The organism is Saccharopolyspora tripterygii (assembly GCF_054778355.1).
Genome location: NZ_BAAGZP010000008.1, coordinates 276,570 through 332,701, shown reverse-complemented (window position 1 = coordinate 332,701; position 56,132 = coordinate 276,570). Strand labels below are relative to the sequence as shown.

The window sequence follows — 56,132 nt, the reverse complement described above, 5'->3', positions numbered from 1 at the left end:
CGGCAACCGCGGTCGACGAGGCCACCGACCAGGTCGTGGTGTCCGGCAAGGTCCGGTCCGGGGACTCGCCCGTCGGCGGGGCTTTCGTCCGCCTGCTGGACTCCTCCGGTGAGTTCACCGCCGAGGTCGTCACCTCCGACGAGGGCGACTTCCGGTTCTACGCCGCTCCGGGTGACTGGACCGTCCGCGCGCTGCACCGCAGCGGCAAGGGCGAGTCCCAGGTCTCCCCGGCGGGCACCGGCGTTCACCCGGTGGACATCGCCGTCGCCTGATCAGCGCGTTTCGAAGGGCCGGCACCTCTCGGGGTGCCGGCCCTTCGCCGTCCCGACGAACCGTCAGCACGACCCCGACCGCTCCCACCCGCACCCGGCCGAGTGGCGATCCCAATTTCGCGCGAAATTGAAGTCCCGCACAGAGCGTCCCAATTTCGCGCGAAATTGGGATTCCCGACGCGCGGGCAGGTGGTCTCGCCCGGGGTCAGACCTTGCGGGAGCGGAGCAGGGCGAAGGCCCGCTCGTCGCGATCCGGGGTCCGGGGGTCCGAATCCTCCTGGCAACCGACCGTGGTGAAGTCGACGACCTCCCAGCCGGTGCGGTCGAAGATGCGACGGAGCCCGGTCTCGCTGAAGATCCAGAAGTTCGTCGCGTCGTTGTTCGCCTCGGCCGGGTCCAGCAGGTACGCGACGGGCTGGTCGGCGATGCGGGTGCCGTCCGGCGCGACCTGCGCGATGCGCGTCGAGACGAAGCACAGCTCAGCGCGCTCGGCCAGCCTCTCCAGCACCAGGAACGGGTTCTTCAGGTGGTAGAGCAACCCGAGGAAGAACACCGCGCCGTAGCGCTCGGCCGGCATCCGGAACTGCGCGTCGAGGTCAATCTCGTGCACCTGCGCGCGTGAGGGCAGCTCTTCGACGAGGCGCCGGGCGCCGCGCAGGCCGTTGAAGTTGGTGGGCGGGTTGTCGATCAGGTCGACCTCGCAGCCCAGCTCGTCCTCCAGGAAGAACCCGAAGTCGCCGTCCGCGGCGCCGATGTCGGCGATGCGGGTGCCCGCGATGCCGTCGAACACCTGCCGCTGCGGGCCGCTGAGCAGGGCGTCCAGGTGGAAGATGTTGGCCATCGTGTCGTACGGGTACCAACCGAAGTCGGCCGGCGCGATCTTGTCCTTGCGAGCCAGCAGCTGCTCGCGGTAGGCCAGCGCGCGCTCGCGCAGCGTCTCGAAGTCCATTGTGATCCTCGTCCCGGCTCTGACGTTCGTGGTGTTCAGCGGCCTGTCCGCGCCGCTCACCACGCAGATCATGCCGCACGCCACAGTCCACCGGGGCGTTGCGGTGGTTATCCTTGCCCGCGTGGAACTCCTCGACTTTCTGCACTACGGCCTCGTCACCCTCGTCGGACTCGCTGCGGTCGCGACCGTCTGGTTCGCCTTCTACGTGGTGTACCGCCTGTACAACGACTGATCACGGCCTCGTTGTAGCCTCGAAGCGATGACTGCAACGCCGAACGACCCGCAGCCCGGCAGCGGCGACGCCGCAGTAGCCGCGGCGGCGGAACGCGCCAAGACCACCCGGGACATCAACGTCCCGGATTTCGACGATCTCCCCGGCGAGGGCGACACCGCGAACCTGCGGGAAGGCCCCTCGCTGGATGACGCCTGCCTGTCGCTGCTGCCGCTGGTCGGCGTGTGGCGCGGCGAGGGCGAGGCCTCGCACCCGTCGATGGAGGAGACCTACCGGTTCTTCCAGCAGGTGACGATCTCCCACGACGGCCGCCCGTTCCTGATCTACTCCAGCCGCGCGTGGCGGCTGGACGGCGAGGGCGGCAACGTCGTCGGTCCCGAGTTCCGCGAGCAGGGCTTCCTGCGCCCGCAGCCGGACGACACGATCGAGCTGATGCTGATGCACTCGACCGGCGTCACCGAGCTGTTCATCGGGCAGCCGCGCAACACCACGACCTGGGAGTTCGGCACCGACGCCGTGCTGCGCACCCCGACCGGCGAGGACGTCACCGCCGCCAGCCGCCTCTACGGCGTGGTCGACGGAGCCCTCGCCTACGTCGAGGAGCGCGCGACCTCGGAACACGAACTCCAACCCCGCCTCTCGGCCAAGCTCGACCGAGTCGCGGGCTGAGCCCCCAGCAACCGGCACCCAAGTGCGCGGGGACTCAATTTCTTAAGTATTTGACCTTCACCCGGGTGACGTTCAAATACTTAAGAAATTGAGTCCCCGCTGGCATTGGTGCGGGTCTTGGGCTCAGGGGTGGTAGTTCGACTCGTAGAGGTCGACGATCTCGGTGTGCAGGGAGTCGTCCGCCTTGACCGGTGTCCCGTCGATCGCCCGCACCTGGGTGATCCGGCGGATGCTGGAGGCCAGCCAGACCCCGTCGGACTCGAACAGCGCCGAGGTCGGGAAGTCGACGACCTCGGTCTCCCAGCCGGCCCGCTCGGCAGCGCGGAACAGCGCGCCCTGGGTGGTGCCGGGCAGGACTCCGGACGCGGGCGGCGTGGTCAGCAGCTTCCGGCCCTGCGCGAGCACGACCGTCGAGGTCGGGCCTTCGAGCACCGTGCCGTCCTCGGCGGTGAAGACGACCTCGTCGGCACCGCGCGATTCGGCCTCGCGGAGCGCCGCCATGTTCACCGCGTACGACAGCGTCTTGGCCGACAGCAGCAGCCACGGGGCGCGCTCCATCAGGCCCGGCGAGTAGCCGCGGTCGAGGGTGACGACGTCGACCCCGCTGTCGCGCTTGCGCTTGGTCTCCGGACCGACGTCCATGCCCATCGCGAAGCCGTGCGGTGTGCCGTCGCCGCCGTCGATGCCCCTGGTGCAGACGAACTTGAGCCCCATCTCCGGCTCGGACTCCCACGGCCACGCGTCGATGACGGCCTGACCCGCGCGCTCCCACGCCTCGCGGTCCGGCAGCTCCATCTGCATCAGCCGCGCCGACCGCTCCATCCGGTCGAGGTGCGGGCCGAGCTCGCGCGGCTTCCGGTCGACCACCAGGATCGTCTCGAAGCAGCCGTCGCCACGCATCACGCCGAGGTCGTCGGCGCGGAACAGCGGGGCTTCGGGGTCGGCCAGGGTCCCGTCCAAAAGTGCCAGTACGCGCATGCCGGAAGGGTAGAGCTTCCAGTTCCGGGGGTGGGCCCGGAGGTTACGATCGAGGGTGGATTTCCATCCGAGCGCGCCGAGCACAGGAGCGGGCATTGAGCGACCAGGGATCGCTGCGCAGCACCTTGCACCAGCGTGGCATGCGCATGACGCTGCAGCGCCAGCTGGTGCTGGACACCGTGCGCGAACTGGGCCACGCCACGCCCGAGCAGGTCTGCAAGAAGGTGCAGGAAACCGCGCCCACGATCAACATCACCACCATCTACCGGGCGCTCGACCTGCTCGAAGAGCTCGATCTGGTGCGGCACACCCACCTCGGCCACGGAGCCCCCACCTACTCCGCCGAGGAGCACGGGCACGTACACCTCTCCTGCCACCGCTGCGGCCGGATCGACGAGGTGGCCATCGAGACGATGGACGAGCTGGCCGACAAGCTGCGGGGCGAGCGCGGCTTCGCCCTGGACGCCACGCACCTGGCGCTGTCCGGCACTTGCCGGGAATGCCAGGCCGCCAACATCGGCTGATACCGGTGAGGCACGAGCACGACCACCCTAGGAGCGCTTGAATGAGGTCACCCCTGCTGGATCTGCCGGGCGCGGTTCCCGCGCCTGACGAGTCGGTGGACAGCGGCGTTCCCTGGCACTTCGGCGACCCCTTCGCCGAGCAGCGCTCGGCTGCGCGCTCGGCGGTGCTGGTCGACCGCTCGCACCGCGAGGTCATCGCCGTTCCCGGCGAGGAGCGGCTGAGCTGGCTGCACCTGGTGCTCTCGCAGCACCTCACGGAGCTGCAGGACGGGCAGGGCACCGAGGCGCTGGTGCTCGACACCCACGGCCGGGTGGACAGCCACATGATGGTCGCTCACCACGAGGGCGTCGTGTACCTGGACACCGACGCGGGCGCGGAGGCCACCAGCGCGCTGCCGACGATCGGCGTGAACGGCAGGCAGACGCTGCTGCAGTACCTGGACGCGATGCGGTTCTGGTCGAAGGTGGAGCCGCGTGACGCCACCTCCGAGCTCGCGGTGCTGACCGCGATCGGTCCGGACGCCGGCGGTGTCCTCGCCGGGTTCACCGAGGTCCCCTCCGCTCCTTACGAGGTGCGCGGCCTGCCCGGCGGCGGTTTCGTGCGCAACGTGCCGTACCGGGCTCTGCAGACCTACGACCTGCTGGTCCCGCGCGAATCGCTGGTGGACTGGTGGCTCAAGCTCACCGACGCGGGCATCCGCCCGTCCGGGACCATGGCGTTCGAGTCGCTGCGCGTGGAAGCGCTGCGCCCGCGTCCCGGCCTGGACACCGACGAACGCGCGATCCCGCACGAGCTGGGCTGGATCCACCTCGCCGCGCACGTGGCCAAGGGCTGCTACCGGGGTCAGGAAACGGTCGCGAAGGTCCACAACGTCGGCAAGCCGCCGCGCCGGATGGTGCTGCTGCACCTGGACGGCTCGGTGGAGGTCTCGCCGGAGGTCGGCGACCCGGTGATGCACGGCGACCGCAAGGTCGGCCGGGTCGGCAGCGTGGTCCAGCACCACGAACTCGGGCCGGTGGCGTTGGCGCTGCTCAAGCGCTCGGCCCCGATCGACGCCGAGCTGATGGCCGGCGATCCGGCGGAGGAGCGCGCGGTGGCCGCGGCGGTTGATCCGGATTCGGTGGCACCGGATTCGGGCGAGCCGCCCGGTCGGGTCGCCGCGGATCGGCTTCGCGGCCGGTGACTCATTAGTTCGGTTAACGATCCTCAAGTTCTCCGCGTCGAGTGACGTCGGCATTTGACAGGGCCGGTATGCCTTAGGGCGTGCCGACCGCCCGATCAGGGTCATTTCGAACATGCAGGAACGCTGATCGAACGCTCGGCGTCACACTGTTGTCGTAACGACATCACCCGAAGTGTTGGCGAGCTCGACCGAATTGCCGGAGGATGGCCACGTGATCGAAGTCCGCCCGGGTGGACGGCGCCGCATCGACAGGGTCCTGTCCCCGGACTACACCAGTGGCATGGAGCAGCACGCGCTCGGTGATGTGCGCGCGCTGCGGGACGAGGCCGCCCAGGAGGAGACCGACCTGTCCTACCTGCGCAGGGTCCTGCACGCGCGCATCGACATCGTGCGCGCCGAGCAGCGCAGGCGCCGGGAGGACGGTTCGCGCTCGGTGGTCGAGCAGCTGGTCAACATCCTCGCCGACAATGCGGTCGGACCGGCCGCCGGTTCCGGCCGGTACCAGACCACGGAGCCCTCGCGCGCCGAGGCGCACCGCAGGCACGTCGAAGCCCTGGTGTCGGACGTGGACCTGTCCGACGTCATGTCGTTGTCCGACGAGCAGCTGGACCGGGCGCTGGAGGCCTACACCTCCGAGGAGGACTCGGTCTCGCAGCGCCGCCGCGAGGTGCAGCAGGTCGTGGACCGGCTCAACGCGGAGATCGCCCGCCGCTACCGGGAGGGCGCGGCTTCGGTGGACGAACTGCTCGCCGAAGAGCGAGACCGGCGTTGAACCAACCCGTTCCACTCGTCGAGATCGTCCGAAGTGGACTCAGGGAAGGACTGCACCACGGCTCCGCGGTGCTGATCGACCCGAACGGCACGACCCTCCTCCGCGCGGGCGAGGTGTCGGCACCGATGTACCCGCGCTCCTCGCTCAAACCCGCCCAGGCGGCCGGGATGCTGCGCTGCGGACTTGACCTGCCCGCCGCCGACCTCGCGCTGGCCGCGGCCTCGCACAGCGGCGAGCCGGAGCACGTCTCCCGCGTCGACGCGCTGCTGCGGCGGTACTCGCTGAGCGAGGACGACCTCCAGTGCCCACCGGAACTGCCGATGGGCGAGGCCGCTCGTCGTGGTGCGCCGGCCGAGCGCCGGATCACCATGAACTGCTCCGGCAAGCACGCGGCGATGCTGGCCACCTGCGCGATCAACGGCTGGCCGAGGGCCGACTACCTCGATCCGAAGCACCCGCTGCAGCTGGCGATCGCCGAGACCGTGGTCGATCTCGCGGACGAGCCGATCGCGCGCACGTCGATCGACGGCTGCGGCGCCCCGCTGTTCGCGCTCTCCCTGACGGCTCTGGCCCGGATCTTCCAGCGGCTGGTCACGACCCAGATCGGTGACGCGATGCGGGAGCATCCCTGGCTCGTCGCGGGCACCGACCGCGAGGACACCCGCCTGATGTCGGCGGTCCCGGGCCTGATCAGCAAGATCGGCGCCGAGGGCGTCTTCGCCTTCGCCCTGCCGGACGGCCACGCGGCCGCGATCAAGATCGCCGACGGCTCGGGACGCGCCCGCCTGCCCGTGGCGACCGACCTCCTCGCCGCCCTCGGCGTCGAAGGCCTCGACGACCTGGCCGAATCGCCCGTCCTCGGCGGCGGCGAGCCGGTGGGGACGATCCGCCTCATCCCGGACGCCCTGCGCTGATTCCGCTGGATCCGAGGGCTTCTCACCTGTCCCTCGTCTCGGATAGGCTCATATTCCGGAACGAGTTTCCCAGAAATTGGGAGGAACGTTGGGGTCCTCGGACGTCTACACCCACGGCCACCACGAGAGCGTGCTGCGGTCGCACCAGTGGCGAACCGCCGAGAACTCGGCCGGATACCTGCTCGCCGACCTCCAGCCCGGCACCGAAGTGCTCGACGTGGGATGCGGGCCGGGAACCATCACCCTCGACTTCGCCGAACGCGTCGCACCCGGCCGGGTGCTGGGCATCGACAACGCCGAGGACCCGCTGACGATCTCCCGCTCCGAAGCGGCGGCCCGGGGCCTCGGCAACGCCCGGTTCGAGACCGCAGACGTCTACCGGCTGCCCCACGCCGACGACACCTTCGACGTCGTGCACGCGCACCAGGTCCTGCAGCACCTCACCGACCCGGTCGCCGCGCTCCGCGAGATGCGCCGCGTCAGCCGGCCCGGCGGGATCGTCGCGGCCCGCGACGCCGACTACGGCGGCATGCGCTGGTCCCCCGACCACCCCGGCATGAACCGCTGGCTGGAGCTCTACCGCGCGGTCGCCCAACGCAACGACGCCCACCCCGACGGCGGCAAGCACCTCAAGGGCTGGGCCCTGCGCGCCGGGTTCTCCGAGGTCACCTGCACCGCCTCGGCCTGGTGCTTCGCCACTCCCGACGAACGCGCGTGGTGGGGCAATCTCTGGGCCGACCGCATCCGGCAGTCAGCCTTCGCCACCCAGGCCGTCTCCTACGGCCTGACCACCCCAGAGGAGCTCGAAGAGCTCGCCGAGGCCTGGCACACCTGGCGGGACTCCGACGACGGCTGGTTCGCGGTCCTCAACGGCGAGATCCGCTGCCGCCACTGAACCCCGCGTCAGTTGTGGTGCTCGCGGGCCGCGAACTCGGCCCAGAAGTCGCGCAGCTGCTCGTACCGCGTGGCCACCTCGTCCGCGTCGTCGCTCTCCATCGCGTCGACGATCGCGTGCACGTCCTCGGCCGAGGTGTCGGCGTCGAGATCCGACTCCGTCATCAGCTGGACCAGGCCGCCGTAGTCGAGCTCGACGGCGCTGTGCGGGTGGAAGCGCTCCAACCAGCGCCCCGTCTCCTTGAGGATGCGGGTCGGGCCGTCGTCACCGATCGACTGCTGGGAGACCGAGTGGGCGCGGGCCACCCGCCTGCGGGCATCGGCCATCGCCACCCGCCAGCACACGCGGCGGCGATCGGGCTCGGTGAGCACGCAGCGCTCGGTCGGGTCCACCACGACGAACCAGGGCAGCGGGACCGTCCACGTCGAGGACAGCACGTGCACCGCGCCACCGGAGAGCTCGCTGACCACGGCCCCCGCGCGCGTGCGCGCCTTGTCCACCGACTCCGGCAGAGCCGCCGTGCGCAGCGGGACCTCGGCATCGCCCAAGAACCCCACCAGCGCCGCCGCGGCCCGGCCTCGCACGTCCAGCGGGCACGCCAGCGGCCCCGGACCCACCGTCGCCGACGGAGCCGTCGGCACGTCCTCCGGATCCAGCACGAGAACACCGCCCACGCCCTGGACCTCACCGTCGGCGTTCTCACCGGGCAACAACCGGGGCGGCGCTGCCAGCTGGCTGCGCAGCCACTGGCGCTGCTCCCACAACCCCGCGTCGAACGGATCCACGGACCCGCGATCCACAGCTGCCTCGACTTCCTCGCGCAGCGGTGACTCGAACGACGACAGGGGCTCGTAAACCCTCAGGTAGGCGACGAACGGCTCTGGCACGACGAGCATCGTGTCATGCCCCCGACGAGCCGCTTCGCGCGACTGGCACCCCGGCGCGAGCAGCACCATCGGGCTGATCGAATCGGGCGAGGGCGACGTCACCCAAGACACGGCGGCCAACTCCTGGCACCACGTCGCGTTGAACCGCCTCGACACGGTACGGTAGTTACAGGAAAAGTTGTCGAGATCATGCGGGGCCGGCTTTCCCCTGTCCGCCCCGCACACCCTGTGCGAGGGGGTCGAGCCATGGGGCGCGGCCGGGCTAAGGCCAAGCAGACGAAGGTGGCCCGCGAGCTTAAGTACAGTTCCCCGTCCATGGACATAGAGGCGTTGCAGCGCGAGCTGTCGACCTCGGAGTCCGGCGAGTGGTCCAGCGAAGACCGCGATGACTCGCACGACGACGGGTACGACGACTACGACTACGGTCGACGTTGACGCATTCCTCCAGATAGGACAGCGGTTGAACGCTGTTCGCCCGATGGCGGAGCGCGTCGCTTAGCTCGCAGGACCAACAAGAGGATCAAGACGTGGATGGCGCCGCCGGTCGCGACCGGCGGCGCCACTCACGTCTGCGAGACGCCCGGTGACGGGGCTGAACACGCAGGACACGTGGGGCGGTGCGGGAGTTGATCCCGCACCGCCCCACGTGCTGCGCGCCCGCGGGCCCCTCCAACGGGTGATCGGCACCATGCCGGGAATCCTCAGCGGCCTTCGCTCGTTGTACGGGGTGCCGGCGTCGTGCGCGTGCCCCCGGGCTCCAACTATCGCCTGCTTGGAATACCGTTCGGCTGGAGCCTTGCAGTGCCATCCGCCGAGAGGCGGCCCGCACGCGCCGGCTCCTCTTTTTATGTGTTCTCCGTGGCTGGTTGGCGTAGCGGTGCGGGTAGGGGAACCTGAGCGACTCCGTGGACTCCGCGCGCCACTCCTTGAGTATCTGAATACGCGGCGTCGCGGCGTGCTCGCCACGAAGCCGCTCAGAACCCCCGGCGGTGCCGGTTGCTCAGGTGGGGCACTGAGAAAGCACCTTCGGTGCTTGCCTGACGTCCATGCGTTGCGAAGAAGGGCCGTGGCTCTCCTGGAGTCACGGCCCTTCTCGGTCTTGGTCAGAAGCGGGGGTGGTTTCCCCTGAGGATCACCCGGTCGTCTTCGGTGGTGCCTTCGACCGTGGGCTGCTTGGCGACCTCGCCGAGGACCCACGCGGGCACGTGGCGGGCGGTGAGGACGGCCAGGGCGCGGTCGACGTCCTCGGCCGTGACCACGGCGACCATGCCGATGCCCATGTTGAAGGTGCGCTCCATCTCCTCGGCCTCGACCCGGCCGCGCTGGGCGATCATCCGGAACACCGGCGCCGGCGTCCAGGTGCCGCGGTCCAGCGTCGCCGTCAGGCCCGACGGGATGACCCGCGCCAGGTTCTCCGCGAGCCCACCACCGGTGACGTGCGCGAACGTCCGCACCTCGGCTTCGGCGGCCAGCGCCAGGCAGTCCTTGGCGTAGATCCGGGTCGGCTCCAGCATCTCCTCGCCGAGGGTGCGGCCGAACTCCTCCACGTGACCTTCCAACGGCACCCGCGCAAGGTCCAGCAGCACGTGCCGGGCCAGCGAGTAGCCGTTGGAGTGCAGACCCGACGAGCCCATCGCGATGACCACGTCGCCCGGGCGGACCTTGTCCGGCCCCAGCATCCCGTCGGCCTCCACGACGCCCACGCCGGTGGCGGAGATGTCGTACTCACCGGGAGCCATCAGACCCGGGTGCTCGGCGGTCTCACCGCCCAGCAACGCGCAGCCGGCCTGCACGCAGCCTTCCGAGATGCCCTTGACCAAGTCCGCGATCCGGTCCGGGACGACCTGGCCGACGGCGATGTAGTCCTGCAGGAACAGCGGCTCGGCACCCGCGACCACCAGGTCGTCGACGACCATGGCCACCAGGTCGATGCCGACCGTGTCGTGCTTGTCCACGGCCTGCGCCACGGCCAGCTTGGTGCCCACGCCATCGGTGGAGGAGGCGAGCACCGGTTCCTTCCAGCGGTCGAGCTTCAGCTGGAACAGGCCCGCGAACCCACCGAGGGAACCGAGCACCTCCGGCCGGGTCGCGCGCTCCGCCCAGGGGCGGATCTTCTCCACCGCCTCATCTCCGGCCTCGATGCTCACTCCCGCCGCGGCGTAGGTGGCCTTCGGGGTTTCGGATTGGGCAGACCCTGCGATCAGGTCTTCGGACACGACTGGCTCCACATCTAGTGCGATTTGCGATTCGCCGGACGCGCAATCCTGGCACGGCCAACGCTACGCGGCGACGGTGAGGTCAAGGCCGTTGCAGCGCGTCTTCCGCCCCGTAACCGCTGGGCAACACGGGCGCGGCCGGACCAGCCACGCCGCGCTCGGCGCTGAGGCCCTCCAGGAGGTACTTGCCGATGCGCGCGTCGTCGGGCAGCGGGATCGGGTACTCGCCGTCGAAGCACGCCGCGCACAGCCGGTTTCGCGGCTGCTCCGTGGCACCGATCAGGTTGTCCAGGGAGACGTAGCCCAGGCTGTCGGCGCCGATCGAGCGCCGGACGCCGTCGTCGTCGACGCCGTTCGCCACCAGCTCGGCGCGGGAGGCGAAGTCGATGCCGTAGAAGCACGGCCACTTCACCGGCGGCGACGCGATCCGCACGTGCACCTCGACCGCCCCGGCCTCGCGCAGCATCCGCACCAGCGCGCGCTGGGTGTTGCCGCGCACGATGGAATCGTCGACCACCACCAGCCGCTTGCCCCGGATCACCTCGCGCAGCGGGTTGAGCTTCAGCCGGATGCCGAGCTGGCGGATCGTCTGCGACGGCTGGATGAACGTCCGGCCCACGTAGGAGTTCTTCACCAGGCCGTTGCCGTAGGGGATGCCGGAGGCCTGGGCGTAGCCGACTGCGGCCGGCGTGCCCGACTCCGGGACCGGGATGACCAGGTCGGCGTCCACCGGGTGTTCCTTGGCCAGCTTGCGGCCGATCTCCACGCGGGTGCCGTGCACCGTCCGGCCGGAGATCGTGGTGTCCGGGCGCGCCAGGTAGACGTACTCGAACACGCAGCCCTTGGGCTTGGGGCTGGCGAAGGACTGCGAGCGCAGCCCCTCCGCGTCGATGGCCAGCAGCTCGCCCGGCTCGACCTCGCGGACGAAGGACGCCCCCACGATGTCCAGCGCGGCCGTCTCGCTGGCCACCACCCAGCCGCGCTCCAGGCGACCGAGCACCAGCGGGCGCACGCCCTGCGGGTCGCGGACCGCGTACAGGGTGCCCTCGTCGCAGAAGACCATCGAGAACGCGCCGGAGACCGTCGGGAACAGCTCCATCGCGGCCTGCTCCAGGCCGATGTCCGTGGCCTTCGCGGCGAGCATGCCGGTGACCAGGTCGGAATCGCTGCTCGCGCGCTCGCAGCCGTTGGCGGGGGACGACAGGTTGCCGCCGTCGACCCGGCCGAAATCGCGTGCGCGGTCCAGCAGCTCGGCGGTGTTGACCAGGTTGCCGTTGTGGCCGAGCGCGAGACCGCTGCCCGCGCCGGTGGCGCGGAAGGTCGGCTGCGCGTTCTCCCAGGAGCCCCCTCCGGTGGTGGAGTACCGGCAGTGCCCGACCGCGACGTGCCCGTGCAGCGAGGCGAGGGTCTGCTCGGTGAACACCTGGCTGACCAGGCCCAGATCCTTGTAGACGACCACCTGGGAGCCGTCACCGACGGCGATGCCCGCGGCTTCCTGGCCCCGGTGCTGGAGGGCGTAGAGCCCGTAGAAGGAGAGCTTGGCGACTTCCTCGCCAGGGGCCCAGACGCCGAAGACGCCGCATTCCTCTCGCGGGATGTCCCGCTCCAACGCCTCGGGCGAGGTGTCGAAGGTGGGAAAGGGCAGGTCCGTTGTCGTGCTGGCGTTAGCCGGACGGTCGGTGACCACCGAAAACTCCCTGGATGACGGAGTCGGACTTACACCTCAGTGTAAGACCCTCGAAACCTGGCGGAACCCCACCCGAAGCGTGTCGGCCATCTCATCACAACACGTAGCAGCTCGGAGCCCTTCAGCTGCTCTCCACGCGGACGATCGGGAGCCACTGGGAGACGTCGGAACGGGAGCCGGAGGCCGTCAGCAGGCCGTCGCCGACGGCGTCCGACCAGGTCAGGCGGCCGGTCGCGAGCAGCAACCAGGTTCGCGCATCGGTCTCGACGACGTTCGGCGGGGTGCCCCGGGTGTGCCGGGGACCGTCGACGCACTGGACGGCCGCAAACGGCGGGACCCGCACCTCGACGCTGTTGCCCGGGGCGATCTGCTCCAGCGTGCGCAGGCTCAGCCGCACCGCCTTGGCCATCTCGGGCCTGGCCGGGCGACGCTGCGCGTCGTCGAGCCACTCGCGCACGGCGCTCACCGCCTCGCGCATCTCCCCGGGATCCACAGCACCGCGCTTCGGCATGCCCCGGAGTCTAGTGGGGGCAGTTTTGGTCCGAATTGACCCGGCAAAACGGACATCGATCATGGGCGGTTCGGACCAAAACTGCCCACTGCTCACCACCGACGCCCCACGGGACCGCGATCGTGCGCCTCGGTCCGGTGCTCAGATGTGCAGAACCGGTGCCGAGGCGCCTGATCGATTCACAGCCAGCCGAGCTTGACCGCCTGCATCCCCGCTTGGAACCGGGTCTCGACGCCCAGCCGCGAGATCAGCTCGCGCACCCGGCGGTGCGCCGTGCGAGCGCTGAAGCCCATCAACCGGCCGATGGTGTCATCGGTGGCGCCCGAGGCCAGCAGCGACAAGATCCACCGCTCCTCCTCGGTGGGCCGCAGCTCGTTGCCGTCGAGGTCCTGGTTGGCGGTGAACGGCGCCGCGTAGCGCCACAGGTCCTCGAAGATGCGGGCGACCGCCGCCAGCATCGCCGAGCTGCGCACCACGACCGCGCTCTCCACCGAGGTCTCGGTGACGGTCAGCGGCAGCAGCGCGATCTCGTTGTCCACCATGATCAGCTTGGTGGGCGCCACGTGGATCACCCGTGCCTGCTCGCCCAGCGCGACGAGCTTGGTGGTGATGTCCAGCTGCGGCGGGCGCGCGAGCGCCGATCGGTCGTAGAGGACCTGGTACCGGACGCCTTCAGCGAGCTTGCGCGACTCCAGCGAGTCCAGCGTTCCGGTCTGCGCGTACGGCGGCTTGGCGACGCCCTGGACCAGGTGCGTGGCGCTCGCCTGCAGCTCGTACGCGGCCCAGCCGACCCGCTTGGCCCCGTGCACGACCTGCAGCACTCCACCGCTGCCCGCCTGCGCCCGAGCCGCTCGGGTGACCGAAGCGACCTGCGCCTGCACGGTGCGCTGGCTGAGCTGTTCCGGCGCGACCGGCCCGCCCGGCTCGGCGACCTCGGTCGACGCCTTGGTCAGTTCCTCTGTGTATCCGGGTAACACGGCACATCCCTCCTCGATGTGCCCCGGCGAAATCCGCCCCGATCAGGCGCGGGAATCGCAATGGACACTGAGCTCCCCCTGTTATTGGGCAACGTATCCACCGGGAGCAACCGCCGGAACCGACTTTCGCCGGACAAGTTGGGCGACGAACGTGGTGACGCCCGATCAGCGGAGTCCCGATACCCCCGAAAGCACCTCTCACGCACCGCGGGCCCTCCCTGAAGCGCTCAGGAAGGGCCCGCGACGGCGCTCTATCGCGTCAGGCGATCACAGTTCGCCGATCTGCAGCAGGTCGGTGAGGGTGCCCTGCGGGGCGCCCTGGACGACACCCGCCGAGGCCTGGCCCTGCAGGCCCTTGATGACGTCGGCCGGAGCGGTGCCCGGGTTGGCGCCCAGGAACAGCGCGCCGACGCCGGCCACGTGCGGGCTGGCCATCGAGGTGCCGCTCATCGCCTCGGTGCCGCCACCGGGGACGGAGGAGACGATGTCCACGCCGGGGGCGTAGCCCTCGACCGTGGCGCCGAAGTTGGTGAACTCGGCGGAGGTGTCGGTGTTGTCCGACGCGGCAGTGGTGAACACGCCCTCGGCGCTGGCCGGGGACACCTGCTCGGCGTCCTGCGACTCGTTGCCCGCGGCGACGGCGAGGAACACGCCGCTGTTGACGAGGTTGGTGGCCGCCTCGTCGAGGGCCGGGTCCTTCGGACCGCCCAGCGACATGTTGGCGACGGAGTTCTCGTCGTGGTTCTGCGCGACCCAGTCGATGCCGCCGACGACGGACTCGGTGGTGCCCTGGCCCTGGTCGTCCAGGACGCGGACGCCGACGAGCTTGGCGGCCGGGGCGACACCGACGGTGTTGCCGCCGATGGTGCCTGCGACGTGCGTGCCGTGGCCCTGCTTGTCGAGGCCGTCGCCGCCGGTGGCGTCGAAGCCGACCGAGGCGCGACCGCCGAACTCGGGGTGGTCGGGCGCGATGCCGGTGTCGATGATGTAGGCGGTCACGCCCTCGCCCTTGCCGTTGGGCGTGTAGCTGTCGTCCAGCGGCAGCGCGGGCTGGTCGATGCGGTCCAGGCCCCACGACCCGGCCGCGGCCGGCTTGACGTCCGGCTCGACCGCCATGCGGTAGCTCTGCGAGATGTTCTGCACCTTGTCGTTGGCGCGAACGTTCTGCAGCTGCTCGGGCGTGAGCTTGGCGGAGAAGCCGTTGATCGAGGCGGTGTAGGTGTGCCGGGCCTGAACGCCCAGCTCCTCGGCGACGCCCTGCGGGGCGACGCCGTCCTTGAGGTTGACGATGTAGACGTCCGCGGTGTCCTTCGTCTGAGCCTGCGGGTGCAGGGTCAGCGGTGCCAGGTCGGCCTGCGGTTCCGCGCCGGCGGGAGCTCCGGCGAAGACGAGTGCCGCTGCGGCCACCCCTGCCCCGGTGCCGAAGAGCAGCTTCTTCATGCGTTCCCCTCCTTCAAACGGTTCCGCTCGGGTGGGGCCGAGCGGAGGTGTTTCAAGGCGGAACGTAACCAGCGAGCCCACTCGTATGGGCGACGTTGGCGAATTTGCGCCAAACAATCGGACGTTGGGGTTAACGCTTTCCCAATGCGCCGCTTCCTACCGGGAATGAGCAGCTGAAACCGTGGCTGGCACAAGGGGCCGAACGGCACGGCGATCGCCGGATTTCCCAGTTGTTACCCGCAAGTAGAGGTAACAGTCCGTACTCAATATAACTGAGGGGGTGGACGCCCTAACGAGTAGCGGCTACCCACCGCCGCAACCGCAGCCGGACCGACTCGACGTACTCGTCGGACTGCGCGGGCTCGCCGTCCTCGGGCTGGGGCTCCACGCCGTAGGTCATCCCGTAGTAGAGGAACAGCGCGCGCTCCGTCGCCAGCGGTAGGTCGCCCTTCTCCAGGTCGACCCGCGGCGCCTGGCGGACCGCGTCCTTGCCGACCGAGACCGTCAGCGTGTCGCCGTCGAAGGCGGCGCCGTCGAGCGGCACGAAGCTCTCGTTGGTGCCGAACAGACCGGTTTGGACCGTGATCCACGCGGGCTGCTCGGTGTCGTCGTCGATGAACAGCTGTCCCACGATGCCGATTCGCTGCCCCGCCGGGTCGAAGACCTCGCACCCGAACATGCGCAACGCTTCCCGCTGACCGATCATCGAACGCCCCTCCCCGAGAACCCCGGAGACCAAGTCTCCCCCGCCATCGCGCGAGACGGCACCTCAAAACGGCGGACTGCCCTCTTCGGACCACTCCGGGCGAAGAATGGGACCCTTCAACGCAGAACGCTCGCGCTCACGGGCGTTCTGCTGTCCAGCCGAGCTGATGGAGTCGCCAACCCCATGACCGAACCCACCCCGCCGATCACCGACGAGATGCGTGCGCACGCCCAGGAGAACCCCAACACCTGGCTGTACATCGCCGACCCCGGTTACGCGCAGGACGACGAAGGCGACATGCCGCCGGAGGGCGTCGTCGGCGCGTACCGCATCGACGAGAACGGCGTGATCGACGAGGAGTTCCAGTTCAACGAGCAGTACGTCCCCTCGGACCTGATGCTGCACCGGCCGGAACCGAGCAACGACCTGGAGCGCGTGCTCGACGAGATCGCCGATGGCGAACGCCCCGAGGACGACCTGCCCCAGGCGGTCCTGGACGGCGAGGTGATGCTCTACGCGCCCTCGGCCGAGGACCGCAACGTCTACACCGCTGAGATGTCCGACGGCACCACGCTGGTGCCCGCCTGCACGTCGGCCTCGCGGGTGCCCGAGGACTGGCCGGGCTTCCGCACGGTTCCCGGCTCCTGGCTCCCCGACGTCCTCGGCGGCTACGACCTCGGCCTCAACCTGCACGAAGCCGTGCAGGCCGTGATCCCCAACGGCGTCCTCGTCCAGTTCGCCGAAGATCAGGGCTGAGAACCCGGCGGAGACCGCTCGTCCCGTCCCGCGGGGCGAGCGGCGAGCGGAACGGCCCCGCCAGCTCCTAAGGTCGGCGAGATGACAGGACCGGGCCTCATCGAGGACTACGCGTTGCTCTCCGACATGCGCACGGCCGCGCTCGTCGGCAAGGACGGTTCGATCGACTGGTTGTGCCTGCCGCGGTTCGACGCCCCTTCCTGCTTCACCCGGCTGCTGGGCGGCGAGCGCGACGGGCACTGGTCGATCGCCCCGACCGGACCGGTGCGGGAGGTCAGGCGCCGGTACCGGGACAACTCCCTGGTGCTGGAGACGGAGTTCCACACCGGTTCCGGGGTGCTGCGGCTGATCGACTTCATGCCGCCGCACGAGGTGAACCAGCACGACGAGCCGTGCGTGGTGCGGATCGTCGAGGGCGTCTCCGGCGAGGTCGACTTCCAGCTCGACTGGGTGCTGCGGTTCGACTACGGCGACTCGGTGCCGTGGGTGCGGCGGGTCCGCGAGACCGATCCGGTGCTCGACGAGTACGTCCTGGGAATCGCGGGTCCGCACACCGTCGTGCTGCGCGGCGAGGAGCTGCCCACGCGCGTCGACGGCGTGCGCGCGCATCGCTACCGCGGCACGATCGCCGCTGGTCAGCGCATGGCCTGGGTGCTGCAGTGGGCAACGCATCCGGACGTGATGCCCGCGCCGATGAATCCCGAGCAGGAACTGCAGGAGTGCGAGGACTACTGGCGGCAGTGGTCGTCCAAGATCGTCTACGACGGTCCGCACGGAGCCGCGGTCCGCCGCTCGCTGGCCACGCTCAAGGCCCTCACGTACTCCCCGACGGGCGGCATCATCGCCGCCCCCACCACGTCGCTGCCGGAAGCCGTTCCCGGTGACCGCAACTGGGACTACCGCTACTGCTGGCTGCGCGACGCCACGCTGGTGCTGCTCGCGCTGGACGACCTGGGCTGCACCGCTGAAGCCGAGTCGTGGCGGCGCTGGCTGGTGCGTGCCGTCGCGGGCGACCCCGCCGACCTGCAGATCATGTACGGCGTCGGCGGCGAGCGGCACCTGATCGAGTGGGAGGCCGACTGGCTGCCGGGATACCGAGGTAACAGCCCGGTCCGGATCGGCAACGCCGCCTACCGGCAGACGCAGCTGGACGTCTACGGCGAGGTGATGGACGCCCTGCACCTCGCCCGCGAGCGAGGGCTGGTGGAGAGCGCGGAGTCGTGGGCGGTGCAGCGCGGCATGCTCCAGCACCTGGAGCGGATCTGGCAGGAACCCGACCGCGGTCTGTGGGAGGTGCGCGGACCGGACCGGCACTTCACGCACTCCCGGGTGATGGTGTGGGTCGCCTTCGACCGCGCGGTGCGCGCCGCCGAGGAGGACGGGCTTCCCGGCCCGGTCGAGCACTGGCGCGCGGTGCGCGACGAGGTCCGCGACGAGGTGCTGAACCGGGCGTGGAACCCGGATCTCGGCGCGTTCACCCAGTTCTACGGCGGGACCGAGCTCGACGCGTCGGTCCTGCTGCTGCCCTCGGTCGGTTTCCTCTCCGGCGAGGACGAGCGGATGCGCAGCACCGTGGAGGCGATCCAGCGCGAGCTGCAGCACGGGGTGCTGGTCGACCGCTACACCACCACCGACGAGCCGAACGAGGTCGACGGGCTCTCCGGGCGCGAGGGCTCGTTCCTGGCCTGCTCGTTCTGGATGGTCGACGCGCTGGCCTACTGCGGTCGCCGCGACGAGGCGGTGCGGATGTTCGACGAGCTCATCGGCATGGCCAACGACGTCGGCCTCTACTCCGAGGAGTTCGACGCCGAGAGCGGGTGCTTCACCGGCAACTTCCCGCAGGCGTTCAGCCACCTCGCCCTGGTCAACTCGGCCGCGGTCCTGCACGGCGGCCGGACCCGCGCGCAGAAGTCCCGCCGCAACGGCGTCGCCGCTCAGTCCAGGTGGGACGAGATGTAGTCGGTGACCGTGCGTGGATCGCCCGGTTTCGCGAAGAGGTAGCCCTGACCGGTCTCGCAGCCGATCTCGGCCATCCGGCGGGCCTGGGCCTGGGTCTCCACGCCTTCGGCGGTGACCGTCAGGCCCAGCGTGTGCGCCAGGTCGACGAGCGTGCCGACGATGCGCGCGTCGACCGGGTCGGCCCGTTCCGCGTCGCGCAGGCCCTCCATGAAGGACCCGGCGATCTTGAGCTCGTGCACCGGGAGGTGTCGCAGGTAGGCGAGGTTGGAGTAGCCCGTGCCGAAGTCGTCGATGGCGATCCGCACGCCCATCCGCGACAGCGCGCGCAGCTTGTCCAGCGGCTCGTCGGCGGTGGACATGATCGTGCTCTCGGTCAGCTCCAGCTGCAGCCGGCTCGGGGCGAGGCCCGTCTCCTCCAGAATCGCGGCGACGTCGTGGACCAGGTTCGGGTCGCGCGACTGCCGGACGGCGAGGTTCACGCTGACGAACGGCGCCCCGTCGCCGAAGCGGTCCTGCCACCGCTTGGCCTGCAGGCACGCCTCGCGCAGCACCCACCTCCCGAGCGGGACGATCAGCCCGGTCTCCTCCGCGAGCCCGATGAACTTGTCCGGGCCGAGCCTGCCCAGGTCCGGATGTCCCCAGCGCACCAGGGCTTCGACGCCCACGACCGAGCGGTCCCGCAACCCGATCAGCGGCTGGTAGTCGACGTAGAACTCCTCGCGCTCCAGGGCCGCGGGCATCGAGGCGGCCAGCCGGAGACGGGCGACCTCGGTGGCGTTGCGCTCCGGGTCGAACTGGGCCCAGCGGCCCTTGCCCTCGGACTTCGCCCAGTACAGCGTCACGTCGGCGTCGCGCATCAGCTCGGCAGCGGTCTGCTCGGCGACCTCGCGCTCGACGATCCCGACGCTGGCCGAGACGGTCAGCTCGTGGCCGTCGATGTGGATCGGCTCGTCGACGGCCGCCAGCACCCGCTCGGCGATCTCCAGGGCCTGCTCCGTCCCGTGCGAGTTCTGCAGCAGGATGACGAACTCGTCCCCGCCCATCCGCGCGACCAGCCGGTCGTCGCCCTGCACGGTGGCGGCGAGCCGTTCGGCGACGGTCACCAGCAGGTCGTCACCGACGTGGTGACCGAGGCTGTCGTTGATGACCTTGAAACCGTCGAGGTCCATGTAGCACAGCGCGATCCGGTCCTCCGGCTTGTTGCGCTTGAGCACCTCTTCGAGCCGGTCGAGGAACAGCGCCCGGTTCGGCAACGTCGTCAGCGGGTCGTGCATCGCCTGGTAGCGGAGCCGTTCCTGCAGCTCACGGCGATCGGTGACGTCTTCGAGCAGCGCGACCTGGTACAGCGGTTTGCCGTCGTCGTCGCGGATGAGGGACACGAACAGCTCGGTCCACACGGTCTTGCCGCTGGGCCGCGAGAACTGCTTCTCGACCCGGAACTCCTCGCGCTCACCGCGCATGAGCTCGTCGTAGAGCCGCCAGACCCGCTCCGGATCGGCGGGGTGAACCATGTCCTCGACCTGCATCCGGCGGATGTCCTCGGCAGGGCGTCCGAGGATCCGCGCCAGCGACGCGTTGATCTCCAGGATCCGGCCTTCGATGTCGGCGATGCCGATGCCGATGGCCGCCTCGGAGAAGATCGCGCGGAAGCGGGCTTCGCTGGTGCGCAGCGCCAGCTCGACGGCATCGCGCGCGTCGAGCACGGCCTGCCGGATGGCTTCCTGCTCGTCGAGCGTGCGCTTGCGCGCCGCCTGCACGAAACCGGAGCACAGCGCGGATTGCAGGGCCGCGATCCGGCCGCGCCACACGGGGTCGTCGCCGAGCCGGAGGACGTCGAGGAGTTCGGCACCGATGAGGTCCACGGTGCACGCCAGCGATTCGGAGCCGGTGAAGTGCAGACCGACGAGGTCGACGCCCACCTCGCGCGCCGGCGACGCCTCGAAGGGCTCGCCGACCAGCGCGTCGACCAGGCGGTCGGTGAAGCCGTGCAGACGGCCTTCGACCTCGGCGCTGGTCATGGGCACATAGCTGGTCCCGATCAGCGCCTGCGCCCAGACCGCGGCGAAACGTCGTCGATCGGTTCGGTTCACCTTGGCGGCCACCTCATGAGCGCTGGGCACCGGCGCGGTCCAGCCAGTCATGCCTGGGCGCCCTCCACTCGTCGTCCTACCTGGGCCGTACCCCGTCGAAGCGTACGACCCGTCCAGCATGGCGGTCGAACATCATGTGCGGCACCCGGAGCAGCCGTGACACCTGTGTCTGGCGGCCATCTGGGTGGCCGACGTTCAAATTACCGCTACCGTCCGCGAACAGTTCATCGATGAACGGCGACGGAGTTCGATCCCCCACTAGTAGACGCTCAACCCGCCCTGAGAGGTTGCGTTGGCAACTCCTCGCCAAAATGCCTGTTCGGTGCCCCGCAGCTGTACGGATTGAGCCGATCCGGTCAAAAGCTAACACAGCATCTTCCGCCGTCAGAAAGCGTTAGCCACACTTTCGGGGCACGATGCGTAGTCGGCCGACACGGTCCACGACTATCCGTGAATGCGAGGCCTCGATGACGGGACGCGGTCGTTCAGCCTTGGCAACGATGGTCGCGCTGGCGTGCGCGGCTCTGCCGATCCCGGCTCAGGCGGGCCCGGCGATCACCGATGACGACAACGCGACGCTGGGTTCGCAGATCCGCAAGTTCGAGCCGGTGGACCTGCTGCCCGACCTGAATCTGGACCCGCTGGCCACCGTCGCGGGCATGGACGTCGCCAGCTACCAGGGCAACGTCGACTGGCCCTCCTGGTACGGGCAGGGCAAGCGGTTCGCCTTCGTCAAGGCGACCGAGGCGACCAGCTACACCAACCCGTACTTCCCGCAGCAGTACAACGGGTCCTACGACGTCGGCATGATCCGCGGCGCCTACCACTTCGCGATCCCCAACTCCTCCAGCGGAGCCGACCAGGCGAACTACTTCGTCGACAACGGCGGCGGCTGGACCGGCGACGGCCGGACGCTGCCCGGCGCCCTGGACGTGGAGTACAACCCCTACGGCGAGACCTGCTACGACATGAGCCGGGAAGCGCTCACCGCGTGGGTCAAGGACTTCAGCGACACCTACCGCGCGCGCACCGGCCGGTTCCCCGTCATCTACACCAGCACCAGCTGGTGGAACCGGTGCGTGGCCGGGTCCTTCGGCACCACCAACCCGCTGTGGGTCGCCCGCTACGCCGAGGCCCCGGGCGAACTCCCCACGGGCTGGCTCGTGTGGTCCTTCTGGCAGCACACCTCGGACCCGCTCGACCAGAACCACTTCAACGGACCCATCACCGCCCTCCAATCCCTCGCCCACGGCTGAAACCTCCCGATCCCACGACCCGCCAACGCGAGAACCGCGGTTCTCGTGCGGCGGCTTCGGGGGCGTGGAAAGGGTTGATCTTCTGGCGGAGAATGACCTCCATGGGTGAGCGGAAGATCGGGTTGGTGCTGACGATCGCGCTCGCGGTCGTCGTGCTGTGCGGGGTCAGCGCCGCGCTGCTGCTCTTCGATCCGCGCACCACCGGCGCCGACGCGCTGCGCACCGGAGGGCTCGCGGCGGGATCGGTCGTGGCGCTCTACGCGCTGTGGCTCAACGACCGGCGCCGCCGCGTCGAGGAGGAGCGGCAGACGCTGGAGCGCAGGCGGACCGATCTGGAGCGCGACCGCGTCGCCGACGAGCGCTTCGCGCGAGCGATCGAGCTGCTGGGACACGAGACCGACCAGGTCAGGGTGGGTGCGCTGCACGCGCTGGCCGGCCTGGCGCACAGCAGCCCGGGGCACGTCCAGACCGTCCTCGACGTCCTCTGCTCCTACCTGCGCCGCCCGTTCCAGCACCCGCGCTACTCGTCGTCGAAGGGCTGGACTCCCGAGCGGTCCGACGAGGCCGAGCGGAAGCTGCAGGTGCGGCTGACCGCGCAGCGCCTGATCGCCGACCTGCTGCCCGGTGCGACCGACGCCGACGCACCCGTCTACGACCTGGACCTCACCGGCGCGACCCTGGAGTACTTCGACATCTCCGACCGCAAGGTCGGCACCGTCCTGCTGCGCTACTCGCACCTGTTCAGCAGCAACAACCTCAGCCGCAGCAGTTTCCACGGACACGTCTACTTCACCGGCAGCACCTTCGGAACCGGTCGGCTCAGCGGTCGTTTCCGCTGCGACGACGCGGTGTTCCACCGCAGGGCGTGGTTCAGCGCGGTGCACTTCGGCGGGCCGGCGCGCTGCGAGCGCAGCACGTTCCACGGGCCCGCGAAGTTCGCCGACAGCACCTTCACCGACGAGGTGTCGCTGGCCGGTTCGACCTTCGAGGACCTGGCCGACTTCGACGGCGTCGTCTTCCAGCAGGCCCCGGACCTCGACGGAACGTTCGGGGTGGGGGAAGTTTTCATGAAAACTTCCCCCACCCCGAACCAGACCTGACGGACTCAGCCGAAGAGCTTCGGCAGGGTGCCTTCCCAGGCCTCGCGCAGTTCCGGCAGCGGGATCTCGGTGACGTCCTGGATGTCCAGGGAGTTCGAGCCCGCGTCGGCGACGCCGACCTTGGCCCACGGCAGACCGCGGGCGGTGCACATGTCGGTGAAGCGCAGCTCCTCCGAGCGCGGGACCGCGACCAGGACGCGACCGGCGGACTCGGAGAACAGCTGGACGAACGGGTCCACGCCCTCCGGCAGCACCACGCGGGCACCGCACTCGCCGATCAGCGCCGTCTCGACCAGCGCCTGCGCAAGACCACCCTCGGAGAGGTCGTGCGCCGCGGAGATCATCCCGTCGCGGGAACCCGCCAGCAGGATGTCCGCCAGCAGCTTCTCCCGGGCGAGGTCGACTACCGGCGGCGTGCCGCCCAGGTGGTCGTGCGCCACCCGCGCCCACTCCGAGCCGCCGAACTCCTCGCGCGTGTCGCCGAGCAGGATCAGCGTCTCGCCCTCCTCACCGCCGATGCCGGTGGGGATGCGGCGGGTGACGTCGTCGATCGTGCCGAGCACGCCGACCACCGGGGTCGGCAGGATCGCCTGGCGACCGGTCTGGTTGTAGAAGCTGACGTTGCCGCCGGTGACCGGGATGCCCAGCTCGGCGCAGGCGTCGGCCAGGCCGCGCACCGCCTGCTGGAACTGCCACATCACGCCCGGGTCCTCCGGCGAACCGAAGTTCAGGCAGTTGGTGACGGCCATCGGGGTGGCACCGGTGGTGGCCACGTTGCGGTAGGCCTCGGCCAGCGCCAGCTGCGCGCCGGTGTACGGGTCGAGCCGCGTGTAGCGCGCGTTGCAGTCGGTGGCGACCGCGATGCCGCGACCGGACTCCTCGTCGATGCGCAGCACGCCGCCGTCGGAGGGCTGGGCCAGCACGGTGTTGCCCCGCACGTAGCGGTCGTACTGGTCGGTGACCCACGCCCGCGAGCACAGGTTCGGCGAGGCCGCCATCGTCAGGATCGTCTGCCGCAGCTCGTCCGGGGTCGACGGGCGGGCCAGGGTGTTCGCGTTGTCCGCGGCGATGAGGTCCTGCTCGCCCGGCCGCTCGACGGGACGCTCGTAGACCGGGCCGTGGTGGGCCACGGTGCGCGGCGGCACGTCGACGACGAGCTCGCCGCCCCAGAGGATCTCCAGGTTCTCGCCGTCGGTGACCTCACCGATCACGTTGGCCTGGACGTCCCACTTCTGGCAGACCTTCATGAACTCGTCCACCTTGGACGGGTCCACGACCGCGCACATCCGCTCCTGGGACTCGCTGGAGAGGATCTCCGCGGCGTTCATGCCGGTGGCGCGCAGCGGGACCTGGTCCAGGTCCACGCGCATCCCGCCGTCACCGGCCGCCGCAAGCTCGGAGGTGGCGCAGGACAGCCCGGCTCCGCCGAGGTCCTGGATGCCCACGACCAGACCCGAGTGGTACAGGTCCAGGCAGCACTCGATGAGCACCTTCTCGGCGAAGGGGTCGCCGACCTGCACGCTCGGCAGCTTCTTGCGACCGCCGGAGCCCTCCTCGTCGTCGAAGGTCTCCGAGGCCAGCACGGACACGCCGCCGATGCCGTCGAGGCCGGTGCGCGCGCCGAAGAGGATGATCTGGTTGCCCTTGCCGGAGGCGTGCGCGAGATGCAGGTCCTCGGTCTTCATCACGCCCACGCACATGGCGTTGACCAGCGGGTTTCCCGCGTAGGACTCGTCGAAGACGACCTCGCCGCCGATGTTGGGCAGGCCCAGGCAGTTCCCGTAGCCGCCGACTCCGGCGACGATCCCCGGCAGGACGCGCTTGGTGTCCTCGGCCTCGGCCGGGCCGAAGCGCAGCGGGTCGGCGACCGCGACCGGGCGGGCGCCCATCGCCATGATGTCGCGGACGATGCCGCCGACACCGGTGGCCGCGCCCTGGTAGGGCTCGACGTAGGACGGGTGGTTGTGGCTCTCCAGCTTGAAGGTGACCGCCCAGCCGTCGCCGATGTCGACCACGCCGGCGTTCTCACCGATGCCGGCGAGCATCTTGGAGCGCATCTCGTCGGTGGTGGTCTCGCCGAAGTACTTCAGGTGGACCTTCGAGGACTTGTAGGAGCAGTGCTCGCTCCACATCACCGAGTACATCGCCAGCTCGGCCTCGGTGGGCCTGCGGCCGAGGATCTCGCGGATCCGCTGGTACTCGTCGTCCTTCAGGCCGAGCTCGCGGAACGGCTGCTCGGTGTCCGGGGAGTTCTTCGCCGTGTCGACCGTGTCTACGTGACCGGCCGCGCCGGCGGGATCGATCGTGTCGGTCATGCTGCCACCAAGGAATCCAGAACGGACAGGAACATGCCGAGGCCGTCGTCGGTGGGCCCGGTCAGCGGGTCGATCGCGTGCTCGGGGTGCGGCATCATGCCCGCGACTCGCCCGCGCGCGTCGGTGATGCCCGCGATGTCGCGCCGGGAACCGTTCGGGTTCTCCCCGGCGTAGCGGAACAGCACGCGGCCTTCGCCTTCGAGCTGGTCGAGGACGGCCTCGTCGGCCACGTAGTTGCCCTCGCCGTGCTTGATCGGGATGAGCAGCTCGGCACCCGCGTCGAAGCGGGTGGTCCAGGCGCTGGAGTTGTTCTCGACCTTCAGCCACTGGTCCCGGCAGACGTAGTGCAGGCCCGCGTTGCGGGTCAGCACGCCGGGCAGCAGCCCGGACTCGCACAGGATCTGGAAGCCGTTGCACACGCCGAGGACGGGCATCCCCTTGCCCGCGGCGATGATGACCTCGGTCATCACCGGGGCGAACTTGGCGATCGCGCCGCAGCGCAGGTAGTCGCCGTAGGAGAAACCACCGGGCACGACCACGGCGTCCACGCCCTTGAGGTCGTGGTCGGCGTGCCACAGGGCGACGGCCTCACCACCGGCCCGGCGGACCGCCCGCGCGGCGTCGACGTCGTCGAGGGTGCCGGGGAAGGTGATGACGCCGATCTTCGCGCTCATGATTCCACCCGGCGGACCACGAAGTCCTCGATGACGGGGTTGGCCAGCAACGTCTCGGCGATGTTGGCGAGCGTGCCGTCGTCGACGTCGTCGGCGACCTCCAGCTCGAACCGCTTTCCCTGGCGGACTTCGGTGATGCCGTCGAACCCGAGACGGGGCAGCGCGTTGGCCACCGCCTGTCCCTGCGGGTCGAGGATCTCCTGCTTCGGCATGACGTCGACAACGACTCGGGCCACGGGTGCTGCTCCCGGTTTCCGTGCAGATCCGCCGGTCCCGGCGGATGGCCAGCAGTACGCCCGCAGCGTAACTGAGCTGGGAGTTCGGCCCGCCGAGCAGGGGTCTGACGTGCGTCGCAGCTCACCTGCGCCTCGTGTCCTGCATCACAAACCGGGGTGGTTGTCTGAACCTCTCCGGACCTGAGGCGTCTTCAGGACATCAAGAACATCGCGTGAACTGAGGGGATTTCGCCATGCGCAAGCTCAAGACCGCCTTCGCCGGAGCCACGCTCGCCTGCCTCGCGCTGACCGCGGTGGCCCCGATCGCCACCGCCGCCGTCGAGCCGGCGCCCGTCTCCACCACCCAGGGCGGCGGGCTGACCGTCGACGACACCGTGGTCCGCCCCGGCGAGCAGCTGACCATCCACCTCGACCACGGGCCGGAGATGCTGAGCTGGATCTCGTCGGGGTCGTTCGTCCGCGACTCCGAGCACCCGATGGGCGCCGACGAGGGAGTCGCCCACGTGGTCCGCGACTCCGGCGGCAGCGCCGACGCGGTCGCCACCATCGGCGACGTCCCGCCCGGGCAGTACGTGGTGCACGCCCGCGTCGGCGGCGGCTCCGTCCCGGGCGTCACCATCACCGTCCAGTGATCTTCGGGCGAGGACCGGCGGCGTCGGGGGTGCGCCGGTCCTCGCCATCGAGCGGGTGGTGGCAGAGTGGGACGCGGATTTCGCCTGCCGCTGAGGAGGATTCGCGTGCACATCACCCACTTCGGACATGCGTGCGTGCTGCTGGAGACCGGGTCCGCCCGGTTGCTGCTCGACCCGGGCGCGTTCTCGACCGACTTCGAGGACCTGCGCGACCTGGACGCGGTGCTGATCACGCACCAGCACGCCGACCACCTCGACCTCGACCGGCTGCCCGCGCTGCTGGAGGCCAACCCCGGCGCCAGCCTGGTCGTCGATCCGGGCAGCGCCGCCGCCGTCTCCGAGGCGGGGCTGACCGCGACCACGGCGTCGCCAGGTGACGCCCTCGAACTCGGCGGATCGTCGATCGGCGTCGTCGGCGGGCAGCACGCGGTGATCCACCCGGACATCCCGATCATCGACAACATCGGCTACCTCGTCGATCACGGCGCGTTCTACCACCCGGGCGACGCCTTCCACGTCCCCGAGCAGCGGGTCGACGTGCTGGGCCTGCCGACCGGCGCGCCCTGGCTCAAGCTCTCCGAAGCCGTGGACTTCCTGCGCGCGGTCGCCCCGCGCGCGGCGGTCCCGATCCACGAAGCGGTCCTGGCGATGCCCGCGATGCACTACCGGCAGTTCGAGGCGCTGGGTCCCTCGGAGACCACGGTCGACGTCCTTCCCCGGGCTTCGACCACGGAGGTCTAGCGAACGCCCGGCCCGCGGAGCGGCGTCAGCATCGGTCGCTCAGCGGTGCGGCACGCTCCCGTACCCACCATCGCGGCAAATCCCAGTTTTAGGAGTCGTTTCAGAATGCGGCGGAGCCGTTGCTTCAGGTGTGGGACTCAGCCCGCACCGCCGCGGGTTCTCACACGCCGTCTGGGTGAGTACGCCGCGACGCCGTGTATTGGCATACATAAGTCGCGGCGCACGGAGCCCAGGCGGCGTGTGAGGTTCCGCTACCCGCACCGCCAAGCAAGGCGATACTGAAACGACCCCTTAGTCCGAACTGAGCCGACATTTCGGACATGATCATGGCTCGGTTTGGACTAAAACTGGGGTCTCACCAGGCTTCGTGGGGGATGCGCGGCTTCGGGATCGGGGTTACCTCCGAGCTCGCCCTGGCGAACGAGGCGTAGGTGACCGGGTTCGCGCCGTGGTGCAGCGCCAGGTCCACCGCGTCCAGGATCGCGTGCCGCACAGCCGGTTTCACCAACGTCTGCGCGTCCACCGCCAGGCGGACGGCCCGTCCCCGGCGGGCGGCACGACCGGCGCCCTGCACCAGCGCCCGGCACCACCACGGCTCGGCGACCTCGCCCGGGCCGAGGAGCCTGATGCGGGACCGCAGCACGCTCCCGGTGCCGAGGTCGCGCACCCCCATCGCATCCGCGCACACCGCGAAACCACGTCGCTGAGCTGCCAGGACCGTGCCCGGAGACGCCAACCAGCGCGGCGGGATGAACGTGTGCGTGCGCAGACCGGCCTGCTCCAGCACTGCCGAGGCGGCCACCAGCCGCAGCCCGGCCTCGTGCGCGGGAAGCCGCGCTGCCGGGGCCAGCCGCGAGCGCAGACCGGGCGAGACCCGGGCGAACCCGTGCAGGCTCACCGTGTCCCGGTTCCTGAGCCGGTCGGCCACCCAGCCCAGCACCGGCGACCTGCGATCGCGGGAGTCGAGATCGGACGGTTTCGGCGAGATCAGCAGGGACAGCGGGACGCTCCGGCGGTCCAGCTCCGCGGCGAAATCCGCGCAGCTCTCCAGCGACCGGAGTTCCAGTCCCGACAACGACACCACGAGCGGCGTGCTCACAAACACCCATTCGGCCTGGCGCGGGTGACCGTTACCTGAAAGCCAGGTGTCGCCCCGGCGCAAATCCGGCGAACCTCCACCTCGCAACCATCAAACCCGCAGGCCAGGTCCACCTCGCGACACGCCGTCGAATCCCGCGACCGGGTGAAGCATTCGAATTTCGCGCGAAATTCGACCCCCCGAACTTCCGGACTCGAATTTCGCGCGAATTTCGAAAGGCCGTGGTCAGGAGCCCTGCGGCCAGTCGGCGAAGGAGCGGCCGGTGATGCGTTCGTAGGCCTCGACGTAGCGGGCGCGGGTGGCCTCGACGATGTGATCGGGAAGGGCCGGCGGCGGGGTGTCGGAGTGCCGGTCCCAGCCGGACTCCTCCGAGGTCAGCCAGTTGCGGACGAACTGCTTGTCGAACGACGGCTGGACCTTGCCCGGTTCGTAGCCGTCGGCGGGCCAGTAGCGCGACGAGTCCGGGGTGAGCACCTCGTCGCCGAGCACCAGGTCACCGGCGGCGTTGCGGCCGAACTCGAACTTCGTGTCGGCGAGGATCACCCCGCGCTCGCGGGCGTGCTCGGCGGCCCGGGCGTAGACCCGCAAGGTCAGGTCGCGCAGCTCGGCGGCGCGCTCGGCGCCCTCCTGCGCGGCGACGGCCTCGAAGCTCACGTTCTCGTCGTGCTCACCGATCTCCGCCTTGGTGGCAGGCGTGAAGATCGGCTCCGGCAGCCGGGACGACTCGACGAGCCCGTCCGGCAGCGGGACGCCGCACACCGAACCGCTGCGCTGGTAGTCGATCAGCCCCGAGCCGGTCAGGTAACCGCGGGCGACGCACTCCACCGGCACCATCGTCAGCCGGTCCACCAGCAGTGCGCGGCCGCGCACCTCGGTGGGGATGCGCGGATCGTCGTAGGCCACAAGGTGGTTCGGCAGCTCGTCGGCCAGCAGCTCGAACCAGAACACGCTCATCGCCGTGAGCACGGCGCCCTTGTCCGGGATGGGCGTGTCCAGCACGTGGTCGTAGGCCGAGATGCGGTCGGAGGCGACCAGCAGCAGGTGTTCGTCGTCCACGGCGTGCAGCTGGCGGACCTTGCCTGCCGCGATCTGGGGGTAATCCGCGAGTGCAACCACGCCGCGATTCTCTCCCATCGCAGGTGGACCGCTCGCACGTGGTGGGATGACGTCGAGCACGAGGAGGAGATCTTGACAGCGACGCCCCCGGAAACGACGTTCACCGACTGGCTGCGCGAGCGCAGCGAACCCGACTGGACCTCGGTCGTCGAGCACCCGTTCACCGACGCGCTCTTCGACGGGTCGATGCCCGACGAGTACATGAGCTCGTACCTGGTGCAGGACTACCAGTTCGTGGACGACTTCCTCGCCCTGCTCGGCGCCGCCGTGGCCAAGGCCGACCGGTACTCATCGCGGCTGGCGCTCGCGGGCAGCATCGGAGTCGTCACCAGCGAGGAGAACACCTACTTCCAGCGCTCCTTCGACGCGCTGGGCATTGTCGAGAGCGACCGGGTCGAACCGGAGCTCGACCCGGCGACCGAGGCGTTCCGCGACCTGATGCGCGACACCAAGGACAACGGCGGGTACGCCGAGATCCTGACGGTGCTCACCGTCGCCGAGTGGACCTACCTGGAGTGGGCGCAGCGCGCACCGGGGAAGCCGGAGAGCTTCGTGCACGCCGAGTGGATCGATCTGCACGCCAACCCGGACTTCGAGTCCTGGGTGACCTGGCTGCGCTCGGAGCTCGACCGCGTGGGCGCCGACCTCGACGAGCGCCAGCGCGCCCGCTGCCTGCGCCTGTTCCAGCAGGCCACCAAGTGCGAGGTCGACTTCTTCAACGCCCACTGGGACTGACGGGTGCGGCTTTGCTCGTTGTGGGGGGTGGGGGAAGTTCTCATGAAAACTTCCCCCACCCAACGACGAGCAGACCGGACGCCTCGGACGATCGTCAGAGGATGTCGGTCGGGGCGTAGGCAGCGGCCTGCGGGTACTGGGTCGCGACCTTCTCGACCGCGGCGACGACATCGCCGACCTGCGACGACGCGGCTCCGGTGAAGGCGAGCCGGTCGGCCAGCAGGGCTTCCAGCTGCTCGCGGTCGAGCGGCAACCGCTCGTCGGCGGCGAGCCGGTCGAGCAGGTCGTTGCGCTCGGCACCGCGCTCGCGCATGTCGAGGGCGACCGCGACGGCGTTCTCCTTGATCGCCTCGTGCGCGACCTCCCGGCCCACTCCCGCTCGCACCGCGCCCATCAGCACCTTCGTGGTGGCAAGGAACGGCAGGTAGCGGTCGAGTTCGCGGGCGACGACGGCGGGGAACGCGCCGAACTCGTCGAGCACCGTCAGGAACGTCTCCAGCAATCCGTCGAAGGCGAAGAACGCGTCCGGCAGCGCGACCCGGCGCACCACCGAGCAGGACACGTCGCCCTCGTTCCACTGGTCGCCGGCCAGCTCCGCGCTCATCGAGACGTATCCCCGCACGATCACCGCGAGTCCGTTGACGCGCTCGCAGGAGCGGGTGTTCATCTTGTGCGGCATGGCGCTGGACCCGACCTGGCCGGGCTTGAAGCCCTCGGTGACCAGCTCGTGCCCGGCCATCAGCCGGATCGTCTTCGCGACGCTGGAGGGCGCGGCCGCCAGCTGCGAGAGCAGGCTCAGCACCTCGAAGTCCAGCGACCGCGGGTAGACCTGGCCGACGCTGGTGAGCGTGCTGCCGAAACCGAGGTGACCGGCGACGCGGCGCTCCAGCTCGGTGAGCTTGTCGGCATCGCCGCCGAGCAGGTCGAGCATGTCCTGCGCGGTGCCGACCGGGCCCTTGATGCCGCGCAGCGGGTAGCGGTCGAGGAGTTCTTCGAGGCGGCGGAAGGCCACCAGCAGCTCGTCGGCAGCGGTGGCGAAGCGCTTGCCCAGCGTCGTGGCCTGGGCGGCGACGTTGTGCGAGCGACCGGCCATGACCAGCTCGGCGTTCTGCCCCGCGAGCTTCGCCAGCCGGGCGAGCACCGCGACGGTGCGGTCGCGCACGTGCTCCAGGCTGCGGCGGACCTGCAGCTGCTCGACGTTCTCGGTCAGATCCCGCGAGGTCATGCCCTTGTGGATCTGCTCGTGCCCGGCGAGGGCGTTGAACTCCTCGATCCGAGCCTTCACGTCGTGCCTGGTCACGCGCTCGCGCGCGGCGATGGAGTCGAGGTCGACCTGCTCCAGCACCCGCTCGTAGTCGGCCACGGCCTGCTCGGGCACCTCGATGCCGAGGTCGGCCTGGGCGCGCAGCACGGCCAGCCAGAGGCGCCGCTCGAGAACGATCTTGTGCTGCGGCGACCACAGCTCGACCAGCTCCGGAGAGGCGTAACGACCGGCGAGAACATTCGGGATGCTGGGCTTGTCACTCACCCGAACAGGATAATTGACGGGCGTCGTCCCTCGTCCCGAGTGCATGTCGTGTGGTGGGTGTGGGGAAGTTTTCATGAAAACTTCCCCACACCGGTCACAGACCCGATCCCCAGGCGGGGGAGTCCGCCGGGACCACTTCCGGGGAGACGGGCACGAAGTCCGGGTACTTCTGACCGACACCGGTGTTGAACAGCACGACGCGGTCGGACTCGGTGATCTCACCGGAGTCGCGGAGCCGGCGGAGCGCGGCGAGTGTCGCGGCTCCTTCCGGCGCCGGGTGGACGCCCTCCGACGAGGCGAGCTCCCGGGTGGCGTCGCGCATGTCGTCCTCGCTCACCGACACCGCCGTGCCGCCGGAGTCGCGAACGGCGTCGAGGATCAGGTAGTCGCCGACGGCGACCGGAACTCGCAGGCCGCTGGCCCTGGTGGTGGCGTCCTCCCACCGCGGCGCGTGTCGTTCGCCCTGGTCGTGGGCGCGGACGATCGGGGCGCAGCCCTCGGCCTGGACGACGACCATGCGCGGCCGCTTCTCGCCGATCCAGCCGAGCTCGGTCATCTCGGCGAACGCCTTCCACATGCCGACCAGCCCGGTGCCACCGCCCGTCGGGTAGATCACCACGTCCGGCAGCTCCCAGCCGAGCTGCTCCGCCAGCTCGTAGCCGAGGGTCTTCTTGCCCTCGACCCGGTAGGGCTCCTTGAGGGTGGAGACGTCGAACCAGCCGCGCGCCTCCGAGGTGGTGCGCACCAGACGTCCCGCGTCGTCGATGAGGCCGTCGACGAGCCAGGTGCCCGCACCGGCGACGACGGCCTCGACCTGGTTGATGCGCGGGCAGTCCTGGGGCATCACGACACCGGCGCCCAACCCGGCCCGAGCGGCGTAGGCGGCCAGCGCGCCACCGGCGTTGCCCGCCGAAGGCGCCGCGACGACCTGCGCCCCGAGCTCCCGGGCGCGCGAGACGGCGGCCGACATCCCGCGCGCCTTGAAGCTGCCGGTCGGGTTCTGGCCCTCGTCCTTGATCCGCACGTCGGCGATGCCCAGCCGTGCCGACAGGCGGGGCGCGCTCAGCAGCGGCGTGAAGCCCTCGCCGAGGCTGACGACGTTCTCGGCGTCGCGGATCGGCAGCAGCTCCCGGTACCGCCACATCGATGGTTCCCGCGTCACCAGGTCCGACGGGCGGAGGGCCACCTTCGCCAGGTCGTAGCGCGGGTAGAGGACCTTGCCGCACTCCTCGCACAACCGGTGCAGCGCGTCGGCGTCGAAGGTCCGCCCGCACGCGGTGCATTCGAGGTGGCTGAGGGTGCTGCCGGTGGGGTGCGCCATGATCGCATCCTGGCCCGTCGCACCTGCCCGGTCCAGCCCTGATCACCTGCTGGTACCGGCCCGAAAAATCGGTCGCCGCGCGAGGCCGCCGTGGATAACGTCGGTGCTCGTGGCCCGGCACGGTTCGCTGCGGTTCCTCGTCACCCTGCTCGCGCGGCGACCCGGGCTGGTGTCGCTCGCCGCCCTGTCCGGGGCGCTCTGGATGGTGTTGACCGCGGTGCTGCCGCTGGTGATCGGCCGCGCGATCGACGGCGGGATCCGGACCGGCGACACCGGGGTCCTGCTGCGCTGGGTGCTGGCCGTGGTGGCGCTGGGCGTGCTGCAGATGGTGGCCGCCGCCGCGCTGAACTGGGCCGCTCACACGCTGTGGATCCACGGCACGGCGAGCACCCAGCGGATCGTGCTGCAGCAGGTGATCCGCCTGGGCGGCACGCTGACCCGCGAGGTCGAGGCGGGCGAGGTGGTCACGATGAGCGCCTCGGACGTGTTCAAGATCGGCGAGCTCTTCGAAACCCTCGGTCGCGCCGTCGGTTCGCTGCTCGCCTTCGTCGCCGCCGTCGCGCTGCTGCTGTGGATCTCGCCGCCGCTGGCGCTGGTGGTGCTGATCGGGGTGCCGCTGGCGGTGCTCGGCATCGGGCCGCTGCTGCGACCGCTGCACCAGCGCGAGGAGGTCCAGCGCGACGAGCTGGGCAAGCTCGGCGCTCAAGCGGCCGACATCGTCTCCGGCCTGCGGATCCTGCGCGGCATCGGCGGTGAGCGGCGGTTCTTCTCGCGCTTCGCCACGACCGGGCGGCGGGTCAGGGAGGCCGGCATCGCGACCGGCCGGATCGACGCCTGGCTCAGCGGCGCGGAGGTGCTGCTGCCCGGTCTGGTGACCGTGCTGGTGACCTGGCTGGGCGCCCGGATGGCGCTGTCGGGATCGATCAGCGTCGGGGAACTGGTGACGTTCTACGGGGTGTCGGCGTTCCTGGTGATCCCGGTGCGCACGGCGACCGAGACCACCTACGCGTTCGCCTCGGCGCGCATCGCCGCCGCGCGCGCCGCCGCTCTGCTGCGGGTCGAGGTCGATCCCGCGCCACCGGCGAATCCCCTCCCGCTGCCCGCGGGCCCGCTGGGTCTGGTCGGCGATGACGTCGAGGTCCCCGCCGGTGAGCTGGTGGTGATCGACGCGGGACATCGCGGCGAAGCCGTCGCCGAGCGGCTGGCGGGGTCGTCGCTGGCCGGTGGGGTGCCGCTGCCCGAGGTCGATCCGGACGAGCGGCACCGCCGCGTCGTGCTCGCGCACAACCAGGACCTGCTGTTCGCGGGGAGCGCGCGCGAGGCCGTCGACCTGGGCACCGGGGTCGACTTCGCGCTCGTCGTGCGCGCCGCCGACGCCGAGGACGTGCTCGCCGCGCTGCCGCCGGACGGGTTGCTCGACGAGCGCGCCCGGCTGCTCTCCGGTGGTCAGCGGCAGCGGCTGCTGCTGGCCCGCGCGCTGAGCACCGACGCCGACGTGCTGGTCCTCGACGACCCGACCTCGGCGGTCGACGCGCACACCGAGGAGCGGATCACCGAGCGGGTGCGCGAGCTGCGGGCCGGGCGGACCACGGTCGTGCTGAGCCAGAGCCCGCTGTGGGAGGCCGTCGCCGATCGTCACGTCCGGGTGGAGGAACCGTGATGCTGCCGCTCGCCGACGCCACCGCGCTGCGCGGATGGTTGCGGGACGTCCTGCGCACCCACAGGAGCCGGTTCCTGGCCACCACCGCCCTCTACGTGCTGGCCACCGCGGTCGGGCTGATCGGCCCCCAGCTGCTCGGCGTGCTCGTCGAATCCGTGCAGGCCGGGACTTCGGTCGGCCGGGTCGACCTGCTGGCCGGGTTCTTCCTGCTCGTCCTGATCATCCAGGCGCTGCTGGCCCGCGCCGCGCGGCTGCGCGCGATGCTGCTCGGCGAGGAGCTGCTGCTCAAGGCGCGCGAGGAGATGGTCGAGCACGCGCTGGCGCTCCCGCTGGGCGCGGTGGAGTCGGCGGGCACCGGCGACCTGCTCAGCAGGGCCACCACGGACGTCGATCGGCTCGACCACACGGTCCGCAACGCCCTGCCGGAGATCTCGGCCGCGCTGATCTCGATCGGGCTCACCGCAGGCGCGATGCTGCTGGCCTCACCTCTGCTGGCCTGCGGGATGCTCGTGGCGGTGCCGCTGCTGGTGCTCAGCACCCGCTGGTACTACCCGCGTTCGCGGCCGGTGGTGCAGCGGGTCATGGAGCGCTGGTCGGACGTGCAGGCGGGCACGCACGAATCGGTGGAGGGCGCGCGCACCATCGCCGCGCTGCGGCTGGGTGCCCGGCGCACCGCGCGCAACGAGCACGTCCTGGGCCGGGCCGTGGACGCCGAGAAGCGGCACCGCTCGCTGCTGACGGTGTGGTTGCCGTGCCTGGAGCTGTCCTACGTGCTGCCGGTCGCCGCGATCCTGCTCATCGCGGGCTGGGCGCACGGTTCCGGCGCGGTGCAGCTGGGCACGATCGTCGCGGTCGTGCTCTACGCCCAGTCGTTGTCGGCGCCGTTGGACGAGCTGTTCATGTGGCTCGAAGAGCTGCAGGTGGGCGGTACCGCGCTGCAGCGGATCCTGGGCGTCTCGCAGGTTCCGCTCGACGAGCCGCGCCACCCGGCGACACCGGTCGGCTCGCGCGATCTCGTGGTCCGCGACCTGCGGTTCGCCTACCGGCCGGAGCGGGAGGTGCTGCACGGCATCGACCTGGTCGTGCCCGAGGGGCGGCGGCTGGCGATCGTCGGCCCGTCCGGCGCGGGCAAGTCCACGCTGGGCCGGCTGATCGCCGGGACCGGACGTCCCGGCTCGGGATCGGTGTCCGTCGGCGGCGTCGAGGTCTCGGCGATGCCGACCGAGGTGCTGCGCCGCGAGGTGGTGCTGCTGACCCAGGAGCAGCACGTCTTCGCGTGCTCGCTGCGCGACAACCTCGCGCTCCTGGACCGGGAGACCGGTGATGAGGAGCTGCTCGACGCTCTCAAGTCGGTCGGCCTGCAGGACTGGGTGCGCGGGCTCGACGAGGGGCTGGACACGGTCTTGGGCGCAGGCGGTGTCGCGGTCCCCGCGGCCCGCGCGCAGCAGCTGGCGCTGGCCCGCGTCCTGCTCGTCGACCCGCACACCGTCGTGCTGGACGAGGCGACGTCGCTGCTCGACAACACGACCTCCCGCGACCTGGAGCACGCGCTGGCGACGCTGCTGGCCGGGCGGACGGTCATCGCCATCGCGCACCGCCTGCACACCGCGCGCGCGGCCGAGCAGATCGCGGTGATGTCCGAGGGCCGGATCGTGGAGCTCGGCGGGCACGACGAGTTGATGGCGTCCGGCGGTTCCTACGCGCGCCTGTACCGGGCGGCTCGCATCGAGCACGGCTGAATCGCCAATCGCTCGTTCCCCGAAATCCCCATTTCGGCTCGATCATGTGTGGGATTCTGGACTAATACAACGGCGCGAACTTATCGTGGGCCGACGCATTCGCGGCTGTGCAGGGAACGGGAGCGGATGAACATCACCAGGTTCGCCGAGGATCGGCAGGACGTGTTCTGGATCGTGGGCGCAGGTCAGGCGGAACGCCACGCCACGACCATGCGACCAGGGGCGGTATATTCCGGGCAATGCGTAGCGGCGCTCTGCGACGTTCAGATCAAGATCCCGCAGTCAACCCCGTTGGGACGCGATCCGCTGACGAAGAAAGTCTCAAGAAAGTGCCCAGCGTGTGAAGGAATCGCCGGGGCGAACAATTACGCGGAAACCTGTTGGGACTTTTAATGCGAAAAATCGTTCCCGGTTCGCCAGATGACCGTCGACCGTTCTTGCACGCGAATCAGGAAAGTCGCTTCCGCAACGTTCGGCGGGCGGCGGCGCGCGGATCGGGGTCGGACTCGATCAGCGCGTTGACCACCGCTCCGTCGACCAGCGCGACCAGATCGGTCAACTGCTCGGAGTCGAAGTCCATGTCGCTGCGGTAGAAGATCTCCGCGAGGAGCTTCTGCAGCTCGGCCGCCATCTCCCGCATCAGCGGGGCCAGGTACGGGCGGCGCGGCGAACCGACCAGCCGCTCGTAGCGCAGCAGCACCGGTTCGACGCCGCCGTGCCGGGAGTCGACGCCGAGCAGCAGGTCCAGCAGCAGCTCGATGACCGCTTCGGTGCTGCGCGGCTGCTCCGACAGGTCGGCGAGGCGGGCGCGCCCGGCGGTGAGCTCCTCCCTGGCGTTGTGCTCCACCGCCGCGCTGATCAGGTCTTCCAGCGAGGAGAAGTAGTAGGTGGTCGACGCCAGCGGAAGTCCTGCGCGCTCGGCCACGGCGCGGTGCCGCACCGCGTCGAAACCGCCCTCGACGAGCAGCTGCGCCGCAGCCGTCACCAACGCCTGCCGCCGCCGCTCGCCCTTGGGTGTGCTGGCCGCTGTCATGACCCGCGATCCTATGCCGTGTCCGGAAGATCCCGTTGATCGCCGCCGCGGACCGGCCCCCGAAGCGCGATCCACCAGGGCTTCACCGTTCAGAAACGGGTGGCGAGGTCTCCCGCGATGGTGGCCACGCGGGTGACGAACGGAGCCCCGGACGAACCGCTCTCCGGCTCGCTGAGCACCACCACGAGCTTGCCACTGCGCGCCTTGCGCACCGACTGCTGGGCGCCGTCGGGACGCTGCACGTCACCCGGTGTCGACTGGCCCGCCTGGGCCACGCCCGCCGGGCTGATCACCACGGTCACCCGGCCCGCCGTCGCGCCGTCGCGCAGCGAGAAGGACGCCGCCTTGGCGCCGGTCGGGCAGGTGCGCACGGAGGTCGGCGTGGAGCCGTCGGCCTCCGGCAGCGCGCTCTCGACCGCCTCGACCACCGCCGCGTCGGGCTGGCAGCCCGTCGAGCGCGGTGTGCCACCGGTGGACTCGATCTTCGGGCCCGGTGCCGCCGTCAGCGGCACCGCCGGTGGCGGGCTCGCCACCGTGTCGCTCGACGACGAGAACCAGCCGGCTCCCGCGCCGATGCCGCCGACCAGCACCGCCGCCGCGACGACGGTCCCCCCGGCCGTCGCCGTCATCCGGCGCCGAGCCGTGATCCTCCTCGACGCCGTCGAGATGTCGCCTTCGTCGAACGACGCCGGCGGAACGGCTCGCACCGAGTCACGGAAAAGCTCTTCGAGCTTGCGCTCGTCCAACCCGCACCCCCTTCACGCGGACCTCAAATCCCCGAGCTCGTCTCCCAGCGCCTCCCGCAACGTCGCCAACCCCCGGGCGCACTGACTCTTCACGGTTCCTTCGCTGCAACGCATCACCGCCGCGACTCCCGACACGTCCAGTCCTTCCAGGAAGCGGAGGACCAGCACGGCGCGCTGCTTCGGCGGCACCTTGCGCAAACCCGCGATGAGGGTCTGCCTGGTGGACACCGAGTCGTCCACGTCCGGGTCGTCGACCGGACTGTCCGGCAGAGTCTCGGCGGCCCTCTCCCGTCGCCAGGGCCGCCGCGACTCGTCGATCACCGCTCGGGTCAGGGTCCGGCGCACGTAGGCGTCCAACGCGCCCTTGTCCCGTACCTTCCGCCAGTGACGGTGCAGGTTGATGAACGCGGTCTGGGCGAGATCGTCCGCGCGGTGCCAATCACCGCACATCATGTACGCCATCCGACGCACCGCCTCCCGCCGAGCCACGAAGTACTCCGCGAACTCCTGCTCTTCGCGCTGGTCCACGCGGAACTCTCCGCTCGTTCGTTGCCTGCACTGCTATGACGGGATCGCGTGCCCGAACCGTTGCACGCGGTTTCGAAGACGATCCACCTGTGATTGATACCGCAGCGTCGAGATCACGTTCCACCGGGCCATTGCCTCAACCCCGTGCAGGTGTGATGTGATCTGTTCGTGACCACTCCGGCGCCCATCGATCTCCGCTCCGACACGGTGACCCGCCCCGACGAGCAGATGCTCGCCGCGATGGCCGCCGCCGAAGTCGGCGATGACGTGCTCGACCACGATCCCACCATGCGCGCCCTCGAGGAGCGGGTGGCCCAGTTGCTGGGCACCGCGTCCGCGCTGTGGGTGCCGAGCGGCACGATGGGCAACCTGATCGCGCTGATGCTGCACCTCCAGCGCGGCGACCGGTTCCTAGCGCCGCGCGGGGCGCACGTGCTCAACCACGAGCTCGGGTCGGCGGCGTGGCTGGCCGGCGGCATGCCGGATCCGCTGGAGTGGGACGCCGGGCCGGGCAGGCCCAGCGCCGAGTCGGTGCGCGCGCAGGCCAACCTGAGCCTGGCCTACGACGCCCTGCACACCACCCTGCTGTGCCTGGAGAACACCCACAACGGCGCGGGCGGGGCCGTGGTCCCGCCGCACGAGCACGCACGGCTGGCGGCAGCGGCCAAGGAGCTCGGGCTCAAGGTCCACCTCGACGGCGCGCGCCTGTGGAACGCCTCGGTCGCGCTCGGCGTGCCGCCCGCGGCGCTGACCGTCGGTGTCGACAGCGTCCAGGTGTGCCTGAGCAAGGCCCTCGGCGCGCCGGTCGGCTCGATCCTCGCCGGGGAGGTGGAGTTCATCGAGGCCGGGCGGCGGATCCGCAAGATGCTCGGCGGCGGCGTCCGGCAGGGCGGCGTGCTGGCCGCGGCAGGCCTGGTCGCGCTGGACCGCGTCGACGCGCTCGGTGATGATCACGAGAACGCGCAGGTGCTCGCCGACGGCCTCACCGAGCAGGGCTGGCAGGTCACCGCTCCGCAGACGAACATGCTGCTGGCGGCGGTCCCGGACGTGCAGCTGACGTTGCAGCGGCTGCGTTCGGTGGGGGTCCTGGCGGTTCCGATGAACGGTCAGGTCCGGTTCGTCACGCACCGGGACGTGAGCAAGACGGACGTGGAAGAAGCGCTGCGCCGGATCGGCCAAGCCGGGGTCTAGCGCACCAGGAGCGGGAGGTCGCACGTGCTGCGTTGGATCGTCTTCGACTACGGCGAGGTCATCAGCCGCCGCATCCGAGCGCTGCCCGAGATGGCCGCGCTGCTGGAGACCGACCCGGCGGAGTTCGAGAAGGCGTACTGGGCCGACCGGCGCGACTACGACGCGGGCGCCTCCGACGCCGAGTACTGGCGAGCCGTGGCCGGGCGGCTCGGCCGCGAGGTCGACGACTCGCTCGTCCAGCGCCTCACCAGCATCGACGTCGACGGCTGGATGTCCACCGAACCGGAGTCGCTGGCGCTGCTGGAAGACCTGCACCGGCGCGAGGTGCCGCTGGCGCTGCTGTCCAACGCGTCCGCGACCTTCGCCCGCGCGGGCGAGAGCAAGCCGTGGGCCCGCTTCTTCCAGCACCTGCTGTTCTCCGGCGACCTGCGCGTCACCAAACCGGAGCCGGAGATCTGGCGGATCCTGCTCGACACCCTCGGCGCGAAGCCCTCGGAGTGCCTGTTCTTCGACGACCGCGCGGAGAACATCGAGGGCGCGCGCGAAGCGGGCCTGCGCGCCGAGCTCTGGAGCTCGGCCGCCCGCGCCAGGAACGTCATCGAGGAGCAGCTCGCCGGCTGATCGCCGAAGGCCCTTCCTCCTCGTGCGAGGGAAGTCGTCGTGCGGGTGTGCTGTGGGTGGGGTGGGTGGGGAAGTTTTCATGAAAACTTCCCCACCCACAGCACACCTAGGGCTTGATCTCCTTCTTGTCCTTGGCCCAGCCGATGGCGGCTGTCGCGACGAACAGGACTCCGCCGATCACGGCGAGCCAGAACAGGCCCTTGATCAGCACTCCGGCGAGCGAGACCACGAGCCACAGCGCCAGCAGACCGCCGAGCACCTTCCACACCATCACGACCACCTCTTCACCGGGCTCTTCCCGCACCACCAGAGTGCCAGAACGCACCCCCGAATCGGCAGGTCCCAAGCCTCAGACCGGGGAAAACATCAGGGACACCCTGACCCGACGGCCCCGGCCTACGACCACGCCTTGAGGCGACCGACCGCCTCGGTGATGTCGCGGGCGTCGCCGGCGAAGGAGAGGCGCAGGGAGTGGTGGCCGCGGCTCGGGTCGAAGTCGACGCCGGGGACGAGCGCGACACCGGTGTCGTCGAGCAGGCGGCGGCAGAACGAGGCTGCGTCGTCGGTGCGATCGCTGATGTCCACCCAGGCGTAGAACGCGCCGTCGGCCGGGGCGACGTCGGTGATGCCCGCGTCCGCCAAGCCGTCGAGCAGCAACGTCCGGTTCCGCCGGTACCGCTCCACGTGCCCCTCGACCTCGTCGTAGGCCTCCGGGCTGAACGCCGCGACCGCCGCCTGCTGCGAGAGCGCGGGAGGGCAGAGCGTGAAGTTGCCGGTCAGCGAGTCGACGGCGCGCAGCAGGCGCGGCGGCGCCAGCATCCAGCCGAGCCGCCAGCCGGTCATCGACCAGAACTTGGAGAAGCTGTTGACCACGATCGCCTCGGCGGAGAACTCCCGGGCGGTGTGCAGCGGTTCGCCGTAGCTGAGCCCGTGGTAGATCTCGTCGCTGATCAGCTGGACCCCGTTGACCTCGCACCAGCCCGCGAGCCCGGCGAGCTCGTCACGGGACAGCACGGTGCCGGTGGGGTTCGCCGGGCTGGCGACGATGAGCCCGCGCACGGGCTCGTCGAGCGCCTCCAGCATCTCGACGGTCGGCTGGAACCGGGTGGAGGCGTCGCAGGGCAGCTCCACGACCTCGCAGCCCAGCGCGGACAGGATGTTGCGGTAGGCGGGGTAGCCGGGGCTGGCCAGGGCCACCCGGTCGCCGGCGTCGAACGCGCTGAGGAACGCCAGCAGGAACGCACCGGAGGCACCCGTGGTGACCACGACCTCGTCCACCGGCACCGGGTGGCCGTAGGCGCGCTCGTAGTGCGCGGCGATTCCCTCCCGGAGCTCCAGGATCCCCAGCTGCTCGGTGTAGCCCAGGGCGTTGCTCTCCAACGCCCTCGCGGCGGCTTCCCGCACGGCCTTCGGAGCGGGCGTCGAGGGCTGCCCGGCGGCCAGCGACACGACGTCACCGAGCTCCCGCTGCCGCTGCGCAGCGGCGGACAGGACCTCCATGACCTGGAACGGAGCAACATCGGCTCGCGCCGCGACGGCGAGCGCAGCATTCGGCAGCATGCGGTGCAGCGTGCCAGACCGTCGTGCTCGCATCCATCGCCGACCGACGACGCCGACGGTCAGGACTTGGGGACGCTGATCTCGCCGTCGACCGCGCGGCGGGCGATGTCGGTGCGCCAGTGCGCGCCGGGCAGGTGCACCCGGTCGACGCGCTGGTAGACCTCGTCGCGGGCCGCGCCCAGGTCGGAACCGGTCGCCACCACCGACAGGACGCGCCCGCCCGCGGACAGCACGGCGCCGTCCTCGCGGCGGCGCGTGCCGGAGTGCAGCACGCCCTGCAGGTCCGAGCCCTGGATGACGTCGTCGACGCGCGGCCGGCCGGGGTAGCCCTCGGCGGCCAGCACGACGGTCACCGCCGAGCCCTCCTCCCACTCCAGCTCCGGCTGGTCGGCGAGCTGCCCGCGCGCCACCGCGTCGAACAGCCGGGCCAGCGGCGTGTGCAGCAGGGCGAGCACGGCCTGGGTCTCGGGGTCGCCGAACCGGCAGTTGAACTCGATGACCTGCGGGCCGTTCGAGGTCAGCGCCAGGCCCGCGTAGAGCAGTCCGGAGAACGGCGTGCCACGCCGGTCGAGCTCGTCGACGGTGGGCTGCACGACCGTGCGAACCACCTCGTCGACCAGGCCGTCCGGGGCCCACGGCAGCGGGGCGTAGGCACCCATGCCGCCGGTGTTCGGGCCCGCGTCCTCGTCGCCGACGCGCTTGAAGTCCTGCGCGGGCAGCAGCGGAACGACGGTGGTGCCGTCGACGAGGCAGAACAGCGAGGCTTCCGGACCGTCCAAGAAGGACTCCAGCAGCACCGGGTGACCGCCGTCGAGGAGCTTCATCGCGTGCGCGCGGGCCGCGTCGAAGTCACCGGTCACCAGCACGCCCTTGCCCGCGGCCAGACCGTCGTCCTTGACCACCCAGGTGGGGCCGAACCCGGCCAGCGCGGCGTCGAGCTTGGCGGGGTTGTCCACGATCTCGCTGCGCGCGGTCGGCACGCCCGCCGTGACCATGACGTCCTTCGCGAAGGCCTTGGAGCCCTCGATCCGGGCGGCCGCCCTGGACGGGCCGAAGCACGGGATCCCCACGGCGCGCACGGCGTCGGAGGCGCCCGCGACCAGCGGTGTTTCCGGACCGAAGACGACCAGGTCGGCCTGCCAGCGGGTGGCCAGCGCGGCCACCTCGTCGGGCTTGGCGACGTCGACGCCGTATGACTCGGCGAGCGCGGCGGTACCGGCGTTGCCGGGCGCGCAGGCGAGTGCCGTCACGGACGGATCATGGGACAGCGCCAACACGATCGCGTGCTCTCGGCCGCCGCCGCCGATCACGAGGATTCGCACAAAACGCAGCGTAGAGCGTGCGATGGGCCACGCGATCGCTGCCCCCGGCAACTGTTGCCGCCAGATGGCGCATCCCAGGTCGCGCGGCGTTCACCCGGCGGTAGGCCGCGCGACGCACCCGCGTGCCCCGGACGTCGGTTGCGGGGAGTTGGGTGAACCCGCCACAGTCAGAGCAGGGAGATGACATGACGATTCGGGGACGGTTGATCGCTTTGTCCGTTGCGGGCACCGCCGCGCTCGGGGTGATCACCTCGGCCGGGCCGGATTCCGCCGCCGCGCCGGCCCCGGACACCGAGCGGATCGAGGTGTTCGGTCACCGCGGCGCTTCCGGCTACCGCCCGGAGCACACGCTCGCGTCCTACGAGCTGGCCGCGCGGATGGGCGCCGACTACATCGAGCCGGACCTGGTCCCCACGAAGGACGGCGCGCTGGTCGCCCGGCACGAGAACGAGATCGGCGGCACCACCGACGTCGCCGAGCACCCGGAGTTCGCCTCCCGCAAGGCCACCAAGGTCATCGACGGCACCGAGATGACCGGCTGGTTCACCGAGGACTTCACGCTCGCCGAGCTCAAGACGCTGCGCGCGAAGGAGCGCATCCCGGACGTCCGCCGGCACAACACGGTCTACGACGGCCTCTACGAGGTGCCGACGTTCCAGGAGGTGCTGGACCTGCGGGAGCGGCTGTCGGAGGAGCTCGGCCGCGAGATCGGCGTGGCACCGGAGACCAAGCACCCCAGCTACTTCCGCGCGATCGGCCACCCGCTGGAGCCCGGCGTGGTCGAGGCGCTTGACGCCGAGGGCCTCAACGAGCGGGACGCGAAGGTCGTCGTGCAGTCCTTCGAGGTCAGCAACCTCAAGGAGCTGCGCGGGCGGCTGCGGGTGGAGCTGGTGCAGCTGATCAGCAGCAGCGGCGCCCCGCAGGACTTCATCGAGGCAGGCGATCCGCGCACCTACGCCGATCTGGTCACTCCGGAGGGCCTGAAGGAGATCGCGACCTACGCGGACGTGATCGGCCCTGACAACGAGGTGATCCTGCCGACCGACGACAGCGATCACCTCACCGAACCGACGGCCGTCGTCGCCGACGCCCACGCGGCCGGCCTGAAGGTCGTGCCCTACACGGTTCGCGCGGAGAACACCTTCCTGCCCGCCGACTTCCGCTCCTCGCAGGACCCGGCTCAGTGGGGCGACGTCCTCGGCTACTTCCGCGCGCTGTACGACCAGGGCATCGACGGCGTCTTCAGCGATATGCCGGACCTCGCCATCACCGCCCGCGACCAGCGCTGATCCGCTCTCCCGTGCCCCGGACCTCCAGCGAGGTCCGGGGCGCGGTGGGAGCCTGCCGTTCCCGGTGATGGCGACGTAGCGCACCTAAGGTGTCCACCGTGGACGGAGGTGCGGAGTGGTTCAGCTGATCCTGGTTCTGATCGGGGCGCTGCTGGTCACGGCTTTGGCCCGGAGCCGGGAGATCGCGGCGCCGCTGCTGCTGGTGGCGGTCGGGATGGCCGTGTCGCTGGTGCCCGGGCTCGACGAGCTGCGCATCGAACCGGAGCTGCTGCTGACCGTCGTGCTGCCGCCGCTGCTGTACGCGGCGGCGCTGGACAGCTCGTTCACCAACTTCCGGGCGCGGATCCGCCCGATCGTGCACCACGGCGTGCTGCAGGTGATCGCCACCTCGTTCGTGCTGGGCTGGATCGCGTTCATGCTGATCCCGGACTTGCCGCTGGCCTCGGCGATCGTGCTCGGCGCGGTGATCGCACCGCCGGACGCGGTGACGGCGGCGGCGATCGGCCGCCAGCTCAAGCTGCCGCGACGCGTGATGACGGTGCTGGGCGGCGAGAGCCTGATCAACGACGCGGCCGCGCTGACGATCTACCGGATGGCGGTCACCGCCGCCGCGGGCACCACCCCGACGCTCGGCCAGGGAGTCTGGGTGTTCGGGCTGGCCGTGGTGGTCGGCGTCGTGCTGGGCCTGGGCTTCGGGATGCTCGCCCAGCTGGCCCGCCAGCACGTCCCGGACGTGCAGGTCGCGACGCTGCTGGGCGTGCTCGTCCCGTTCATCGCCTACCTGACCGCCGAGGAGCTCGGCGGGTCGGGAGTGCTCGCGGTGGTCACCGCGGGCTTGTACGTGGGCCACAACCTGCCCCGGGCGCGCGCCGCGGGGCGGCTGCAGGAGCACACCGTGTGGGCGGCGATCAACCTGCTGCTGGAGAGCCTGGTGTTCGCCTACATCGGCCTGCAGCTGAAGTCGGTGGTCACCGAGGTCCTCGATTCCGGCCGGCCGATGGGCGGGATCGTGCTGGCCACCTTGCTGATCCTGCTCTCGGCGGTCGCGTTCCGGGTGCTGTGGATGTTCGCCTCGAACTACCTGCCCGGCGTGTCCCACCTGCTCGCGAGCGCGCTGAGACCCGGCAGCAGGTGGCGGCGCACGACGGTGCTGGCCTGGGCGGGGATGCGCGGCGTGGTGACCCTCGCGGCGGCGGGCGCCATCCCGTTCAGCGACGAGAGCGGCGCTCCGCTGCCCGGCCGCGAGGTGATCCAGTTCGTCGCCGCGGTGGTCACCGTCGGCACGATCCTGGTGCAGGGCACCACGTTGCCGCCGCTGATCCGCCTCCTGGGAGTCACCGACCCGGAGGAGGCGCGCAGCGACGACCGGGCGGAAGCCGAGGCCCGCAGGATCGCCACGAACGCGGCTCTGGCCCACCTGGACGAGCTGACGCCCGCGGAGGCCGGGTGCGAGCGCCCCGCTCTGGACCGGATGGTCGCCCGGATCCGGGACCTGGTCGAGCACCAGGGCCTGGCCGCCGCCGAGCAGGTGGGGCGCACCCCGGCCGAGCGCGCCGACACCTCGACGAGGACGTTCTCCGAACTGCGGCGCGACATCATCGAGGTGCAGCGCTCGGCGATCGCGGACGAACGCGACGCGGGCAACCTCGACGACGAGGTGCTGCGCCGCGTTCTCCGCGAGCTGGACCTTCAGGAAGCGGCCCTCGAAGGCTCCTGGCGGAACCGATGAGGGTGGAAGTTCTCATGAAAACTTCCACCCCCGTGACCAGAGAGAGGTTTTCATGGGAACTTCCGTACCCGTGGAGTGAGGGAAGTTCTCATGAAAACCTCCACCCCCGTGACCAGAGGGAAGTTCCCATGGGAACTTCCGTACCCATGGGGTGAGGGAAGTTTTCATGAAAACTTCCCCCGCTTTTGCCCGGGTCAGGCCATCGTGTGGCGCACGATCGTCTGATCGCGCCCCGGGCCCACGCCGATCGCCGACACCCGAGCTCCGGAGAGCTCCTCGATGCGCTCGATGTAGGCGCGGGCGTTGGCGGGCAGGTCCTCGAAGGTGCGGCAGTCGCTGAGGTCCTCCCACCAGCCCGGCATCTCCTCGTACACCGGAACCGCGTGGTGCACACCGGTCTGGGTCATCGGCATGTCCTCGACCCGCTCGCCGTCGACGTCGTAGCCGACGCAGATCGGGATGGTCTCCAGGCCGGAGAGCACGTCGAGCTTGGTCAGGAAGTAGTCGGTGATGCCGTTGACGCGGGTCGCGTAGCGGGCGATCACCGCGTCGAACCAGCCGGTGCGCCGCGAGCGGCCGGTGGTCACGCCGAACTCGCCGCCCTGCTTGCGCAGGTTCTCGCCCGCCTCGTCGGTCAGCTCGGTCGGGAACGGCCCCGCTCCGACGCGCGTGGTGTAGGCCTTGAGGATGCCGATCACCGCGTTGATCTTCGTCGGGCCGACGCCGGAACCGGCCGAAGCGCCACCGGCGGTCGGGTTCGACGAGGTGACGAACGGGTAGGTGCCGTGGTCGACGTCGAGCAGGGTGCCCTGCGAGCCCTCCAGCAGCACCGTCTCGCCGCGCTCCAGCGCCTTGTTGATCAGCAGCTTGGTGTCGGAGATGCGGCCGGCGAACTTCTCCGCCTGCTCCAGCACCGTGTCCACGACCTCTTCCGCGTCGATGGCGCGGCGGTTGTAGACCTTGACCAGGATCTGGTTCTTGATGTCGAGGGCGGCCTCGACCTTCTGGCGCAGGATCTTCTCGTCGAGCAGGTCCTGCATCCGCACGCCGACGCGGGCGATCTTGTCCTGGTAGCAGGGGCCGATGCCGCGGCCGGTGGTGCCGATCTGCTTCTTGCCCAGGTACCGCTCGGTGACGCGGTCGATGGCCACGTGGTACGGCATGATCAGGTGCGCGTCGGCGGACAGCAGCAGCCGCGAGGTGTCGACCCCGCGCTCCTCCAGCCCGGCGAGCTCCTCGAGCAGGACGCCCGGGTCGACGACGACGCCGTTGCCGATCACGTTCGTCACACCGGGGGTGAGGATCCCCGACGGGATGAGGTGCAGCGCGAAGTCCTGCCCGTCCGGGAGCACGACGGTGTGCCCCGCGTTGTTGCCGCCCTGGTAACGCACGACCCACTGCGCCTGCTCGCCGAGCAGGTCTGTCGCCTTACCCTTGCCTTCGTCGCCCCACTGGGCGCCGATCAGCACGATCGCCGGCATGTGAAACTCCAACCTGGACTGGGTGGTCGCCAGCGTGACCGCACGCTTCGCCCGCGCCCACCACGGGGTATGCCGGTCGATCAGGGTAAACCAGGAGCAAAACGTGAGTACCACCGCATTGTCCTGCGGAAACGTTGGTGGCGCAGCGCGTCCGTCCGATGACCGTGCGCAATGGCACGACGTTTCCGCCGCGCCGGGTCGTCACGAGGTCGATCCGCTGCTGGCAGAAGCAACCGATCGGGTGGTCGTGCGCGGCACCGACATGGACCTCGCGGCCGTCGTGCTGCGGCTGCTGCGCAAGGAGCGGCTGACCGAGCTGACCGTCGGGTACGTGCCGGTGGCCGACTCCCCGGTGGCGCGGCTGTGGGGGCTGCGCGCCGACGACGTCGAGCGGGCGCTGACCGCTCCGCCTCGGCCCGTGCCGCTGATCAGGGACGATTCGGGCGGGATCCTGCTGGGAGAGGGCGTGATCGCGCCCATCACCGGGCAGGCCTACTGCGATGACGAGCAGGTCCTCAACGGTGCCGCGCAGAGCCTCGTGGTCTCGCCCGACCCGGACGCCGCGCCGCTGCCGGACCCCACGGCCGACCCGCTGAACCACACGATCGAGCCGGCGATGGACGGCCTGCGGGTCACGACGACCCGGCGCGGCCTCCTCCGCCGCCGGACCGGCGTGGCGCGCGGCAGGGCGTTCCAGGCATCGTTCCGGCCCGCCACCGTGCGGCACGACGGAAGCGATCATCCGCGGCCGATGGAGAAGTGGGTCTGGTACCGGCACACCGAGGACCTGAACCTGGCGCGCTGATCACCGAGTGTGTGGAATTCACATTCGGGTAGCTCTATCGGTGGCGACTTCACGCCATGTCACCTTCCGGCCACTCCGCGGCATTGAATCGGCCACCCGCGTGGGCAATCGTCGTTCTCACGCAGGCGATCAAGCCCACCGCGGAGGAAGCCATGACACGTTCGTTGCGCACCACTCTCGCCGCGCTGCCGCTGGCCGGCCTGATCGGGCTCGGACTGGCCGTGCCGGCAGGCGCCGAGCCGCCGGGAATCCCCGACCCGGCCACCGCCAAGACCCAGCTAGGCGAGCTGACCGTCGCCCCCGAGGGCTCGATGGACGGCTACGACCGGGAGAAGTTCCCGCACTGGAACGAGGGCTCGGACGGCTGCAGCACCCGTGAAGCGGTCCTCAAGCGGGACGGCGACGACGTCGAGGTCGGCTCCGACTGCTACCCGACCTCGGGCAGCTGGCTGAGCACTTACGACGGTGAGACCTGGACCCAGCCCTCGGACCTGGACATCGACCACGTCGTGCCGCTGGCCGCCGCGTGGCGCTCCGGTGCCGCCGAGTGGACGCAGGAGCAGCGCCAGGCCTTCGCCAACGACCTGGAGGGCCCGCAGCTCATCGCGGTCACCGACAACGTCAACCAGGAGAAGGGCGACCAGACCCCGGACACCTGGATGCCGCCGGCGGCCGACTACCACTGCACCTACGCCTCGATGTGGGTCGGCAGCAAGCACAAGTACGAGCTGACCGTGACCGAAGCGGAGAAGGGCGCCCTGCAGACGGCCCTCGACGGCTGCTGACGGATCACCCGCGAGAACGGGCATCTCCCGGCGTGGAGATGCCCGTTCCTCGTCTCGGCGGGAGGCATACTGCGGGCATGGGCGACTTGCGCACGACGCTGACCGCACCACCTGGCGGGGTGATGACCGACGAGGTCGGCGTGATCACCGGTGACCTGGAGCTCGCGACCTCGTGCGAGGAGAGCACCGTGCGGGTGTGGATCCGCTACTCCGGCGCCGAGGAGTGGTACCGGCTCTCCGCCGCCGACTGCGAACTGCACGACCCGCGCGACCACGAACCGCTGCACGCGTCGCTCGCCGCGGTCCTGAACCGGCCGTAGAGCGCCTCCCGGCGCTCGCCGGTCCCCTTTTGGGCGTGTCGCGGAAATGCAGCGGTAGCCGCCCTTTCAGACTTGGGGCTCAGCCGTTTCCTAGTCCTCCGTCGGGTGCAGCGGCGGTAGGACTGCGACGGCCTCGGTGCGGGTGAGGCCGGAGGCCTGCAGCAGGTCGACCGCGATCGAGCGGACCTGCAGCACCACGACCTGCATCGAGAAGTCACCTTCGCCGAGCAGCTCCACCGTGGACTTCGCGGCGACCGAGCGGGCGGCTTCCCTGGCCTGCAGCGGATCCTTGCCGCTGGCCAGCTCGTCGCGCAGCAGCACCACGGTGCCCGCGAGCTCCTCCAGCATCCCCGGGAGCGGGCGCGGCACGGGTTCGCCGTCGCGCAGCGCGGCCAGCGCCCTGCGGGCCAGCACGCGGGTGTTGCGCAGCGCGCGATCGATGGGCGTGGATGCGGTGTCGTAGCGGTCGAGGTCGCGTCGCCTGCGCCAGCGGATCGGCGCGAACCTGGCGATCTCCGCCCCGCCCTCCAGCGCGGTGCGGAACTCCTCGACGGCCTTCTGGCTCTTGCGCGCGTCGGCCAGCACGTCCGAGGCCATCGAGACGTCCTGGTGCGCGATGGCGGTCGCGATCCCGCGCAGCGCGTCGGTGAGCGCGCCGAGCACCACGCGCCCGTGACGGTGCGCGACCGACAGCGGGTTGGCGGGCAGCAGCGCGGCCACGACGAAGCCGACGAGCCCGCCGACGGCGGCGTCGATCATCCGCGTCGGTCCACCGCTCGTCGCCGGTGGCAGCAGGGTCGCGACCAGGACCGATGAGGACGCCGCCTGCAGCACGATCACGCCGCCGCTGTCCAGCAGCACCGCCGTGGACATCGCCAGCGCCACGACCAGCGCGATCTGCCAGGTGCCGGTGCCGATCACCGAGATCAGCACGTCGCCGACCCCGATGCCGATGCTCACGCCGACGACCAGCTCCAGGGCCCGCCGCATCCGCTGCCCCAGCGAGACGCCCAGCGAGATCACCGCGGCGATCGGGGCGAAGAACGGCGCGACGTGGCCGACGACGTCGTGCGCGAGGAACCAGGCCAGCCCGGCCGCCACCGCGCACTGCACGATCGGGATCCCGGAGCGCAGCAACCGGCGGAGCCTCCGGCTCAACTCCTCACGCAAGCGGTGCACGATCCCATCCTCCGCCACCGAACCCGCGCGCCCGGCCCCGGTGCGCGAGAACCGGCGTCCTCGCGGACCGGGGTCGTCCCGGGTTCGAGCGGGTGGGTCAGGCGAGATCGGTGGCCTCTAGGGAGGCCGGGTCGCTGTCCTCCAGGAGCTGGCGGCAGCGGTCGAACTCCTCGGTCTCGCCGATGGCGCGGGCGGCCTTGGCCAGGGCCGCGACCGAGCGGAGGACGCCGCGGTTGGGTTCGTGGCGCCACGGGACCGGGCCGAATCCCTTCCAGCCCGAGCGGCGCAGGGCGTCCAGGCCGCGGTGGTAGCCGGTCCGCGCGTACGCGTAGGCGGCGATGTGCTCGTCGCTGCTCAGGGCGTTCTCGGCGAGCGTGGCCCAGGCGGCGCTGAACGCCGGGTGCTGCGCCGCGACCTCGGCGGGGTCGGTGCCTGCGTCCAGGGCGCCCTGCGCCTCCGGGCTCTCCGGCAGCAGCGTCTCCGGCGGCTCCAACAGATTCCTCGTCATGCCCCAATCCTCGCACCAAGAGCCGCGACGACGATGGTCCGTCCACCCGGTGGGCGGACGGACCATCGTCACTGCGTGCGGATCCGGACGATCAGCCGGCGATCATGCGGCCTGCGGACTTGAGGACCTCGCAGCCCTGGGCGACACGAGCGGCCATGGCCTGCTCGGCGACCTTGAGGTAGCTGCGCGGGTCGTAGGTCTTCTTGTTGCCGACCTCGCCGTCGATCTTCAGGACACCGTCGTAGTTCTTCAGCATGTGGTCCGCGATGGGCCGGGTGAAGGCGTACTGGGTGTCGGTGTCGATGTTCATCTTGATCACGCCGTAGGAGACCGCCTCGTGGATCTCCTCCAGCAGCGAACCGGAACCACCGTGGAAGACCAGGTCGAACGGCTTGGAACCGGCGGCCAGGCCCAGCTTCTCCGACACCACGTCCTGACCCTGCTTGAGGATCTCCGGGCGCAGCTTGACGTTGCCCGGCTTGTAGACGCCGTGCACGTTGCCGAAGGTCGCGGCCAGCAGGTACCGGCCCTTCTCGCCGCTGCCCAGGGCCTCGACGGTCTTGATGTAGTCACCGGCTGCGGTGTAGAGCTTCTCGTTGATGTCGTTGGCGACGCCGTCCTCCTCGCCACCGACGACACCGACCTCCAGCTCAAGGATGATCTTGGCCTTGGCCGACAGCTCCAGGAGCTCCTGCGCGATCTGCAGGTTCTCGTCGAGGTCGATCGCCGAGCCGTCCCACATGTGCGACTGGAACAGCGGGTTCTCGCCGCGGTTGACCCGCTCCTGGCTGATCTGGATCAGCGGCCGGACGAAGCCGTCGAGCTTGTCCTTCGGGCAGTGGTCGGTGTGCAGCGCGATGTTCACCGGGTACTTGTCGGCGACGACGTGCGCGTACTCGGCGAGCGCGGTGGCACCCGTGACCATGTCCTTGACCTTGGTGCCGGAGGCGAACTCCGCGCCACCGGTCGACACCTGGATGATGCCGTCACTCTCGGCCTCGGCGAACCCGCGCAGCGCCGCGTTGAGCGTCTCCGACGAGGTCACGTTGATCGCTGGGTAGGCGAACTCACCGGTCTTCGCCCGGTCCAGCATCTCCGTGTAGACCTCGGGGGTCGCGATGGGCATCGGTCATCCTCCTCAGATGGAGTTCGGTCGTGAAGACACGAGATCGCGCAGCATCCTAAGAACCCCTGCGCACGGTTGGCGGCGCAGCTGGGCAGGTACCACTCTTTCGCGCGTCACAGTGCCCCAGCGGTGTTGTTTTGAAAAGTTGGTGCAAGGATTCAGAAAACGATCCTGTGCACATACTCACACGACGCGGCAGCCGCTTCCTACAGCCACGCGCCGGTGACGATCTCCCACTGGCGGATGGTGGTCGAAGCCAGCACTCCCGCCTTGGCGTACGGGTCGGCCGACAGGACCTCCCGCAGCTCGGCCTCGTCGGCGACCTCGTAGATGATCTGCGCGCCCGCGCCGTCGGTGTAGGGCCCGCCCGCCAGCAGCACGCCCTTCTCGGCCAGGCCCTTCGAGTACTCGCGGTGCTCCGGCCGGACCTCCAGCCGCTTGTCCTCGTCCGGGCCGTAGACCAGCTCGACGACGAACCTCGCCATGCGTGCCTCCTGTGGTGGCGTTCGTGGTGGCGTTTTCAACGATCTGCACCGACGCTAACCCGAACCCGGCACGCGCCCCCCTCCTCGCCCGGTAGGTTCTCGGATCATGGGCGGTGAATCGGAAGGGATCGAGCGCAGCGTCGAGAAGACCTTCGGCACGCTGCGGAAGCTGGACGGCGTCCACCGGGAGACCCAGCAACCGCTGTCCCTGGAGGACATCTACAAGCAGCAGCGGATGCGCATGGTCCGGCTGGCGATCCTGCTGGTGGACGACATCAGCAGCGCCGAGGACGTGGTCCAGGAGGCCTTCACCGGGCTGTACCGCAACTGGTCCGGGCTGCGCGACGCCAACGCCGCGATCGCCTACCTGCGCACGGCGGTCGTCAACGGTTCGCGCTCGATGCTGCGACGGCGCAAGACCGCCCGCGAGTACCAGCCGCCGCACCAGGCCAACGCGCGCTCCGCGGAGTCGCTGGCGATGCTCACCGCCGAGCACCAGTCGGTGGTGGACGCGCTGGGCAAGCTGCCGCGCAGGCAGCGCGAGGTGCTGGTGCTGCGCTACTACGGGAACCTGTCGGAAGCGGAGATCGCCGAGTCGACCGGGGTTTCCAAGGGAACGGTGAAGTCGACCGCCAGCCGCGCGCTGGAGGCGCTGCAGAAGCACATCGGTGGCTGACCCGATCGGACGCGGTGCTGCCGCGACGGGGTGAGAGGTCGGTGCTGAGCCGTAAAACACCGATTTTGGTGTAGACCACTGGGTCACGTTTGGCGGAGGATCGTAGGTGTGAACACTGCCGAACTGATCCTCACCGGCGCGCGAGTCGTCACTCCGGGCGGAATCGCACGACCCGGCTGGGTGCGGGTGTCCGCGGGCAAGATCGCCGCCATCGGCGACGGTGCCGTCCCGCAGGGCCCGGCGATCGAGCTCTCCGGGCGGTGGCTGGTGCCCGGCTTCGTCGACGTCCACTGCCACGGCGGTGGCGGGGGCTCGTTCACCTCCCTCGAACCCGAGCAGACCGAGACCGCGGTGGCCCACCACCGCGCGCACGGCACCACGACGATGCTGGCCAGCCTGGTGTCCGCGCCGATCCCGGAGCTGGTCAAGCAGATCGCCACCCTGGCCGAGCTGACCGCCTCGGGCATCATCGCCGGTGTTCACCTCGAAGGACCGTTCCTCTCCCACGCCCGCTGCGGCGCGCACGCGCCCGAGGCGCTCCGCGCGCCCGAGGCCGACGACGTGCGCCAGCTGCTCGACGCCGGCCGCGGCGCGGTCCGGATGGTCACCCTCGCCCCCGAGCTCCCCGGCTCGGTGGAGGCGGTCCGGCAGCTCGTCGACGGAGGCGCGATCGCCGCCGTCGGGCACACCGACGCCGTCGCCGAGCAGGTGCTGGCGGCCGTGGACGCGGGGGCGACCGTGGCGACCCACCTGTTCAACGGCATGCGCCCGCTGCACCACCGCGAGCCGGGGCCGGTCGGCGCGCTGCTCGACGACGAGCGGGTCAGCGTCGAGCTGATCTGCGACCTCGTGCACCTGCACCCGACGATCGCCCGGCTGGCCGCGACTCACGCCGGAACCGACCGGACGATCCTGGTCACCGACGCCATCAGCGCCACCGGCGCCGGGGACGGCACCTACGAGCTGGGCGCGCTGCCGGTGACCGTCGTCGACGGCGAGCCCCGGCTGGCCGACGGATCGCTGGCGGGCAGCACGCTGACGATGGACGCGGCCTTCCGCAACCTGGTGCGCGACTGCGGCCTGTCCGTGCCCGCCGCCGTCGCGGCCACCGCGACCAACCCGGCCCGGCGGCTCGGCCTGACCGACGTGGGCGAGATCCGCGAAGGCGCGGACGCGGACCTAGTGGTGCTCGGCGACGACCTGGACCTGCAGGGCGTCATGCAGCGCGGCCAGTGGCTCACCCCGCCCGCCTGACCTGGTGGTTCACCGATTTCCGGTGATTGGTGCCGGTGCCTGGTTAGGGTCGGGGGATGACCGGCCGGGAAACCGAGGACGCGCTGTCCGCCGCACTGCGCGCGCGGGCGAGCGGCAGCCCCTCGTCGTCGCAGCGCACGCAGCGCCCCAATTCCGTGCCGGCGCTGCTCTTCGTGATCATTCTGGGACTTCTGGCCGGACTCATCGCGGCGAGCATCACACTCGCTTACCCCATCGGGTGATCACAGGTGTGCGCTGCGTTGATGTCCGATTGCTCTCCCGGAATCCGGGCACACCGGCGTCACGGTACCGTTGGCAAGCGTGACGACCGAATTCGCCGCCGCGGCACAGCCCGCGCTCGCTCTGCTTCCGGATTGGCTGAATCCGGAGAACATCGTCTCTGGTCTGGGCCCGTTCGCGCTGATCGGCGTCTGCCTGATCATCTTCGCCGAGTGCGGCCTGCTCATCGGGTTCTTCCTGCCGGGTGACTCGCTGCTGTTCGTGACCGGCCTGTTCGTCGCCACCGGTTCGATCAACACGCCGATCTGGCTGGTCTGCGTGCTGCTCGCGGTGTGCGCGTTCGTCGGGAACGTGACGGGGTACTGGATCGGGCGCAAGGTCGGCCCGGCGATGTTCAACAAACCCGACTCGAAGCTGTTCAAGCGCGAGCACGTGGACAAGACGCACGCCTTCTTCGAGAAGTACGGCGCCCGCGCGATCATCC

At 70.4% G+C, this 56,132-nt stretch carries 57 protein-coding genes (2 of these 57 cut by a window edge); 29 read left to right on the top strand and 28 right to left on the bottom strand.

Going from position 1 to position 56,132, the window contains the following annotated elements:
• On the top strand, positions 1-272 hold the 3' portion of the coding sequence (locus tag ACYVF3_RS06980; RefSeq protein ID WP_145741026.1) for a DUF1416 domain-containing protein. It extends 28 nt beyond the left edge of the window; the window shows 272 of its 300 coding nt (coding positions 29-300); its start codon lies off the left edge, out of view; its stop codon occupies positions 270-272.
• A gap of 205 nt (positions 273-477) precedes the next feature.
• On the opposite strand, the gene ACYVF3_RS06975 is transcribed toward ACYVF3_RS06980, so the two are convergent.
• A complete protein-coding gene (locus tag ACYVF3_RS06975; protein ID WP_461153362.1) occupies positions 478-1,221 on the bottom strand; it encodes a methyltransferase domain-containing protein in 744 nt (247 codons plus the stop codon).
• A gap of 1 nt (position 1,222) precedes the next feature.
• Here ACYVF3_RS06975 and ACYVF3_RS06970 point away from each other — a divergent pair, with 1 nt between their 5' ends.
• Together ACYVF3_RS06970 and ACYVF3_RS06965 are read left to right on the top strand one after the other, a co-directional pair.
• Complete coding sequence (locus ACYVF3_RS06970) at positions 1,223-1,453, top strand: hypothetical protein (protein WP_461153361.1); 231 nt, start codon at positions 1,223-1,225, stop codon at positions 1,451-1,453.
• A 27-nt stretch (positions 1,454-1,480) separates the two neighbouring features.
• Positions 1,481-2,122 carry a heme-binding beta-barrel domain-containing protein gene (locus tag ACYVF3_RS06965; protein WP_461153360.1) on the top strand — a complete coding sequence of 214 codons (642 nt, stop codon included), beginning with the start codon at positions 1,481-1,483 and terminating at the stop codon, positions 2,120-2,122.
• Positions 2,123-2,245: 123 nt separating this feature from the next.
• On the opposite strand, the gene ACYVF3_RS06960 is transcribed toward ACYVF3_RS06965, so the two are convergent.
• Entirely contained in the window at positions 2,246-3,100 is an 855-nt protein-coding gene (locus ACYVF3_RS06960) for an aminodeoxychorismate lyase (RefSeq protein WP_461153359.1), read from the bottom strand.
• 95 nt (positions 3,101-3,195) lie between these two features.
• On the opposite strand from ACYVF3_RS06960, the gene ACYVF3_RS06955 reads away from it, so the two are divergent.
• The 5 genes from ACYVF3_RS06955 to ACYVF3_RS06935 all read left to right on the top strand — a co-directional run bounded on the left by ACYVF3_RS06955 (position 3,196) and on the right by ACYVF3_RS06935 (position 7,389).
• Positions 3,196-3,624, top strand: a complete 429-nt coding sequence (locus ACYVF3_RS06955) for a Fur family transcriptional regulator (RefSeq protein ID WP_461153358.1) — start codon at positions 3,196-3,198, stop codon at positions 3,622-3,624.
• Between the two features lie 41 nt (positions 3,625-3,665).
• A complete protein-coding gene (ygfZ, locus tag ACYVF3_RS06950) occupies positions 3,666-4,808 on the top strand; it encodes a CAF17-like 4Fe-4S cluster assembly/insertion protein YgfZ (protein ID WP_461153357.1) in 1,143 nt (380 codons plus the stop codon).
• 211 nt (positions 4,809-5,019) lie between these two features.
• A complete protein-coding gene (locus ACYVF3_RS06945; protein ID WP_461153356.1) occupies positions 5,020-5,580 on the top strand; it encodes an RsiG family protein in 561 nt (186 codons plus the stop codon).
• Entirely contained in the window at positions 5,577-6,494 is a 918-nt protein-coding gene (locus ACYVF3_RS06940) for an asparaginase (RefSeq protein ID WP_461153355.1), read from the top strand. The genes ACYVF3_RS06945 and ACYVF3_RS06940 overlap by 4 nt, the downstream gene beginning before the upstream one ends.
• Positions 6,495-6,582: 88 nt before the next feature.
• Positions 6,583-7,389 (top strand): methyltransferase domain-containing protein, encoded by an 807-nt coding sequence (locus ACYVF3_RS06935; RefSeq protein ID WP_461153354.1) that lies wholly within the window; start codon positions 6,583-6,585, stop codon positions 7,387-7,389.
• 8 nt (positions 7,390-7,397) lie between these two features.
• On the opposite strand, the gene ACYVF3_RS06930 is transcribed toward ACYVF3_RS06935, so the two are convergent.
• The gene (locus ACYVF3_RS06930; protein WP_461153820.1) at positions 7,398-8,276 is read right to left on the bottom strand and encodes a hypothetical protein; all 879 of its coding nucleotides are present in this window, start codon (positions 8,274-8,276) and stop codon (positions 7,398-7,400) included.
• A 246-nt stretch (positions 8,277-8,522) separates the two neighbouring features.
• Here ACYVF3_RS06930 and ACYVF3_RS06925 point away from each other — a divergent pair, with 246 nt between their 5' ends.
• Positions 8,523-8,711, top strand: coding sequence for a DUF3073 domain-containing protein (locus ACYVF3_RS06925; RefSeq protein WP_093419982.1), 189 nt, complete (start codon positions 8,523-8,525; stop codon positions 8,709-8,711).
• A gap of 668 nt (positions 8,712-9,379) precedes the next feature.
• On the opposite strand, the gene purM is transcribed toward ACYVF3_RS06925, so the two are convergent.
• The 6 genes from purM to ACYVF3_RS06895 all read right to left on the bottom strand — a co-directional run bounded on the left by purM (position 9,380) and on the right by ACYVF3_RS06895 (position 15,813).
• Complete coding sequence (purM, locus tag ACYVF3_RS06920) at positions 9,380-10,492, bottom strand: phosphoribosylformylglycinamidine cyclo-ligase (protein ID WP_145741011.1); 1,113 nt, start codon at positions 10,490-10,492, stop codon at positions 9,380-9,382.
• A gap of 82 nt (positions 10,493-10,574) precedes the next feature.
• Positions 10,575-12,179, bottom strand: coding sequence for an amidophosphoribosyltransferase (purF, locus tag ACYVF3_RS06915; protein WP_461153353.1), 1,605 nt, complete (start codon positions 12,177-12,179; stop codon positions 10,575-10,577).
• Positions 12,180-12,300: 121 nt separating this feature from the next.
• Positions 12,301-12,690 (bottom strand): sterol carrier family protein, encoded by a 390-nt coding sequence (locus tag ACYVF3_RS06910; RefSeq protein WP_461153352.1) that lies wholly within the window; start codon positions 12,688-12,690, stop codon positions 12,301-12,303.
• 179 nt (positions 12,691-12,869) lie between these two features.
• Positions 12,870-13,667, bottom strand: a complete 798-nt coding sequence (locus tag ACYVF3_RS06905; protein ID WP_461153351.1) for a DNA-binding response regulator — start codon at positions 13,665-13,667, stop codon at positions 12,870-12,872.
• Between the two features lie 267 nt (positions 13,668-13,934).
• Positions 13,935-15,107 (bottom strand): S8 family peptidase, encoded by a 1,173-nt coding sequence (locus ACYVF3_RS06900; protein ID WP_461153350.1) that lies wholly within the window; start codon positions 15,105-15,107, stop codon positions 13,935-13,937.
• Positions 15,108-15,396: 289 nt separating this feature from the next.
• Complete coding sequence (locus ACYVF3_RS06895) at positions 15,397-15,813, bottom strand: PRC-barrel domain-containing protein (RefSeq protein WP_461153349.1); 417 nt, start codon at positions 15,811-15,813, stop codon at positions 15,397-15,399.
• A gap of 183 nt (positions 15,814-15,996) precedes the next feature.
• Between ACYVF3_RS06895 and ACYVF3_RS06890 the strand changes: the two genes are divergently transcribed.
• Both ACYVF3_RS06890 and ACYVF3_RS06885 read left to right on the top strand, forming a co-directional pair.
• Entirely contained in the window at positions 15,997-16,569 is a 573-nt protein-coding gene (locus ACYVF3_RS06890; RefSeq protein WP_461153348.1) for a type VII secretion system-associated protein, read from the top strand.
• 81 nt (positions 16,570-16,650) lie between these two features.
• On the top strand, positions 16,651-18,528 hold the full coding sequence (locus tag ACYVF3_RS06885; protein ID WP_461153347.1) for a glycoside hydrolase family 15 protein: 1,878 nt from the start codon (positions 16,651-16,653) through the stop codon (positions 18,526-18,528).
• Here ACYVF3_RS06885 and ACYVF3_RS06880 read toward each other — a convergent pair.
• Positions 18,504-20,669 (bottom strand): putative bifunctional diguanylate cyclase/phosphodiesterase, encoded by a 2,166-nt coding sequence (locus ACYVF3_RS06880; RefSeq protein ID WP_461153346.1) that lies wholly within the window; start codon positions 20,667-20,669, stop codon positions 18,504-18,506. The genes ACYVF3_RS06885 and ACYVF3_RS06880 overlap by 25 nt on opposite strands.
• Positions 20,670-21,118: 449 nt before the next feature.
• On the opposite strand from ACYVF3_RS06880, the gene ACYVF3_RS06875 reads away from it, so the two are divergent.
• On the top strand, positions 21,119-21,874 hold the full coding sequence (locus tag ACYVF3_RS06875; RefSeq protein ID WP_461153345.1) for a lysozyme: 756 nt from the start codon (positions 21,119-21,121) through the stop codon (positions 21,872-21,874).
• A gap of 101 nt (positions 21,875-21,975) precedes the next feature.
• Positions 21,976-22,974, top strand: coding sequence for a pentapeptide repeat-containing protein (locus ACYVF3_RS06870; RefSeq protein WP_461153344.1), 999 nt, complete (start codon positions 21,976-21,978; stop codon positions 22,972-22,974).
• A gap of 5 nt (positions 22,975-22,979) precedes the next feature.
• Here the strand turns inward: ACYVF3_RS06870 and purL are convergent, their stop codons facing one another.
• From purL to purS, 3 genes are read right to left on the bottom strand one after another with little or no spacing between them, the layout of a single operon-like run.
• Positions 22,980-25,289, bottom strand: a complete 2,310-nt coding sequence (gene purL, locus ACYVF3_RS06865; RefSeq protein ID WP_461153343.1) for a phosphoribosylformylglycinamidine synthase subunit PurL — start codon at positions 25,287-25,289, stop codon at positions 22,980-22,982.
• A complete protein-coding gene (gene purQ, locus ACYVF3_RS06860; RefSeq protein WP_145740990.1) occupies positions 25,286-25,963 on the bottom strand; it encodes a phosphoribosylformylglycinamidine synthase subunit PurQ in 678 nt (225 codons plus the stop codon). Before purQ ends, purL begins: the two co-directional genes overlap by 4 nt.
• The gene (purS, locus tag ACYVF3_RS06855; protein WP_461153342.1) at positions 25,960-26,199 is read right to left on the bottom strand and encodes a phosphoribosylformylglycinamidine synthase subunit PurS; all 240 of its coding nucleotides are present in this window, start codon (positions 26,197-26,199) and stop codon (positions 25,960-25,962) included. Before purS ends, purQ begins: the two co-directional genes overlap by 4 nt.
• Before the next feature lie 233 nt (positions 26,200-26,432).
• Between purS and ACYVF3_RS06850 the strand changes: the two genes are divergently transcribed.
• Both ACYVF3_RS06850 and ACYVF3_RS06845 read left to right on the top strand, forming a co-directional pair.
• Positions 26,433-26,831, top strand: a complete 399-nt coding sequence (locus ACYVF3_RS06850) for a hypothetical protein (RefSeq protein WP_461153341.1) — start codon at positions 26,433-26,435, stop codon at positions 26,829-26,831.
• Positions 26,832-26,936: 105 nt separating this feature from the next.
• Positions 26,937-27,572: an MBL fold metallo-hydrolase gene (locus tag ACYVF3_RS06845; protein WP_461153340.1), complete on the top strand. Its 636-nt coding sequence runs from the start codon at positions 26,937-26,939 to the stop codon at positions 27,570-27,572.
• A gap of 355 nt (positions 27,573-27,927) precedes the next feature.
• Here ACYVF3_RS06845 and ACYVF3_RS06840 read toward each other — a convergent pair whose 3' ends face one another.
• A complete protein-coding gene (locus ACYVF3_RS06840) occupies positions 27,928-28,671 on the bottom strand; it encodes a DUF2334 domain-containing protein (protein WP_461153339.1) in 744 nt (247 codons plus the stop codon).
• 225 nt (positions 28,672-28,896) lie between these two features.
• Positions 28,897-29,787, bottom strand: coding sequence for a phosphoribosylaminoimidazolesuccinocarboxamide synthase (locus ACYVF3_RS06835; RefSeq protein WP_461153338.1), 891 nt, complete (start codon positions 29,785-29,787; stop codon positions 28,897-28,899).
• 72 nt (positions 29,788-29,859) lie between these two features.
• On the opposite strand from ACYVF3_RS06835, the gene ACYVF3_RS06830 reads away from it, so the two are divergent.
• Positions 29,860-30,522 (top strand): TenA family protein, encoded by a 663-nt coding sequence (locus ACYVF3_RS06830; RefSeq protein WP_461153337.1) that lies wholly within the window; start codon positions 29,860-29,862, stop codon positions 30,520-30,522.
• A gap of 94 nt (positions 30,523-30,616) precedes the next feature.
• Here ACYVF3_RS06830 and purB read toward each other — a convergent pair whose 3' ends face one another.
• Together purB and ACYVF3_RS06820 are read right to left on the bottom strand one after the other, a co-directional pair.
• A complete protein-coding gene (purB, locus tag ACYVF3_RS06825; protein WP_461153336.1) occupies positions 30,617-32,050 on the bottom strand; it encodes an adenylosuccinate lyase in 1,434 nt (477 codons plus the stop codon).
• A 94-nt stretch (positions 32,051-32,144) separates the two neighbouring features.
• The gene (locus ACYVF3_RS06820) at positions 32,145-33,371 is read right to left on the bottom strand and encodes a threonine synthase (RefSeq protein WP_461153335.1); all 1,227 of its coding nucleotides are present in this window, start codon (positions 33,369-33,371) and stop codon (positions 32,145-32,147) included.
• A 109-nt stretch (positions 33,372-33,480) separates the two neighbouring features.
• Between ACYVF3_RS06820 and ACYVF3_RS06815 the strand changes: the two genes are divergently transcribed.
• Together ACYVF3_RS06815 and ACYVF3_RS06810 are read left to right on the top strand one after the other, a co-directional pair.
• Positions 33,481-35,031 (top strand): ABC transporter transmembrane domain-containing protein, encoded by a 1,551-nt coding sequence (locus ACYVF3_RS06815; protein ID WP_461153334.1) that lies wholly within the window; start codon positions 33,481-33,483, stop codon positions 35,029-35,031.
• On the top strand, positions 35,031-36,770 hold the full coding sequence (locus ACYVF3_RS06810; RefSeq protein WP_461153333.1) for an ABC transporter ATP-binding protein: 1,740 nt from the start codon (positions 35,031-35,033) through the stop codon (positions 36,768-36,770). The genes ACYVF3_RS06815 and ACYVF3_RS06810 overlap by 1 nt, the downstream gene beginning before the upstream one ends.
• Positions 36,771-37,218: 448 nt before the next feature.
• Here ACYVF3_RS06810 and ACYVF3_RS06805 read toward each other — a convergent pair whose 3' ends face one another.
• The 3 genes from ACYVF3_RS06805 to ACYVF3_RS06795 all read right to left on the bottom strand — a co-directional run bounded on the left by ACYVF3_RS06805 (position 37,219) and on the right by ACYVF3_RS06795 (position 39,077).
• The gene (locus tag ACYVF3_RS06805) at positions 37,219-37,803 is read right to left on the bottom strand and encodes a TetR/AcrR family transcriptional regulator (protein WP_461153332.1); all 585 of its coding nucleotides are present in this window, start codon (positions 37,801-37,803) and stop codon (positions 37,219-37,221) included.
• 89 nt (positions 37,804-37,892) lie between these two features.
• Positions 37,893-38,510, bottom strand: coding sequence for a hypothetical protein (locus tag ACYVF3_RS06800; RefSeq protein WP_461153331.1), 618 nt, complete (start codon positions 38,508-38,510; stop codon positions 37,893-37,895).
• 51 nt (positions 38,511-38,561) lie between these two features.
• Positions 38,562-39,077, bottom strand: a complete 516-nt coding sequence (locus ACYVF3_RS06795) for a SigE family RNA polymerase sigma factor (RefSeq protein ID WP_145740963.1) — start codon at positions 39,075-39,077, stop codon at positions 38,562-38,564.
• A 168-nt stretch (positions 39,078-39,245) separates the two neighbouring features.
• Between ACYVF3_RS06795 and ACYVF3_RS06790 the strand changes: the two genes are divergently transcribed.
• Positions 39,246-40,268, top strand: a complete 1,023-nt coding sequence (locus tag ACYVF3_RS06790) for a threonine aldolase family protein (protein ID WP_461153330.1) — start codon at positions 39,246-39,248, stop codon at positions 40,266-40,268.
• A gap of 27 nt (positions 40,269-40,295) precedes the next feature.
• Positions 40,296-40,889, top strand: coding sequence for an HAD family hydrolase (locus tag ACYVF3_RS06785; RefSeq protein WP_461153819.1), 594 nt, complete (start codon positions 40,296-40,298; stop codon positions 40,887-40,889).
• A gap of 106 nt (positions 40,890-40,995) precedes the next feature.
• Here the strand turns inward: ACYVF3_RS06785 and ACYVF3_RS06780 are convergent, their stop codons facing one another.
• The 3 genes from ACYVF3_RS06780 to purD all read right to left on the bottom strand — a co-directional run bounded on the left by ACYVF3_RS06780 (position 40,996) and on the right by purD (position 43,771).
• Positions 40,996-41,214, bottom strand: coding sequence for a hypothetical protein (locus tag ACYVF3_RS06780; protein WP_461153329.1), 219 nt, complete (start codon positions 41,212-41,214; stop codon positions 40,996-40,998).
• Between the two features lie 71 nt (positions 41,215-41,285).
• Positions 41,286-42,449 (bottom strand): pyridoxal phosphate-dependent aminotransferase, encoded by a 1,164-nt coding sequence (locus ACYVF3_RS06775; RefSeq protein WP_461153328.1) that lies wholly within the window; start codon positions 42,447-42,449, stop codon positions 41,286-41,288.
• Between the two features lie 59 nt (positions 42,450-42,508).
• Complete coding sequence (gene purD, locus ACYVF3_RS06770) at positions 42,509-43,771, bottom strand: phosphoribosylamine--glycine ligase (RefSeq protein ID WP_461153327.1); 1,263 nt, start codon at positions 43,769-43,771, stop codon at positions 42,509-42,511.
• A gap of 185 nt (positions 43,772-43,956) precedes the next feature.
• Between purD and ACYVF3_RS06765 the strand changes: the two genes are divergently transcribed.
• Both ACYVF3_RS06765 and ACYVF3_RS06760 read left to right on the top strand, forming a co-directional pair.
• Entirely contained in the window at positions 43,957-45,060 is a 1,104-nt protein-coding gene (locus ACYVF3_RS06765; protein WP_461153326.1) for a glycerophosphodiester phosphodiesterase, read from the top strand.
• A gap of 115 nt (positions 45,061-45,175) precedes the next feature.
• Positions 45,176-46,789 carry a Na+/H+ antiporter gene (locus ACYVF3_RS06760; RefSeq protein WP_461153325.1) on the top strand — a complete coding sequence of 538 codons (1,614 nt, stop codon included), beginning with the start codon at positions 45,176-45,178 and terminating at the stop codon, positions 46,787-46,789.
• Between the two features lie 194 nt (positions 46,790-46,983).
• Here the strand turns inward: ACYVF3_RS06760 and ACYVF3_RS06755 are convergent, their stop codons facing one another.
• Complete coding sequence (locus ACYVF3_RS06755; protein WP_461153324.1) at positions 46,984-48,270, bottom strand: adenylosuccinate synthase; 1,287 nt, start codon at positions 48,268-48,270, stop codon at positions 46,984-46,986.
• A gap of 103 nt (positions 48,271-48,373) precedes the next feature.
• Here ACYVF3_RS06755 and ACYVF3_RS06750 point away from each other — a divergent pair, with 103 nt between their 5' ends.
• From ACYVF3_RS06750 to ACYVF3_RS06740, 3 genes are all read left to right on the top strand, one after another.
• Positions 48,374-49,075, top strand: coding sequence for a hypothetical protein (locus tag ACYVF3_RS06750; RefSeq protein WP_461153323.1), 702 nt, complete (start codon positions 48,374-48,376; stop codon positions 49,073-49,075).
• A 152-nt stretch (positions 49,076-49,227) separates the two neighbouring features.
• Positions 49,228-49,860, top strand: a complete 633-nt coding sequence (locus tag ACYVF3_RS06745; RefSeq protein ID WP_461153322.1) for an HNH endonuclease family protein — start codon at positions 49,228-49,230, stop codon at positions 49,858-49,860.
• A 77-nt stretch (positions 49,861-49,937) separates the two neighbouring features.
• The gene (locus ACYVF3_RS06740; protein WP_461153321.1) at positions 49,938-50,180 is read left to right on the top strand and encodes a hypothetical protein; all 243 of its coding nucleotides are present in this window, start codon (positions 49,938-49,940) and stop codon (positions 50,178-50,180) included.
• A 90-nt stretch (positions 50,181-50,270) separates the two neighbouring features.
• Here the strand turns inward: ACYVF3_RS06740 and ACYVF3_RS06735 are convergent, their stop codons facing one another.
• From ACYVF3_RS06735 to ACYVF3_RS06720, 4 genes are all read right to left on the bottom strand, one after another.
• Positions 50,271-51,359 (bottom strand): FUSC family protein, encoded by a 1,089-nt coding sequence (locus ACYVF3_RS06735; RefSeq protein ID WP_461153320.1) that lies wholly within the window; start codon positions 51,357-51,359, stop codon positions 50,271-50,273.
• A 97-nt stretch (positions 51,360-51,456) separates the two neighbouring features.
• Positions 51,457-51,867 (bottom strand): DUF3151 domain-containing protein, encoded by a 411-nt coding sequence (locus ACYVF3_RS06730; protein WP_461153319.1) that lies wholly within the window; start codon positions 51,865-51,867, stop codon positions 51,457-51,459.
• Positions 51,868-51,958: 91 nt separating this feature from the next.
• On the bottom strand, positions 51,959-52,993 hold the full coding sequence (fbaA, locus tag ACYVF3_RS06725; RefSeq protein WP_461153318.1) for a class II fructose-bisphosphate aldolase: 1,035 nt from the start codon (positions 52,991-52,993) through the stop codon (positions 51,959-51,961).
• 206 nt (positions 52,994-53,199) lie between these two features.
• The gene (locus ACYVF3_RS06720; protein ID WP_461153317.1) at positions 53,200-53,478 is read right to left on the bottom strand and encodes a YciI family protein; all 279 of its coding nucleotides are present in this window, start codon (positions 53,476-53,478) and stop codon (positions 53,200-53,202) included.
• 106 nt (positions 53,479-53,584) lie between these two features.
• Between ACYVF3_RS06720 and ACYVF3_RS06715 the strand changes: the two genes are divergently transcribed.
• The 4 genes from ACYVF3_RS06715 to ACYVF3_RS06700 all read left to right on the top strand — a co-directional run.
• Positions 53,585-54,154 (top strand): SigE family RNA polymerase sigma factor, encoded by a 570-nt coding sequence (locus tag ACYVF3_RS06715; RefSeq protein ID WP_461153316.1) that lies wholly within the window; start codon positions 53,585-53,587, stop codon positions 54,152-54,154.
• Positions 54,155-54,253: 99 nt separating this feature from the next.
• The gene (gene nagA, locus ACYVF3_RS06710; RefSeq protein WP_461153818.1) at positions 54,254-55,408 is read left to right on the top strand and encodes an N-acetylglucosamine-6-phosphate deacetylase; all 1,155 of its coding nucleotides are present in this window, start codon (positions 54,254-54,256) and stop codon (positions 55,406-55,408) included.
• Between the two features lie 56 nt (positions 55,409-55,464).
• The gene (locus ACYVF3_RS06705; protein WP_461153315.1) at positions 55,465-55,650 is read left to right on the top strand and encodes a hypothetical protein; all 186 of its coding nucleotides are present in this window, start codon (positions 55,465-55,467) and stop codon (positions 55,648-55,650) included.
• Between the two features lie 79 nt (positions 55,651-55,729).
• Positions 55,730-56,132: the 5' portion of a DedA family protein gene (locus ACYVF3_RS06700; protein ID WP_461153314.1), read on the top strand. The gene runs 269 nt beyond the window's last position; only the first 403 of its 672 coding nucleotides appear in the window; its start codon is at positions 55,730-55,732; the stop codon falls past the right edge of the window.

Coding starts and splice junctions, on each gene's coding strand:
- ACYVF3_RS06975 (WP_461153362.1), bottom strand. CDS start 1,221: ATGGACTTCGAGACGCTGCGCGAGCGCGCGCTGGCCTACCGCGAGCAG.
- ACYVF3_RS06965 (WP_461153360.1), top strand. CDS start 1,481: ATGACTGCAACGCCGAACGACCCGCAGCCCGGCAGCGGCGACGCCGCA.
- ACYVF3_RS06960 (WP_461153359.1), bottom strand. CDS start 3,100: ATGCGCGTACTGGCACTTTTGGACGGGACCCTGGCCGACCCCGAAGCC.
- ygfZ (WP_461153357.1), top strand. CDS start 3,666: ATGAGGTCACCCCTGCTGGATCTGCCGGGCGCGGTTCCCGCGCCTGAC.
- ACYVF3_RS06925 (WP_093419982.1), top strand. CDS start 8,523: ATGGGGCGCGGCCGGGCTAAGGCCAAGCAGACGAAGGTGGCCCGCGAG.
- ACYVF3_RS06910 (WP_461153352.1), bottom strand. CDS start 12,690: ATGCCGAAGCGCGGTGCTGTGGATCCCGGGGAGATGCGCGAGGCGGTG.
- ACYVF3_RS06900 (WP_461153350.1), bottom strand. CDS start 15,107: ATGAAGAAGCTGCTCTTCGGCACCGGGGCAGGGGTGGCCGCAGCGGCA.
- ACYVF3_RS06895 (WP_461153349.1), bottom strand. CDS start 15,813: ATGATCGGTCAGCGGGAAGCGTTGCGCATGTTCGGGTGCGAGGTCTTC.
- ACYVF3_RS06890 (WP_461153348.1), top strand. CDS start 15,997: ATGACCGAACCCACCCCGCCGATCACCGACGAGATGCGTGCGCACGCC.
- ACYVF3_RS06885 (WP_461153347.1), top strand. CDS start 16,651: ATGACAGGACCGGGCCTCATCGAGGACTACGCGTTGCTCTCCGACATG.
- ACYVF3_RS06880 (WP_461153346.1), bottom strand. CDS start 20,669: ATGACTGGCTGGACCGCGCCGGTGCCCAGCGCTCATGAGGTGGCCGCC.
- ACYVF3_RS06875 (WP_461153345.1), top strand. CDS start 21,119: ATGGTCGCGCTGGCGTGCGCGGCTCTGCCGATCCCGGCTCAGGCGGGC.
- ACYVF3_RS06870 (WP_461153344.1), top strand. CDS start 21,976: ATGGGTGAGCGGAAGATCGGGTTGGTGCTGACGATCGCGCTCGCGGTC.
- purL (WP_461153343.1), bottom strand. CDS start 25,289: ATGACCGACACGATCGATCCCGCCGGCGCGGCCGGTCACGTAGACACG.
- purQ (WP_145740990.1), bottom strand. CDS start 25,963: ATGAGCGCGAAGATCGGCGTCATCACCTTCCCCGGCACCCTCGACGAC.
- ACYVF3_RS06850 (WP_461153341.1), top strand. CDS start 26,433: ATGCGCAAGCTCAAGACCGCCTTCGCCGGAGCCACGCTCGCCTGCCTC.
- ACYVF3_RS06820 (WP_461153335.1), bottom strand. CDS start 33,371: ATGGCGCACCCCACCGGCAGCACCCTCAGCCACCTCGAATGCACCGCG.
- ACYVF3_RS06810 (WP_461153333.1), top strand. CDS start 35,031: ATGCTGCCGCTCGCCGACGCCACCGCGCTGCGCGGATGGTTGCGGGAC.
- ACYVF3_RS06805 (WP_461153332.1), bottom strand. CDS start 37,803: ATGACAGCGGCCAGCACACCCAAGGGCGAGCGGCGGCGGCAGGCGTTG.
- ACYVF3_RS06775 (WP_461153328.1), bottom strand. CDS start 42,449: ATGCTGCCGAATGCTGCGCTCGCCGTCGCGGCGCGAGCCGATGTTGCT.
- ACYVF3_RS06765 (WP_461153326.1), top strand. CDS start 43,957: ATGACGATTCGGGGACGGTTGATCGCTTTGTCCGTTGCGGGCACCGCC.
- ACYVF3_RS06755 (WP_461153324.1), bottom strand. CDS start 48,270: ATGCCGGCGATCGTGCTGATCGGCGCCCAGTGGGGCGACGAAGGCAAG.
- ACYVF3_RS06745 (WP_461153322.1), top strand. CDS start 49,228: ATGACACGTTCGTTGCGCACCACTCTCGCCGCGCTGCCGCTGGCCGGC.
- ACYVF3_RS06740 (WP_461153321.1), top strand. CDS start 49,938: ATGGGCGACTTGCGCACGACGCTGACCGCACCACCTGGCGGGGTGATG.
- ACYVF3_RS06730 (WP_461153319.1), bottom strand. CDS start 51,867: ATGACGAGGAATCTGTTGGAGCCGCCGGAGACGCTGCTGCCGGAGAGC.
- fbaA (WP_461153318.1), bottom strand. CDS start 52,993: ATGCCCATCGCGACCCCCGAGGTCTACACGGAGATGCTGGACCGGGCG.
- ACYVF3_RS06720 (WP_461153317.1), bottom strand. CDS start 53,478: ATGGCGAGGTTCGTCGTCGAGCTGGTCTACGGCCCGGACGAGGACAAG.
- ACYVF3_RS06715 (WP_461153316.1), top strand. CDS start 53,585: ATGGGCGGTGAATCGGAAGGGATCGAGCGCAGCGTCGAGAAGACCTTC.
- ACYVF3_RS06705 (WP_461153315.1), top strand. CDS start 55,465: ATGACCGGCCGGGAAACCGAGGACGCGCTGTCCGCCGCACTGCGCGCG.